The organism is Amycolatopsis sp. NPDC114503, from assembly GCF_055633655.1.
The window spans coordinates 241,332-296,965 of sequence record NZ_JBVKDT010000004.1; the positions used below are offsets into that span (position 1 = coordinate 241,332).

At 69.2% G+C, this 55,634-nt stretch carries 51 protein-coding genes and 1 pseudogene (1 of these 52 only partly in view); 23 read left to right on the forward strand and 29 right to left on the reverse strand.

What is annotated here, in order from left to right; all coding sequences use genetic code 11:
- Nucleotides 1-144 precede the first annotated feature (144 nt).
- Both ACZ7OI_RS18315 and ACZ7OI_RS18320 read right to left on the reverse strand, forming a co-directional pair.
- Complete coding sequence (locus tag ACZ7OI_RS18315) at nucleotides 145-1,350, reverse strand: acetyl-CoA C-acetyltransferase (protein WP_470265390.1); 1,206 nt, start codon at nucleotides 1,348-1,350, stop codon at nucleotides 145-147.
- A gap of 13 nt (nucleotides 1,351-1,363) precedes the next feature.
- Nucleotides 1,364-2,134 carry an SDR family oxidoreductase gene (locus ACZ7OI_RS18320; RefSeq protein WP_470265391.1) on the reverse strand — a complete coding sequence of 257 codons (771 nt, stop codon included), beginning with the start codon at nucleotides 2,132-2,134 and terminating at the stop codon, nucleotides 1,364-1,366.
- A 68-nt stretch (nucleotides 2,135-2,202) separates the two neighbouring features.
- On the opposite strand from ACZ7OI_RS18320, the gene ACZ7OI_RS18325 reads away from it, so the two are divergent.
- Nucleotides 2,203-3,027, forward strand: coding sequence for an SDR family NAD(P)-dependent oxidoreductase (locus tag ACZ7OI_RS18325; RefSeq protein WP_470265392.1), 825 nt, complete (start codon nucleotides 2,203-2,205; stop codon nucleotides 3,025-3,027).
- Nucleotides 3,028-3,052: 25 nt separating this feature from the next.
- On the opposite strand, the gene ACZ7OI_RS18330 is transcribed toward ACZ7OI_RS18325, so the two are convergent.
- Nucleotides 3,053-3,640, reverse strand: a complete 588-nt coding sequence (locus ACZ7OI_RS18330; RefSeq protein WP_470265393.1) for a TetR/AcrR family transcriptional regulator — start codon at nucleotides 3,638-3,640, stop codon at nucleotides 3,053-3,055.
- A 98-nt stretch (nucleotides 3,641-3,738) separates the two neighbouring features.
- Between ACZ7OI_RS18330 and ACZ7OI_RS18335 the strand changes: the two genes are divergently transcribed.
- Nucleotides 3,739-4,785, forward strand: a complete 1,047-nt coding sequence (locus ACZ7OI_RS18335) for an NAD(P)-dependent alcohol dehydrogenase (RefSeq protein ID WP_470265394.1) — start codon at nucleotides 3,739-3,741, stop codon at nucleotides 4,783-4,785.
- A gap of 21 nt (nucleotides 4,786-4,806) precedes the next feature.
- On the opposite strand, the gene ACZ7OI_RS18340 is transcribed toward ACZ7OI_RS18335, so the two are convergent.
- Nucleotides 4,807-6,039, reverse strand: coding sequence for an NADH:flavin oxidoreductase (locus ACZ7OI_RS18340; RefSeq protein ID WP_470265395.1), 1,233 nt, complete (start codon nucleotides 6,037-6,039; stop codon nucleotides 4,807-4,809).
- A 156-nt stretch (nucleotides 6,040-6,195) separates the two neighbouring features.
- Between ACZ7OI_RS18340 and ACZ7OI_RS18345 the strand changes: the two genes are divergently transcribed.
- The gene (locus tag ACZ7OI_RS18345; RefSeq protein WP_470265396.1) at nucleotides 6,196-6,471 is read left to right on the forward strand and encodes a hypothetical protein; all 276 of its coding nucleotides are present in this window, start codon (nucleotides 6,196-6,198) and stop codon (nucleotides 6,469-6,471) included.
- Here the strand turns inward: ACZ7OI_RS18345 and ACZ7OI_RS18350 are convergent.
- The 5 genes and pseudogenes from ACZ7OI_RS18350 to ACZ7OI_RS18370 all read right to left on the reverse strand — a co-directional run bounded on the left by ACZ7OI_RS18350 (nucleotide 6,465) and on the right by ACZ7OI_RS18370 (nucleotide 11,155).
- Nucleotides 6,465-7,858, reverse strand: a pseudogene (locus ACZ7OI_RS18350) (amidase). The gene ACZ7OI_RS18345 and the pseudogene ACZ7OI_RS18350 overlap by 7 nt on opposite strands.
- A gap of 21 nt (nucleotides 7,859-7,879) precedes the next feature.
- The gene (locus tag ACZ7OI_RS18355; protein ID WP_470265397.1) at nucleotides 7,880-8,641 is read right to left on the reverse strand and encodes an SDR family NAD(P)-dependent oxidoreductase; all 762 of its coding nucleotides are present in this window, start codon (nucleotides 8,639-8,641) and stop codon (nucleotides 7,880-7,882) included.
- Entirely contained in the window at nucleotides 8,638-9,282 is a 645-nt protein-coding gene (locus ACZ7OI_RS18360; protein WP_470265398.1) for a PaaI family thioesterase, read from the reverse strand. The genes ACZ7OI_RS18355 and ACZ7OI_RS18360 overlap by 4 nt, the downstream gene beginning before the upstream one ends.
- Nucleotides 9,282-10,055, reverse strand: a complete 774-nt coding sequence (locus ACZ7OI_RS18365; RefSeq protein ID WP_470265399.1) for an SDR family oxidoreductase — start codon at nucleotides 10,053-10,055, stop codon at nucleotides 9,282-9,284. Before ACZ7OI_RS18365 ends, ACZ7OI_RS18360 begins: the two co-directional genes overlap by 1 nt.
- A 488-nt stretch (nucleotides 10,056-10,543) precedes the next feature.
- On the reverse strand, nucleotides 10,544-11,155 hold the full coding sequence (locus ACZ7OI_RS18370; RefSeq protein WP_470265400.1) for a TetR/AcrR family transcriptional regulator: 612 nt from the start codon (nucleotides 11,153-11,155) through the stop codon (nucleotides 10,544-10,546).
- A gap of 142 nt (nucleotides 11,156-11,297) precedes the next feature.
- Here ACZ7OI_RS18370 and ACZ7OI_RS18375 point away from each other — a divergent pair, with 142 nt between their 5' ends.
- Nucleotides 11,298-12,791 (forward strand): FAD-binding protein, encoded by a 1,494-nt coding sequence (locus ACZ7OI_RS18375; RefSeq protein ID WP_470265401.1) that lies wholly within the window; start codon nucleotides 11,298-11,300, stop codon nucleotides 12,789-12,791.
- A gap of 94 nt (nucleotides 12,792-12,885) precedes the next feature.
- Nucleotides 12,886-13,557: a class I SAM-dependent DNA methyltransferase gene (locus tag ACZ7OI_RS18380; RefSeq protein ID WP_470265978.1), complete on the forward strand. Its 672-nt coding sequence runs from the start codon at nucleotides 12,886-12,888 to the stop codon at nucleotides 13,555-13,557.
- Between the two features lie 234 nt (nucleotides 13,558-13,791).
- On the opposite strand, the gene ACZ7OI_RS18385 is transcribed toward ACZ7OI_RS18380, so the two are convergent.
- From ACZ7OI_RS18385 to ACZ7OI_RS18405, 5 genes are all read right to left on the reverse strand, one after another.
- Entirely contained in the window at nucleotides 13,792-14,712 is a 921-nt protein-coding gene (locus ACZ7OI_RS18385) for a VOC family protein (protein ID WP_470265402.1), read from the reverse strand.
- Between the two features lie 28 nt (nucleotides 14,713-14,740).
- Nucleotides 14,741-15,925 (reverse strand): acyl-CoA dehydrogenase family protein, encoded by a 1,185-nt coding sequence (locus ACZ7OI_RS18390; protein WP_470265403.1) that lies wholly within the window; start codon nucleotides 15,923-15,925, stop codon nucleotides 14,741-14,743.
- Nucleotides 15,926-16,025: 100 nt separating this feature from the next.
- Nucleotides 16,026-17,648, reverse strand: a complete 1,623-nt coding sequence (gene casG, locus ACZ7OI_RS18395; protein ID WP_470265404.1) for a steroid-24-oyl-CoA synthetase — start codon at nucleotides 17,646-17,648, stop codon at nucleotides 16,026-16,028.
- Nucleotides 17,649-17,737: 89 nt separating this feature from the next.
- Nucleotides 17,738-18,223 carry a nuclear transport factor 2 family protein gene (locus ACZ7OI_RS18400; RefSeq protein ID WP_470265405.1) on the reverse strand — a complete coding sequence of 162 codons (486 nt, stop codon included), beginning with the start codon at nucleotides 18,221-18,223 and terminating at the stop codon, nucleotides 17,738-17,740.
- Nucleotide 18,224: 1 nt separating this feature from the next.
- A complete protein-coding gene (locus ACZ7OI_RS18405) occupies nucleotides 18,225-19,073 on the reverse strand; it encodes an LLM class F420-dependent oxidoreductase (protein WP_470265406.1) in 849 nt (282 codons plus the stop codon).
- 159 nt (nucleotides 19,074-19,232) lie between these two features.
- On the opposite strand from ACZ7OI_RS18405, the gene ACZ7OI_RS18410 reads away from it, so the two are divergent.
- The 3 genes from ACZ7OI_RS18410 to ACZ7OI_RS18420 all read left to right on the forward strand — a co-directional run bounded on the left by ACZ7OI_RS18410 (nucleotide 19,233) and on the right by ACZ7OI_RS18420 (nucleotide 22,350).
- Nucleotides 19,233-20,057, forward strand: coding sequence for an IclR family transcriptional regulator (locus ACZ7OI_RS18410; protein WP_470265407.1), 825 nt, complete (start codon nucleotides 19,233-19,235; stop codon nucleotides 20,055-20,057).
- A 105-nt stretch (nucleotides 20,058-20,162) separates the two neighbouring features.
- Nucleotides 20,163-21,311, forward strand: a complete 1,149-nt coding sequence (locus tag ACZ7OI_RS18415) for a Rieske 2Fe-2S domain-containing protein (protein WP_470265408.1) — start codon at nucleotides 20,163-20,165, stop codon at nucleotides 21,309-21,311.
- 247 nt (nucleotides 21,312-21,558) lie between these two features.
- A complete protein-coding gene (locus ACZ7OI_RS18420; protein WP_470265409.1) occupies nucleotides 21,559-22,350 on the forward strand; it encodes an SDR family NAD(P)-dependent oxidoreductase in 792 nt (263 codons plus the stop codon).
- Nucleotides 22,351-22,404: 54 nt separating this feature from the next.
- Here the strand turns inward: ACZ7OI_RS18420 and ACZ7OI_RS18425 are convergent, their stop codons facing one another.
- The 6 genes from ACZ7OI_RS18425 to ACZ7OI_RS18450 all read right to left on the reverse strand — a co-directional run bounded on the left by ACZ7OI_RS18425 (nucleotide 22,405) and on the right by ACZ7OI_RS18450 (nucleotide 29,178).
- Nucleotides 22,405-23,229 (reverse strand): alpha/beta fold hydrolase, encoded by an 825-nt coding sequence (locus ACZ7OI_RS18425; protein ID WP_470265410.1) that lies wholly within the window; start codon nucleotides 23,227-23,229, stop codon nucleotides 22,405-22,407.
- Between the two features lie 20 nt (nucleotides 23,230-23,249).
- Nucleotides 23,250-24,734, reverse strand: coding sequence for an MFS transporter (locus ACZ7OI_RS18430; protein WP_470265411.1), 1,485 nt, complete (start codon nucleotides 24,732-24,734; stop codon nucleotides 23,250-23,252).
- Nucleotides 24,735-24,870: 136 nt separating this feature from the next.
- Nucleotides 24,871-25,593: an SDR family NAD(P)-dependent oxidoreductase gene (locus ACZ7OI_RS18435; protein WP_470265412.1), complete on the reverse strand. Its 723-nt coding sequence runs from the start codon at nucleotides 25,591-25,593 to the stop codon at nucleotides 24,871-24,873.
- Between the two features lie 62 nt (nucleotides 25,594-25,655).
- The gene (locus tag ACZ7OI_RS18440) at nucleotides 25,656-26,660 is read right to left on the reverse strand and encodes a 2Fe-2S iron-sulfur cluster-binding protein (RefSeq protein ID WP_470265979.1); all 1,005 of its coding nucleotides are present in this window, start codon (nucleotides 26,658-26,660) and stop codon (nucleotides 25,656-25,658) included.
- Nucleotides 26,661-26,662: 2 nt separating this feature from the next.
- Entirely contained in the window at nucleotides 26,663-28,318 is a 1,656-nt protein-coding gene (locus tag ACZ7OI_RS18445) for an FAD-binding protein (RefSeq protein WP_470265413.1), read from the reverse strand.
- Nucleotides 28,318-29,178 carry an alpha/beta fold hydrolase gene (locus tag ACZ7OI_RS18450; RefSeq protein ID WP_470265414.1) on the reverse strand — a complete coding sequence of 287 codons (861 nt, stop codon included), beginning with the start codon at nucleotides 29,176-29,178 and terminating at the stop codon, nucleotides 28,318-28,320. Before ACZ7OI_RS18450 ends, ACZ7OI_RS18445 begins: the two co-directional genes overlap by 1 nt.
- A 130-nt stretch (nucleotides 29,179-29,308) precedes the next feature.
- Here ACZ7OI_RS18450 and ACZ7OI_RS18455 point away from each other — a divergent pair, with 130 nt between their 5' ends.
- Nucleotides 29,309-29,839: a flavin reductase family protein gene (locus tag ACZ7OI_RS18455; protein ID WP_470265415.1), complete on the forward strand. Its 531-nt coding sequence runs from the start codon at nucleotides 29,309-29,311 to the stop codon at nucleotides 29,837-29,839.
- Nucleotides 29,840-29,897: 58 nt separating this feature from the next.
- Here ACZ7OI_RS18455 and ACZ7OI_RS18460 read toward each other — a convergent pair whose 3' ends face one another.
- From ACZ7OI_RS18460 to ACZ7OI_RS18470, 3 genes are read right to left on the reverse strand one after another with little or no spacing between them, the layout of a single operon-like run.
- Nucleotides 29,898-31,382, reverse strand: a complete 1,485-nt coding sequence (locus tag ACZ7OI_RS18460) for an aldehyde dehydrogenase (protein WP_470265416.1) — start codon at nucleotides 31,380-31,382, stop codon at nucleotides 29,898-29,900.
- A gap of 24 nt (nucleotides 31,383-31,406) precedes the next feature.
- Complete coding sequence (locus ACZ7OI_RS18465; RefSeq protein ID WP_470265417.1) at nucleotides 31,407-32,711, reverse strand: MFS transporter; 1,305 nt, start codon at nucleotides 32,709-32,711, stop codon at nucleotides 31,407-31,409.
- Between the two features lie 11 nt (nucleotides 32,712-32,722).
- Nucleotides 32,723-34,108 (reverse strand): FAD-binding protein, encoded by a 1,386-nt coding sequence (locus tag ACZ7OI_RS18470; protein WP_470265418.1) that lies wholly within the window; start codon nucleotides 34,106-34,108, stop codon nucleotides 32,723-32,725.
- A 155-nt stretch (nucleotides 34,109-34,263) separates the two neighbouring features.
- Between ACZ7OI_RS18470 and ACZ7OI_RS18475 the strand changes: the two genes are divergently transcribed.
- The 5 genes from ACZ7OI_RS18475 to ACZ7OI_RS18495 are packed head-to-tail and all read left to right on the forward strand — an operon-like array spanning nucleotide 34,264 to nucleotide 39,925.
- Complete coding sequence (locus ACZ7OI_RS18475; RefSeq protein WP_470265419.1) at nucleotides 34,264-35,040, forward strand: IclR family transcriptional regulator; 777 nt, start codon at nucleotides 34,264-34,266, stop codon at nucleotides 35,038-35,040.
- Nucleotides 35,037-36,242, forward strand: coding sequence for a CaiB/BaiF CoA transferase family protein (locus ACZ7OI_RS18480; protein ID WP_470265420.1), 1,206 nt, complete (start codon nucleotides 35,037-35,039; stop codon nucleotides 36,240-36,242). Before ACZ7OI_RS18475 ends, ACZ7OI_RS18480 begins: the two co-directional genes overlap by 4 nt.
- Nucleotides 36,239-37,081, forward strand: a complete 843-nt coding sequence (locus tag ACZ7OI_RS18485; protein ID WP_470265421.1) for a citryl-CoA lyase — start codon at nucleotides 36,239-36,241, stop codon at nucleotides 37,079-37,081. The genes ACZ7OI_RS18480 and ACZ7OI_RS18485 overlap by 4 nt, the downstream gene beginning before the upstream one ends.
- Nucleotides 37,078-39,624, forward strand: coding sequence for an aconitate hydratase AcnA (acnA, locus tag ACZ7OI_RS18490; RefSeq protein ID WP_470265422.1), 2,547 nt, complete (start codon nucleotides 37,078-37,080; stop codon nucleotides 39,622-39,624). Before ACZ7OI_RS18485 ends, acnA begins: the two co-directional genes overlap by 4 nt.
- A 16-nt stretch (nucleotides 39,625-39,640) precedes the next feature.
- Nucleotides 39,641-39,925: a YciI family protein gene (locus tag ACZ7OI_RS18495; protein WP_470265423.1), complete on the forward strand. Its 285-nt coding sequence runs from the start codon at nucleotides 39,641-39,643 to the stop codon at nucleotides 39,923-39,925.
- Between the two features lie 85 nt (nucleotides 39,926-40,010).
- Here ACZ7OI_RS18495 and ACZ7OI_RS18500 read toward each other — a convergent pair whose 3' ends face one another.
- Nucleotides 40,011-40,685: a DUF3592 domain-containing protein gene (locus ACZ7OI_RS18500; protein WP_470265424.1), complete on the reverse strand. Its 675-nt coding sequence runs from the start codon at nucleotides 40,683-40,685 to the stop codon at nucleotides 40,011-40,013.
- Between the two features lie 468 nt (nucleotides 40,686-41,153).
- Nucleotides 41,154-42,059, reverse strand: coding sequence for a LysR family transcriptional regulator (locus ACZ7OI_RS18505; RefSeq protein WP_470265425.1), 906 nt, complete (start codon nucleotides 42,057-42,059; stop codon nucleotides 41,154-41,156).
- A gap of 463 nt (nucleotides 42,060-42,522) precedes the next feature.
- Between ACZ7OI_RS18505 and ACZ7OI_RS18510 the strand changes: the two genes are divergently transcribed.
- From ACZ7OI_RS18510 to ACZ7OI_RS18520, 3 genes are all read left to right on the forward strand, one after another.
- Nucleotides 42,523-42,921 carry a YegP family protein gene (locus ACZ7OI_RS18510; RefSeq protein ID WP_470265426.1) on the forward strand — a complete coding sequence of 133 codons (399 nt, stop codon included), beginning with the start codon at nucleotides 42,523-42,525 and terminating at the stop codon, nucleotides 42,919-42,921.
- Nucleotides 42,922-43,057: 136 nt separating this feature from the next.
- Complete coding sequence (locus ACZ7OI_RS18515; RefSeq protein WP_470265427.1) at nucleotides 43,058-44,137, forward strand: substrate-binding domain-containing protein; 1,080 nt, start codon at nucleotides 43,058-43,060, stop codon at nucleotides 44,135-44,137.
- A 94-nt stretch (nucleotides 44,138-44,231) separates the two neighbouring features.
- Nucleotides 44,232-45,308 carry a substrate-binding domain-containing protein gene (locus ACZ7OI_RS18520; protein WP_470265428.1) on the forward strand — a complete coding sequence of 359 codons (1,077 nt, stop codon included), beginning with the start codon at nucleotides 44,232-44,234 and terminating at the stop codon, nucleotides 45,306-45,308.
- 57 nt (nucleotides 45,309-45,365) lie between these two features.
- Here ACZ7OI_RS18520 and ACZ7OI_RS18525 read toward each other — a convergent pair whose 3' ends face one another.
- Both ACZ7OI_RS18525 and ACZ7OI_RS18530 read right to left on the reverse strand, forming a co-directional pair.
- Nucleotides 45,366-46,244, reverse strand: a complete 879-nt coding sequence (locus tag ACZ7OI_RS18525; RefSeq protein ID WP_470265429.1) for a sortase — start codon at nucleotides 46,242-46,244, stop codon at nucleotides 45,366-45,368.
- The gene (locus ACZ7OI_RS18530; protein WP_470265430.1) at nucleotides 46,241-48,505 is read right to left on the reverse strand and encodes a hypothetical protein; all 2,265 of its coding nucleotides are present in this window, start codon (nucleotides 48,503-48,505) and stop codon (nucleotides 46,241-46,243) included. The genes ACZ7OI_RS18525 and ACZ7OI_RS18530 overlap by 4 nt, the downstream gene beginning before the upstream one ends.
- A 134-nt stretch (nucleotides 48,506-48,639) precedes the next feature.
- Between ACZ7OI_RS18530 and pstC the strand changes: the two genes are divergently transcribed.
- From pstC to ACZ7OI_RS18550, 4 genes are read left to right on the forward strand one after another with little or no spacing between them, the layout of a single operon-like run.
- Nucleotides 48,640-49,620: a phosphate ABC transporter permease subunit PstC gene (gene pstC, locus ACZ7OI_RS18535; RefSeq protein ID WP_470265431.1), complete on the forward strand. Its 981-nt coding sequence runs from the start codon at nucleotides 48,640-48,642 to the stop codon at nucleotides 49,618-49,620.
- Nucleotides 49,617-50,738, forward strand: a complete 1,122-nt coding sequence (pstA, locus tag ACZ7OI_RS18540; protein WP_470265432.1) for a phosphate ABC transporter permease PstA — start codon at nucleotides 49,617-49,619, stop codon at nucleotides 50,736-50,738. The genes pstC and pstA overlap by 4 nt, the downstream gene beginning before the upstream one ends.
- Before the next feature lie 32 nt (nucleotides 50,739-50,770).
- Entirely contained in the window at nucleotides 50,771-51,562 is a 792-nt protein-coding gene (locus ACZ7OI_RS18545) for a phosphate ABC transporter ATP-binding protein (protein WP_370940722.1), read from the forward strand.
- A gap of 15 nt (nucleotides 51,563-51,577) precedes the next feature.
- A complete protein-coding gene (locus ACZ7OI_RS18550) occupies nucleotides 51,578-53,137 on the forward strand; it encodes a substrate-binding domain-containing protein (protein ID WP_470265433.1) in 1,560 nt (519 codons plus the stop codon).
- Between the two features lie 7 nt (nucleotides 53,138-53,144).
- On the opposite strand, the gene ACZ7OI_RS18555 is transcribed toward ACZ7OI_RS18550, so the two are convergent.
- The gene (locus ACZ7OI_RS18555) at nucleotides 53,145-53,909 is read right to left on the reverse strand and encodes a globin domain-containing protein (RefSeq protein ID WP_470265434.1); all 765 of its coding nucleotides are present in this window, start codon (nucleotides 53,907-53,909) and stop codon (nucleotides 53,145-53,147) included.
- Nucleotides 53,910-53,989: 80 nt separating this feature from the next.
- On the opposite strand from ACZ7OI_RS18555, the gene ACZ7OI_RS18560 reads away from it, so the two are divergent.
- Nucleotides 53,990-54,325, forward strand: coding sequence for a winged helix-turn-helix transcriptional regulator (locus ACZ7OI_RS18560; protein WP_470265435.1), 336 nt, complete (start codon nucleotides 53,990-53,992; stop codon nucleotides 54,323-54,325).
- Nucleotides 54,326-54,330: 5 nt separating this feature from the next.
- Here ACZ7OI_RS18560 and ACZ7OI_RS18565 read toward each other — a convergent pair whose 3' ends face one another.
- A complete protein-coding gene (locus tag ACZ7OI_RS18565) occupies nucleotides 54,331-54,693 on the reverse strand; it encodes a DUF488 domain-containing protein (RefSeq protein WP_470265436.1) in 363 nt (120 codons plus the stop codon).
- Between the two features lie 98 nt (nucleotides 54,694-54,791).
- Between ACZ7OI_RS18565 and ACZ7OI_RS18570 the strand changes: the two genes are divergently transcribed.
- Nucleotides 54,792-55,634: the 5' portion of a LysR family transcriptional regulator gene (locus ACZ7OI_RS18570; protein WP_470265437.1), read on the forward strand. 24 nt of this gene lie beyond the right edge of the window; 843 of the gene's 867 nt are visible here — the first part of the coding sequence; its start codon is at nucleotides 54,792-54,794; the stop codon falls past the right edge of the window.

Here is a 55,634-nt window from a genome sequence, read left to right on the forward strand (position 1 = left end):
CCAGCCCGGCCTCGGTCGCGGCCGCTTCACAGCCAGCCTCGCCCCCAGTCTCGGCCCATCAAAACCAATCCAGCCCCGAGCGCGGCCCCTTCACAACCAGCCCAGCCCCAGTCTCGGCCCCCTCCCGAACCATGCACCCGGCAGTCAGGCGAGCCGCTCCAGCACCATCGCCATGCCCTGGCCGCCCGCCGCGCACATCGTCTCCAGGCCGAAGGTCGCGTCCCTCTCCTGGAGGCCGTGCAGCAGCGTCGTCGCCATCCGCGCGCCGGTCGAACCGAACGGGTGGCCCAGCGCGATCGCCCCGCCGTGCACGTTGACGCGGTCGAGGTCCAGCCCCAGCTGATCGACGCACGGCAGCACCTGCGCGGCGAAAGCTTCGTTCATCTCGACCAGGCCGACGTCCTTAACGGACAATCCGGCCCGGCCCAACGCCTGCTGGCTCGCCTCGACCGGTCCGAGCCCCATGATCTCCGGGCTCAACGCGGACACTCCCGTCGCGACGATCCGCGCCAGCGGCTGGATGCCCAGCTCGCGCGCCCGGACGTCGCTCATCACCACGAGCGCGGCGGCACCGTCGTTCAGAGGACAGCAGTTGGCCGCGGTAACCGTCCCGTCTGGTCGGAACACCGGCTTGAGTTGAGATACCTTCTCCAGCGTCACGCCCGCCCGCGGACCGTCGTCTGTGGACACCACAGAGCCGTCCGGCAATGTCACCGGCGTGATGTCCTTCTGCCAGAACTCCCCCGCCGCCTCGGCGAGGTTCTGGCTGCGCACGGCGAACGCGTCCTGGTCCTTTCGCGACACTCCACAATGGTCAGCGACGTTCTCCGCAGTCTCACCCATCGCGATGTAGACGTCCGGCAGCGCACCGTCTTTCCGCGGGTCCGTCCACTGCAGACCGCCGCCCGCCCGCTTCTCGGTCACCGCCATCGCGTCGGCGTACAACGGGTTCTTCGTGTCCGGCATGCCGTCGGCTTTGCCTTGGGAGAAGCGCGAAACGCACTCGACCCCCGCTGACACGAACACGTCGCCCTCGCCCGCGCGGATTGCGTGCATCGCCATCCGCGTGGTCTGCAGCGAAGACGCGCAGTACCGGTGCACAGTCGTGCCGGGCACCGCGTCGAGGCCGAGCCGTAGCGCGACCATCCGGCCGAGGTTGTACGCCTGTTCCCCGGCCGGTTGCGCGCAGCCGAGCATCAGGTCGTCGATCCGGTCGACCTCCGGCACCGCGGCGAGCGCGGCTTCGACCATCTGCGCGGCAAGGTCGTCCGGCCTCAGGTCTTTGAGCGAGCCCTTGTACGCCCGCCCGATCGGCGAGCGGGCAGCGGAGACGATCACGGCTTCGGGCACGGCAAGGTCCTCCTCAGGCGTTCGGGGTGTGCTGGAGGAAGGCGGGCCATTCGCCGCCTCCGTCCACATTGAGCACCGCTCCGCTGACATGGCTCGCAAGCGGCGACGCGAGCAGCAAACAGGCTTGGCCGACCTCGGCCGGTGACGCGAACTGTCCACGCGGGATCGTCCGGGCGACTGCGTCGCGCTGCGCCGGATCGCCGTAGTGGTCCTCGGAACCCGGCGTCTCGACCAATCCGCAGCTGACCGCGTTGACGCGCACCTGCGGCGCCCACTCCACAGCCAAACTTGTCGTAAGACTTTCCAGCGCCGCCTTAGCCGCGCCGTAGATCGCGGTGCCCGGGCTGGGCCGCCGCGCCGAGATCGACGTGATGTTCACCGCTGAAGCCCCAGGCGTTTCGCGCAGAATCGGATGCGCCGCCTGGAGGACGTACGCCGCGGCCAGGAAGTTGAGCTCGTTGATCTTGCGGTGAAACCGTGGCGAGGCCTCGGCGAACTGCGCGAACGGCGCGCCGCCGGCGTTGTTGACGACGACGTCGAGCCGGCCGTGCCGCTCGCCGATCTCCTCCAGCCATTTCCGGACCTGCTCCGGCTCCCGCACGTCGACCTGCGTGAACCGCGGCTTGCGTCCGTCCGCCTCGCGCAGCTTCGCGGGTTCCGTGCGCCCGCAGATCTCGACCTCGGCCCCTGCTTCGAGGAACGTCGCCACGATGCCGTCGCCGACTCCGCGCGCTCCGCCGGTGACGAGGACGACGCGATCGGTCAGGTCGAAGCTGACAGGCATGCTGCTCCTTCTCGCCGGGAGCGCTCAGCTTACCAAACAAATGCTAGGTTGAGGACGAGGAGGTTTCCATGCCACAGGAAGCAATCCGGCGAGTCAGCATCGTCACCGGGGGCGCGCTGGGGATCGGCGGGGCGACCAGTCGCCGCCTCGCCGCACGCGGGGACGCGGTCGTGCTGAACGACATCGATCCCGCCGCGGCTGCTGCCGCTCGGGCCGCTATCGAGGAGGCTGGCGGTGTGTGCGAAACGGTCGTCGGCGATGTCGTCGCGGACGAGGTGGTCGAGGCGGTCACCGCTGCCGCGTTGCGCTTGGGCGATGGCCGGATCGACGTCCTGGTCAACAACGTCGGCGATTTCCGCCCCGCTTCCCGGGATTTCCTGCACAGCACGCCGGAACAGTGGGCGCGATTGCATGAACTGAACCTGCTGCACGTCTTCAAGCTGACCCATCGGGTGCTGCCGCATCTGATCTCGCAGGGCTCGGGCGTGATCGTGAACAACTCGACAGTGGAAGCCTTCCGCGGCATTCCCGGGCACGCGGTGTATTCCGCTTACAACGCAGGGGTTTCGGCGTTCACGAAGAGTCTCGCCGTCGAGGTGGGGCGGTATGGCATCCGGGTGAACGCGATCGCGCCGGATCTCGCGGACAGCCAGCAGACTCCGGCGGCGGCGATGCTGCGCGACAACGATCCGTCCAAGATCGAGACATGGGTGCCGCTGGGGCGATTCGGGCACGTGGACGAATACGCGAAGGTGATCGAATTCCTGACCACGGACGCCGCTTCTTACATCACCGGCCACACGATTCCGGTGGACGGCGGAACGCTCGCGGCTTCGGGGTGGTATTTGCGGAGCAACCGGAAGGGGTTCACGAACTTTCCGCGGGAGACATGAGGCGGGCGGGGCTCGTGCTCGCCGCTCATCCGGGTGCGATGACCCGCTCGACACTCTCGCGGAGCAAGGCCCGGCGCTGCTCGTGCAGTTCCGGAGATTCCTGGTCGCTGGCGGCGTAGACATTGCTGACCGGCGACCAAGCCATCGACATCGCGATGACCATGGCCATCAGGTCGAACGGATCTCCGGACCGGACGATGCCCGCGGCTTGCGCGTCGGCGATGGCGCGCAGTTTGGCGTCGTCGAGGCGGTTGCGGTCGTCGACGAGGTGCCCGGTCGGGCGTCGCTCCAGACGCTCCCAGGTGGCCAGCCGGATGAGGTCGGGGCGGCGGAGATACTCGTCGTAGAGGCGGACCGCCCAGCCGGCGAGGTCGGCGGCGTCGATCGGAACGACGGTCATGATCCGCTCCAGCGAGGCGGAGAAAATGGCGTCGAAAAGCCCCTCCTTGTTGCCGAAGTAGCCGTAGAGCTGCGCCTTGTTGGTGCGGGCGGCGGCCACGATGCGTTCGACTCGGGCGCCGGCGATCCCGTGCTCGGCGAACTCCTCGGTCGCCGCGTCCAGGATGCGCTGCCGGGTGGCGGCTCCGCGTGAGGTCAGGGGCTTGTCGGCCATACCGGGCACGATAACAACAGACCAGTCTGTTTGCTTCACCGGCGTACTCGCGCTACCGTCGAAACAGACAGAACAGTCTGTTTGTCGAAGGGACGAGCATGCGGAGCACTCTGGGCTGGCAAGCCGACCGCGCCGGGGCCGCGTTACGGCGGACCTCCCTGCAGCGTCGGGAACTGCGGGCCGACGACCTCGCCGTTCGCGTGGACTACTGCGGCGTCTGCCATACCGATCTCCACGCCGTCCGCACCCACGCCGGCGAAGCGCCTTTGGTGCCAGGCCACGAGTTCACCGGCGTGGTGACCGAGGTCGGGCACGCGGTCACCCGATTCGCCCTCGGCGACCAGGTCGCCGTCGGCAACATCGTCGATTCCTGCGGCGCGTGCGCGATGTGCGAGGCAGGACAGGAAAACTTCTGTCACGAATTCCCCACCCTGACCTACGCCGGCACCGACCGCCGTGACGGAACCACCACGCTGGGGGCCTTCTCCCGCGAGTACATCGTCCGCGACGAGTTCGCCTACCCGCTGCCCGCCGGACTCGACCCCGCGGCCGCCGCTCCCCTGCTGTGCGCGGGAATCACCGTCTGGGAACCGTTGCGAGCCCTCGGCGTCGGGCCTGGCACCCGAGTCGCCGTGGCCGGACTTGGCGGGCTCGGGCACCTCGCGGTCAAACTCGCCGTCGCGCTCGGGGCCGACACCACTGTCATCAGCCGTTCGGCCGACAAAGCCGACGACGCCCGACGACTGGGCGGCCACGACCTGATCGTCTCCGCGGACCAACGCCAGATGACCGCGGCCCGGGACCGGTTCGACGTCGTCATCGACACCATCGCCGTCCCACACGATGTCGCGCCCTACCTCAAGCTCGTCGCCCTCGACGGAACCCTGAGCCACGTCGGGCACCTCGGCACGGTCACCGTGCAGGCCATCGATCTATTGGTAGGAAGCAAGAAACTCAGCTCCGCGGGCAGCGGCGGGCGTCCCGCGACAGACGCCATGCTGGAATTCTGCGCCCAACACGACATCACCGCCGACATCGAACTCGTGCCGTCCGCGCGCGTCAACGAAGCCATCGACCGCTTGGAGCGCAACGACGTCCGCTATCGCTTCGTGCTGGACCTGTCCGATCTACCGCAGAACCACTGACGGCGCACCGACGTCGAACGGTCAGCCGACATAACCCGCGGGCTGGCCCCAATCCGCGCCCCGGGTCGTAGTCCGGTCCACCAGCACACACCGCGTCCCGGTGAAGTTGGTCGGCATGCATTTGTTGCAGTGAATGCACAACGACGGCGTCTCCGGCTCGGCGGCGATCCGGTTCACCAAATCCGGTTCGCGCAGCAAAGCCCGGCCCATCGCGACGTACTGGAATCCCTCCCGCATCGCCAAATCCATCGAGGCACGGTCGGTGATCCCGCCGAGCAGCACCATCGGCAGCTTCACCGCGGCTCGGATCTGCCGCGCGTCCTCGAGCAGAAACGCGTCCCGGTAAGGATATTCGCGAATGAAATGCTTCCCGACCGCCTGCACGCCCAACTTCAACGGCTGCGGCATCACGGCGGCGAACTCGCGGACCGGTGCGTCGCCCTTGAAGAGGTACATCGGGTTGAGCAGCGAGGAACCCGCGGTCATTTCGAGAGCGTCGCAGGTGCCGTCGGCTTCGAGCCATTGCGTCACCGGGATCGCCTCGTCGAGCCAAAAGCCGCCGGGCGCGCCGTCGTCCATGTTCATCTTAACGATCACCGCGATCCGGTCCCCGACGGCGTCGCGTACCGCGCGCATCGTGTCGCGCGCAAGCCTGGCTCGGTTTTCCAGCGAGCCACCGTATTCGTCGGTGCGATGGTTGAGTTTCGGGCTCAGGAAGGAGCTGATCAGATAGTTGTGTCCTAAGTGGACCTCGATCGCGTCGAACCCGCATTCGATGGCGCGCACGGCCGCGTCGGCGTGCGCACGTTTGACGCGTTCGATGCCGGCGTGGTCGATTTCCTGGGCGAAACTGAGCGTCGTCTTGTGGAAATACCGGCTCGGCGCGAGCGCGGGCAGCCCGTTGCCCTTCGGATTCGCGACCGGCCCGCCGTGCCCGATCTGAGCCGAAATCGCCGCTCCCTCGGCGTGCACCGCGTCGGTGAGCACGCGCAGTCCGGGCAGGGCTTCGTCGGCCCAGTAGATCTGATGCCGGTCGGTGCGGCCTTCCTTGGCGACCGCGCAATAGGCGACCGTCGTCATCCCGACGCCGCCCTTCGCGTAGCCGACGTGGAAATCGACCAAATCCCGCGTGACCCGGCCGTGGTGGCTGAGGCCCTCGTAGGTAGCCGCCTTGACGACGCGGTTGCGCAACTGCACCGGCCCGAGCCGGGCGGGGGCCAGCGGATCGGGCGGGGTGGGGGTCGTGGAAGTCACGTTGTCACGGTAGGAAACGGAGGGGCTGGCCCGCTCCGGCGATCTCGGTGACCGGGAGAGTGGCGAGGCGGCCCGGCTCCTGAGCGCGGTAACGCGGCGTCCGGGCCCGGCGACTCCTGTTCGTCTGTCCATGCTCAGCCGGAGGAGAAACCGCCGATGACCGATCTCAAGCCGCGTCCCCGCTATCACCCCGACGCATTCACCGGACCCGCCGCGGTCGCCGAGCGGCTCAAGGACGCGTCCGAGACGGACGGGCCGACGGACTACGCGAACAGGATCAACCTGGAGATCCTGGGCCAGCTCGCGGCGATCCGGCGGCACGCGCTGGTCATCGCCACCATCGTCGTGATGTGGGCGATCCTGACCTCGATCGGGATCATCGTGATCATGGCCGAGCTCCCCAGCACCGGATCATCCTTCTCCCGCTACTGAGACGCCCAGGGCACGGCTTCCTCCAACTGCGCCGCCAACGACAACAACAACCCCTCCTGCCCCAGATCCGCGGCGAACTGCACCCCCAGCGGCAGTCCGTCGTCGTCCCGGCCGAGAGGGAGCGAGATCGCGGGCATGCCGGTCACGTTGAACACGCTGGTCCACGACGAAAAAGCGGCTGCATGCTCGTAGATCGACGCGGGATCCGTTGTGTCCAGCAGGCCCAGCGGCGGAGCCGGGAGCGGCAGGGTCGGCGTGAGCAGCACGTCATAGGAGGTGAAGACCTGGCCGACCTCCCATCCGATCTCCTGCGCCCGGCGCAGCGCGCGGTGGAGCTGGTTAGCAGTCAGGCCGCGGTAGTGGTCGAGCAGCAGTTCGGTGAACGGTTCGACGTCGCCTGGCTGGAGGTCTCGGCCCAAAGCGGCCAGTTGGTCCTCGACGATCACCACCAGATCCGCGCCCATCAGCACCCCGCCGGTCGTGCGGACGTCCGGGAAATCGAACGGGGCCACGGTTTCCTCGACGCAATGGCCGAGTTCCTCGCACAGTTTCGCCGTCTGCTGCACCGCGGCCAGACAGGCGGGATGCGGGTCGACGCCGGTTCGGGCCTGGGTGGCCAGGCCGATGCGGAGACGGCCGGGCGCGCGGCGGGTCGCCTCGAGGAAGGTGCCGGTCGGGGTCGGGGCGGCGAAGGCTTCGCCCGGGAGCGGCCCGGCGATTGCGTCCAGCAGGACCGCGCTGTCCCGGACCGTCGTGGTGACCGCGTGTGCGACGGAGACCGGGGCGGCGAGCGTGCCGGCGTCGGGAGCGCCGGTGGTGCGGCCGCGGCTGGGTTTCAGGCCGACCAGACCGCACATGGCCGACGGGATCCGGATCGAGCCGCCGCCGTCGGTGGCGTGTGCGGCGGGGACCAAGCCTGCGGCGACGGCGGCCGCGGAACCGCCGCTGGAGCCGCCGGGCGAGCGTGACAGGTCGTGCGGGTTGCGGGTGGGGCCGTGCAATTGCGGCTCAGTGCTTGCGTTGAGACCGAATTCAGAGTGTTGGTGGTGCCGAGGATGACCAAACCGGCGCGTTTGTAGCGGCGGATCAGTTCGCTGTCCACAGTGGACACCGTCGAGGCGAACAACCGGCTTCCTTGGGTGGCGGGGAGTCCGGCGATTTCGGTGCCGAGATCCTTGACCAGGAAAGGGACTCCGGTGAGCGGCCCGTCCGGCAGACCGGCGTCGATCTCCGCGAGCGCAGCCTCGAAGCGACGGCTGACTACGGCGTTGAGCTGCGGATTCGCCTCCTCGATGCGGGCGATCGCCTGTTCGGCGGCCTCCCGGGCGGACAGGTCGCCGCAGCGGATGGCGGCGGCGGTGTCGAGGGCTGAAGGCAGGTTGGACACAGCGAGGTCTCCTCAGAAGGCTCAGCCGAAGAAGGCTTGACCGCCGTCGAGCGGCACGGTGGCTCCGGTCAGATAGCGCAGATCGGAGCCGACCAGCGCCACGACAGCGCGGCCGATGTCCTCCTCGCACTCCCCGATCCGGCCCATCGGAATGGTCGAGACGAATTCGGCAGCCTCTTCGGGATTGTGCTCGGTCCACCATTTCAAGCCAGGAGACAACGCGTGCGGCGCGATCGCGTTGACCCGGATTCCGTCCCGCGCCCACTCCACGGCGGCGGTGCGGGACAGCGAGCGCAAGGCTTGTTTCGCCGCGGCGTAAGCACCGTAGGTGGTGGGATCCCAGCGCACCATCGCTGAGGTGACCAGATTGACGATCGAACCGTCGCCGGTCGCCTTCAAATGCGGATGGGCGGCTTTCATGAACGAGAACGCGGCGAACGGACCGGTCTCGAAACCGCGCGTGAAATCCTGGTCGCTCATTTTCAGCAACGGCCCGAAAGCGCCGGAGTACGCATTGTTGACCAGAATGTCCAGCCGGCCGAATCGCGAGACGACCGCCTCGACGACCCCGGGAATCGACGCGGTCTCGGCGACATCGCACTCGAACGGTTCCGCGGCAGCACCCCTTTCCCGCAGGAGGCGGCAGGTCTCGTCCAGCTTGCCGCGCGTACGACCGAGTACCGCGACCGACGCCCCCTCCCCCGCTAGCGCCAACGCGATTCCTTGCCCGACGCCTTGTCCGGCGCCGGTCACCAGGGCCACCCGGCCCGCGAGCGTGTTCATCGGCCTCCTTCGTCCTGGGCAACTGGTCGCGCGACGTGTTTCGCCACGAAAATCCCGTCCGCGGAAACGCAGACCTGACCGTCGGCGAGAATTTCGCCGGTCGTGTGAATCCGGCGGCCCTCGCTGGATTGCTGCCGCGCGCGAATCGTCAGCTCCTCGAACAGCGGGGTCGTCCGGTGGTAGCGGACGCTGAGCGTGCCGGTCATCCCGTCCGGCCCCGGTCCCCAGCTGTTGGCGACGCCGAGTGCATGGTCCAGCAGCAGTGCGGAAATCCCGCCGTGCACGCAGCCGGGCGGACCCTGGTAAGGCAGGCCGAGCGTCACCGTTCCGGTTACCGAACCGTCCGGCAAGCCGTGCAGGCGCAACGGCGGCGCGAGCGCGTTTTCGGGGCCAGTGACGGGATCGTGCCGCGGTCGCCCGGCCCACATGCCGACGAATCGCTCCTGCCGGTCAGGCGCGTGCTCTTCGAGCTGAGCGGCGATCCGGTTGAGGTCCCGCGCGACGTCCGCCATCGGCGCGGCGCTGTCCGCGCCAGCGTGCAGAAGTGCGTTGACGACCCGGCGGGCCGCCGCGACGGCAGCGTCGATGCCGTCGTCGTTCGGGACGGGCGACAAGGGGACGCTTTCGGCGTAAGTCGTCATCAGTAGTGCGCCGCCGGGCGGAGGGTCGCCTCGGCGCCGCCGTCGACGTACACGACCTGGCCGGTGATGTGCGTGGTCGCGGCGTCGGCGAAGTACGCCAGGACTCGCGCGACGTCTTCCGCGGCCGCGTAACCGTGCAGCGGCATCGGGACTGCCTTGTCCATCACGGCTTTCATCTGCGGGTTGGCGAAAAGCTCGTCGGTCATCGGCGTCAGAACCACGCCGGGCGCGACCACGTTGACCGCGATTCCCGCGTCGGCCCAGCCTGCCGAGACGGACGTCCGGCGCGCCCATTGCGTGATCGCGGACTTCGAGGACGGGTACAGCTGAACCGCGCGGTTGTCCGCAATCGCCTCGCGAGCGGCGGTCAATGCGGCTTGCTCGTCGCCACGCAGGCAAGCGTCGACCACCGTGGGGTCGTTCGGCTGCGTACCGGAGATCGAGCCGACCAGAACGACGCGCGGCGCTTCGGATTTCGCGAGCAACGGCTGGAGGGCTTCGATGAAGCTGGTGCAGCCGAAGTAGTTCACCGTGACCATCGCTTCGCCGGGGTTCGACGTTCCGGCGCAGGTGATCACCGCGTCGACGTGCCCGGTGCGCTTGCCGACCTCCTCGGCCGCAGCGGTGCGGCCCTGCGGGGTCGAAAGGTCCGCGTCGATGTCGCTGCCCGCGAGGTCGACGCCGAGGACTTGATCGCCGCGCTCGGCGAGGAGGCTGCTGAGCGCCGCACCGATCCCCGAACTAGCTCCGGTGACGACGACGGTGCGCGGCATGACGGCCTCCTGAGGTGGGGTTCGGGGACGGCCGCGACGCTACGGGGACGCCGCCTCGCGCGGCGGGTTGATCCCGGTCAGCGGGAGAAACGGTGCGGGTTGGTCTTCGGAGGCCCGCACGGGTTGGATCGGCTCGGCTCGGTGGGATATCGCTGGGCGGTGCGGGGGCTGCGGTTGAGATATCAGTTTGCTTGGGGCCGCTATGCCACCGCAGGGACGTCACCCATTCCACCTGAGATATCAGCGCGCTGAGGCAGCCATGTCACCACAGCCGACTGGTCGCCGAGCGAGTGAAACAGCTTGGCTCAACGAGAGCACCTGACATGCCAGCACCGAGCCAGCCGCCTCCGCGCTATCGCTGTCCCGGCTGAGATATCACCACCCCGACCCAGCCACACCAACCGCCCGGTCTGCCGACACCAGCCGCCTCGGCACACCACCGCGCCTGAGATATCAACCCGCCGAACTGCCCCACCACAGCGGCTCACTCACCGACCAGGCCGCCCCAGCTCAGCCAGCAGCAGCCGACACGCCAGCACCGTGTCCGCTTCCGCTTCCTCCGCCGTGATGTGCCCGTTCAGCTGCGACGTCAGCACCCCGTACCACGTCTGCTCGATCAGCCGGACCAACCGGCGGTCGTGCTCGCTGGCCTCCGCCACCCCGGCGACGCGCAGGATCAGGTCGGCGAACTCGACCGTCGCGGCCATGTTCGGCGACTCCCCCGCGACGGTCGCGTTGTTCGACTGCAGCATCGCCTGGGCGAGCCTCGGGCGTTCCAGCAGGCGGCGGGCGGCGTCGACCAGCACTCGCGCGACGGCCTCCGCCGGTTCCTGGCCGGGTTCGACCGGGACGCTGTTGCGGTCCAATTGCTCGACCTGGCTGTGCAGCAACGCGGTGAACAGGATGGTCTTCGACGGGAAGTACCGGTAGAGCGTGGCGATGGCGACGCCGGCGTCGCGGGCGACGTCGAGCATTTGGATCCGGTCGAGGCCGTGCTCGGCGCCGTGGTCCGCGGCCGCTCGCAGGATTCGCCGGTAGCGCTCCTGCTGCGCGGGCGAACTCGGCGTGGCCGGCGCCCGGTTTTCGGCGACTCTCGGCACCGCGACTCCTCCGCTCGTGATCAGGCCATTCTCGCGCACGATCCTCCCACCGGGCGCCGCCGCTACCGGTGAGTGGGATGAGCGCGCCCCGGCGCGCCGCGGATGCGGTTGGCTCGCCGGGTCGCGACGACTTGGAGGACTCATGGCTTTCGACGACCAGTTCGACGTGGTGGTAGTCGGCTCCGGCGCGGGCGCGCTGACCGGCGCGTACCTCGCGGCGCGGGCGGGACTGCGCACCGCGGTGGTCGAGGGCGCCGGCCGGCTCGGCGGGACGTCGGCGTACTCCGGCGCGGCCTGCTGGCTGCCGGGCACGCAGGTCCAGGAGCGATTCGGTGTCGCGGATTCCACCGCCGCCGCGCGCGAGTACCTGCGCGCACTGCTCGGCGAGGACCGCACCGGGCGGCAGGAGGCGTTCCTGGCGAAGGCACCGGAACTGGTCGCTGCGCTGGAGGCGGACCCGGCGCTCGAGTTCGAATGGCGCGCGTTCCCGGACTACTTCGACCGTCCGGGCCGGGTCCCCGGCGGACGCTCGTTCGTGCCGGTCGACCTGCCGCTGTCCGAGCTGGGCGAACGCGCGGAGCTGGTGCGTCCGCCGGTGGACCGCGACCGCACCGGGCGCGGGCACCGGGACGCCCCGTTGGACGGCGGACGCGCGCTGATCGGACGACTGCTGATGGCCTTCGACGCGACCGGCAACGGCACCGTGTTCACCGGGACGCCGGTCGACGAGCTGGTGGTCGAGGACGGCCGGGTGGTCGGCGTCGGCCCGCGGCGGATCGGGGCGACTTACGGCGTGCTCATCGGCGCGGGCGGGTTCGAGCGGAACGCGGACCTGCGGGAACAGTCCGGGGTGCCGGGATCGGCGGCCTGGTCGATGGCACCTGAGGAAACGAACCGCGGCCAGGTTCTGGAGGCGGCGATCGCGCTGGGCGCGGCCGTCGACCTGATGGACGAGGGCTGGTGGTGCCCGGGAATCGCGATGCCCGACGGCGGCGCGTCGTTCACGCTCGGCTTCCGCGGCGGGATCGTCGTGGACCGCGACGGGCGGCGGTATGCGAACGAATCGCTGCCATACGACCAGATGGGCCGTGAGATGGCAGCGGACCCGGCACGGCGAGTCCCGTCGCACATCGTGTTCGACAGCCGCGAGGGCGATCGGTTGCCCGCTATCGCGTTGCCGGGCGGACGGCCTGACGATCATCTGGAAGCGGGCACGTGGGTGGAGGCGGAGACGCTCGCGGAGCTGGCGAAGCTGATCGACGCGCCGGAGCTGCCGGAGACCGTTGCCCGGTTCAACTCGTTCGCCGAAGCCGGGCATGACGCGGATTTCGGCCGCGGAGAAGACGAGTATGCGCGGCATTTCGCCAATCCGGTGCTGGTGCCGGTGGATCGGCCGCCGTTCCGCGCCGCGCGGTTGGTGCTGTCGGATCTGGGCACGAAGGGCGGGCTGGTGACCGATCCGGACGCGCGGGTGCTGCGCGAGGACGGTTCGACGGTGGAAGGTCTTTACGCAGTCGGCAATTCGGCGGCGTCCATGACCGGGAAGTATTACCCCGGACCGGGAATTCCGCTGGGCACGGCGATGGCTTTCGCCGCCCGGGCGGTCGACGATCTAGTGGCACGGGCCGGAAAATGACCTGCGCTCCGCACCAGTGCCGGTTACCGTCGCTGGAGTGGAGGATTACTTCGGGGAAAGTGTCGCTGCGCGGTACGACGAATCGTCAGCCGAAATGTTCGCGCCGGAAGCGGTGAATCCGGCGATCGACGTCCTGGCCGGGCTCGCCGGGGACGGTCGCGCGCTGGAGCTCGGCATCGGCACCGGCCGGATCGCGCTGCCGCTCGCCGCGCGGGGAGTGCCGGTCGCGGGGATTGACCTGTCGTCCGCGATGGCCGCGCGGTTGCGCGCGAAACCGGGCGGTGACGCGATCGAAGTGACGATCGGCGACTTCGCGACGACCCGGGTCGCGGGCACGTTCTCGGTGGCCTATCTGGTGTACAACACCATCAGCAACCTGACATCTCAGGACGCGCAGGTGGCCTGTTTCCGCAACGCCGCGGCGCATCTCGAGCCGGGCGGGTGCTTCGTGATCGAGGTCGGGGTGCCGGACCTGCGAAAGCTGCCGCCCGGGCAGACCGTCGTGCCGTTCGAGCTGAGCGCGACGCATTGGGGCTTCGATCTTTACGACGTCTCCACGCAGTCGATGAGTTCGTACCACGCGCGAGTGGCCGACGGTCGCGGCGAGTTCCGGGCGATTCCGTTCCGGTACGCGTGGCCCGCGGAGCTGGATCTGATGGCACGACTCGCCGGGTTGCGGCTGCGGTCGCGGTGGGAAAGCTGGACAGGTGAGCCGTTCGCGCACGAGAGCGAGCAGCACATCTCGATCTGGGAAAAGGCCTCGTGAGTGTTCGCCTCGGTCAGAACCCCGAGCGAGGGGCCTGAGACGCCGCTATGAGGTGCGTCGGCTCGGGCCGACCGGCTCGGCCTCCGTCGGGGACCGGGGGCTGCCGTCTGTGAGGGCATTTCGCGGCTTGGATCCCTGATATCGGCATCGGGACGGCTCAGCGGTGCCGCGGCCTGGGGTCGTGAGTGGCGATGCCGGTGAGAACCGGAATCGCCACTCACGAGACTCCGCCAGCTACTTCGGCGGAGTGAACGCGGCCAGCTGCTCCGAACCAGACCAGTCGTGCCCCCAATAACTGTCCCGCGTGATCTCCTCCGCCGTATAAAACCGCTCGTCCACCAGCATTCCCTCGGTCCCGTACTCCAGGTCCCAGCCGCCGGGCGCGCGGACGTAGAACGACACCATCTTGTCGTTGGTATGCCTCCCCAGCGTCGACGACACCGAGAACCCGCGCTTGCCGACCTCGTCCAGGGCGCGGCCGACGGCGTCGAGGGAGTCGACCTCGACCATCAGGTGCACCAGGCCCGGCGGTTCGCCGTGCGGGGCCGGGCAGATCGCCAGGCTGTGGTGGCGCTCGTTGACGCCCATGAACCGCACCCGGCGCGGTTTCTGGTCCGGGGCCGCGCCGCTCATCGAGACCGCGCCGCGCGGGAGGAAGCCCAGCACCTCGGTGTAGAACGTCTCGACCTCGGCGAAGTTCGTCGTCGGCAGCACCACGTGCCCCATGCCCTGCGAGCCGGTCACGAACTGCTGCGTCCACTTCGTCCGCACCGGGTCGTGGTCCAGGACCGGGCCGAAGAAGACCTCGACCGGGGTGCCGGACGGATCGTCGAAGGTGATCGCCGAATCGACGCGGCGTTCCCGGCATTGCTTCTCCGACAACACTTTCACCGCGGTTCCGGACGCTTCCACCGCCCGCCCGACCCCGGCCAGCGCGAACTGGTCTCGCACCTCCCAGCCGACCGCGAGCACCCGGTCGTCCTCGCCGGGCAGCACGATCAGCCGTGCCTCGCGTTCGTCCATCCGGAGGTACAGGCCGCCGGGAACCGGACCGGACGTTTCGGCGAAGCCGAGCGCCTCCACGGTCAGCTCCCGCCAGCGCGGCAGGTCCCGGCTCTGGACCCGGAGGTATCCGAGTCCTCGGATCTCGGTCATGGCGAAACTCCTTGCGGGATAAGAGAGTTCAGATCATCGAGAGCATCGGGCCGGGCGGCGGCTCGACGTCGAGGTCGGTCAGCGCGGATGCGTGGAACACCGAACCGGGCACGTGGATCGCGTGCGCCAGGCCCATGTGGCCGTCTCGCCAGAAGCGCTGGATCGGGTTGTCCATCCGCAGGCCGTTGCCACCGCTGCGGGCGACCACCTCGTCCATCGCGCGCACCGCCCGCCACGCCGCAGCTACCTGGGTGCGGCGCGACGCGGCACGGTCGGCGAGCGTCACCGGCGAACCGGCAGCCGCCTTGTCGTAGAACCGGGAAACGTTGTCCAGCATGGAAATTCGCGACGCTTTGATCTCCTCGGCGGCGGCGCTGATCGCGAACAGCACATACGGATCGTCCTTCACCCGCGTGCCGGTGATTTGCACGCGCGTGCGTTGATATGCCAGATGGGCGGCCAGCGCACCCTCGGCGATGCCGATCACCGCGGACGTGATGCCGAGCGGGAAAATCGTCGTGAACGGGACGCCGTACGTCGGGTTGGTGCGGCCGGATTCGCGCAACGCGCTGCCGTCGGTCATCCGGCTGAACGGGACCGCGCGGTATTCGGGGATGAATGCGTCCTTGACGACGATGTCCTTGCTGCCGGTGCCGCGCAGGCCGACGACATCCCAGGTGTCCTCGACGATCTCGTAGTCCGCGCGGGGTAGGACTACGTGGTAATTCCGGGGTGGCTGCACGACATTGCCGTCCGCGTCGCCGAGGAATCCGCCGAGGAAAATCCAGTCGCAGTGGTCGGTTCCGGACGAGAACTGCCACCGTCCACTGAAGACATACCCGCCGTCGACCGGTTTCAGCACGCCCATCGGCGCGTACGGCGACGCGATCCAGGTGTCGTTGTCTGCGCCCCAGATTTCTTCTTGCACCCGACGGTCGCAGAGCGCCATTTCCCACGGGTGCACGCCGACGATCCCGGCGACCCAGCCCGTCGACCCGTCGAGCGACGCCAGCCGCATCACCGTTTCCGCGAATTCGCGAGGATGGGCTTCCGCGCCGCCGTAATCGGTGGGCTGGAGCATTTTGATCGCGCCGGTTTCCCGGAGCGCTTTGGCCGCTTCGTCAGCGAGCCGGCCGAGCCGCTCGTTCTCCGGCCCGAGCGCGGCGATCTCGTCCGCGCGCTGGTCGATCGCGGCAAGAGCGGGATGGGTCATGGCGCTTCCCTTTCTCCGGTCCGATGGCGATGCGGCCCCGGCTGCCCCGAGCCTCCCAGCGGAGCACCAGAGCGCGCGGACGCGCTCCCGGTCAACGGGATCAGGGCCGCGGCACCCGGCTTCGCACCACCTTGCCGGTCACGTTGCGCGGCAACGGCTCCGTCCCGATCCGCCACCGCGACGGGACCTTGAAATACGCCAGCCGCTCCGCCGCGAACGCCCGCAGCTCCTCCTCGTCGACCGATGCCGACACAACCACCACCGCGGCTACTTCCTGGCCCAGGTCGGCGTGCGGCACCCCCAGCACAATGCATTCTTGCACCGCCGGATGTTCAGCCAGCACGTTCTCGACCTCGGCCGGATAAACGTTCTCCCCGCCGTGCAGGATCAAATCCGACCGGCGCGCGGTGAGCCGCAGTTGACCGCCGGAAAGAACACCGATATCCCCGGTGTGCAGCCATCGTTTTCCGTCAATAGCGGCCTCGGTCGCTTCGGGGTCCTCCCAATAGCCGAGCATCGTGAACGGGCTGCGCACGCAGATCTCCCCCACGCTGCCGTCGGGCATTACCTCGCCGAAAGCGTCCCGGATCTCCAGTTCCACCGTCGCGATCGGATGTCCGACAGTGCCCGGTGCAGCCGCGAGATCAGCCGCAGCGGCAACAGAAATCGCCGTGGACGATTCCGTCAGGCCGTAGCTGTCGACTAATCCCTGCTCAGCCACCGGAAGTTCCTCGCGCAGTCGTTGCTGGAAAGCGGGAGAAGAGGGCGCAGCGCCGAGAGTAAAAGCGGTTAGTGAGGAAAGGTCGTACCGATCGAGGTTTCCGTGCTCCAGCAGACGGTGCGCTATGGTCGGTACGACGCCCCAGTTCGTGACGCGCTCAGCCTCGACCAGTCGCAACACTCGCTCAGCGTCGAAACCGCCCTGGTGCACCACCACCGCGCTGCCGTCGGCCAGCCGCGGCACGACCAGGTTGTGCAGTCCGGCGATGTGGAACAACGGCACCCCGAGCAGATACCGTCGCGCGGACGGATCTATCGGATCGCCGAGCACTCGCGCGACTTCGCTGTTCAGGCGGTGGAATTCGATCACCGACGTCAGATTCCGGTGCGTGTGCACCGCGCCTTTCGGACGCCCGGTCGTGCCGCTGGTATAGAGAATGACCGCCGGATCGTCTTCGGCGACCGCGCAGGAAGGCAGCGGTGCATCCGGCCGAGAGCGGGCCAGCCGGGGCACATCTTCATCGACGGTCAGCACCGGCACACCGTCCAGCAGTGCGGCCCGCTTCGCGTCAGCGACCACCAGAGACGGTCGTGTGTGGCCGAGCGCGTACTCCAACTCCGGCCGCGACCACCACGCGTTGTAGCCGACCACGATCGCGCCCAGCGACACCGTCGCCCAGAACGCGACCACCCACTCCGGACTGTTCGCCGCCGCGATCGCGACCCGGTCACCCTTGCCGATCCCGTACTCCTCGCGGAGCGCGCAAGCCACCGACGCCACCTGCCGGGCATGGTCGGCAAAGGTGATCCGGCGGTCGGCCGTCACCAGATACTCGCGATCGCCGTGCCGCACTGAAGCGGACAGCACTTCCCCCAGCGACCGTGCGCGATGGGCGAACACCGTCATCGGCACGCCCAGCACCTCTTCGGTGCGCAGTTCGCACGACCCGCCGGGAGCGGTCAGCTCCGCCACCGCCTGCCGAGGATCGGTGGAGAGGCTCATCAAGGTCTCCCTCCTCGCGCACCGGTGCGGCGTGATTGTGCCTGCTCACCGCCGTAAGCGCCGGGCCGATTCCAGTGACCGGGACCGGCTCAGAGGAACGCCGGCTCGCCGTACGCGCCCTGCCGCAGCAGCCCGGGCGACTCGGCCCGTCCGTCGAGAACCCGGTTGGTGCGCCGGGTGACCTTCCAGCCTTCGTCGGTGCGGGCGAACGCCCAGTGGTTCGCCGTCGCGCGCCGGACAACAAAGCGGTCGTCCTGATATACCACCATCAGCGAGTGACATACCGCGATCGCCGTGTCGCCGTCGACGGTCACGTGCGGCGGGCCGACGAAATGCGCACAACCGCCGGAAATCCAGCCCTGATGGGCGCTCGACTGGACCATCCGGGCCAGTTGTTCGCGGCCTTCGAGGTAGAGCTCGTCGACGTCGTATACCCCGTCCTCGGTCCACAGCGCGGCGACGTCTTCGGCCGCGCCGGCGTCGACCAGCGGTCCGTGCGCGGCGATCAGCCTGCTGATCTCGCGTTCGTCCTCCAGTCGCGCGAGCCGGGCTTCCAACTGGGCGATCCGGTCCACCTCAGACCTCGCTTCCTAGCTCGGCGAGCGCTTCGAGCTGCTCGCAGTAGTGGTCGGCGGAGTTCGCGGCGATCCGCGCGCTGACCGTCGTCGCCCCGGCTTCGACGACCCGGGCCAGCCGATCCCGGCAGGAGGCCGTGCTCGGGTCCAGCGGGCGTCCAGGCGACAGCACGACCTCGAAACCTTCCGGCGGCTCAACGGTGTCGAGCATCCGGCGCAGTTCCTCCAGCGACAGCCCGAACGGCACCCAACCGTCGGCCAGTTCCACCGCCCGCCGGAGCGAGCGCTTGGTTCGGCCGCCGATCCACAGCGGGACTTTCGCCTGCACCGCATGCGGTTCGACGATCAGCCCGGCGAAGTCGTAGTGCGGCCCGTGATACTCCGGAAGCCGTTGCGACAACGCGGCCCGCAGCGCCCGCAGCGCGTCGTCGGCCCGCTCGCCGCGCTGTTCGAACGACGCGCCCAGCAGCTCGAACTCCTCCCGCAACGACCCGACACCCAGACCGAGCACGAGCCGCCCGCCGCTGACCGTGTCGAGCGTTCCGTAGCGCTTCGCGATCTCCAGCGGGTGGTGATATCCCAACACGAGCACCTGCGTGACCAACCGGATCCGGCTGGTACGAGCAGCCAGGAAGCCGAACGTCGCGAGCGGATCCCAGTACGTCGAGCCGCGCTGCTGAGCGACCGCGACCGGCACCGCGACGTGCTCGCTGCAGGTCAGGTGATGGAACCCGAGCCGGTCCGCGACCTCCGCGATCCGCGCCAGGTCTTCGATGCCGGCGGTGTCCTCCCAGGCGTTCGGGTCGCCCGGCAGCCGGGTCACCACGGGGCTCACGAGGCCGATGTCCATGCCGCCATGCCTACCGGCCGCCGGGCCGGCGCGAGCGGCTTCTCCCGCTGATCGGGAGCCGTGCCGCAGTCGTGACCCGCCGCGTGTTGACGCCCCGGGAGGCCGCCGTGTTACCTTCAAAACTAGAAATGATTTCAATTCGTCCGCGAGGAGCACAGCATGACGGTGGTCGCGATCGAAACGGACCCTCTCGGCTCGGATGTCTCGCAGCACCGCACTCTGCCGCCGTCGATGGTCGAGCGGATGACGCTGATCCTCGACGCCTTCGACGCGCCGAGCACCCGGCTCACCCTCGAGCAGGTCGCGCGCACGACCCATCTCCCCCGTTCGACCGCGCACCGCATCCTCGACCAGCTCGTGCGGTTGCAGTGGCTGTCGCATTCGTCGTTCGGGTACGCGCTCGGCGCCCGGGCGCTGAACCTCGGCGGCACCGGCGGCAACCACCTCGAACTGCGCGAGGCGACCGCGGCCGTCCTGCACGAACTGCAGTTGCGCACCGGGATGGTCGCGCACCTCGCGATCCTCGACGGCGCTGACGTCCGGTATCTCGACAAGGTCGGCGGCCGGTTCGCCGCGGTCGTCCCGTCGCGCGTCGGCGGCCGCGCGCCCGCGCAGTGCACCGCGCTCGGCAAGGCGATGCTCGCGTGGCTGCCCGCCGAACAGGTCGAGGACCGGATCATGCCGGCGCTCGGCCGCCAGACCAGCCGGACGATCTGCGACATGGTGACGCTGCACCGCGAACTCGGCCGGATCCGCGACCGCAACGGTCTCGCCTTCGAACGCGGCGAGTGTTTCTCCGACATCTCCTGTGTCGCCGCCGCCATCCGAGGACCGGAAGGGCCGGAAGCCGCGATCTCCCTGGTCGGCGACGCGCAGACCGCGCTGGAGCGCGTCGCGCCGCTGGTCGTGGTCGCCGCGCGGCAGGTCACTCAGGAGCTTTATCCGATGGTCCGGCCGCGCACCGCCGAACCCGCCTGGAACTGATCGTCCACAAAGGACTCTCGATCACTGGGATATCACCGGTGCCGGAACCGCCCGCCGTTCTACGTTCAGTCTCGCAGAAGCGAGGCACTGGAAGGAGATCCGACGATGACCACAGTGGAGCCGGCACCGGACGAGGTCCGCGTGATCGAGGCCGGCGCGGCACCCACGCGGTTCGCCCGCGGGTGGCACTGTCTCGGGCTGGCCGAGAGCTTCGCCGACGGCAAGCCGCATCCGATCACCGCGTTCGGGCAGAAGCTCGTGGTGTTCGCCGGCGAGGACGGCAAGCTCAACGTGCTCGACGCGTACTGCAGGCACATGGGCGGCGATCTGTCGCAGGGCACGGTCAAGGGCAACGAGGTCGCCTGCCCGTTCCACGACTGGCGCTGGGGCGGCGACGGCCGGTGCAAGCAGATTCCCTACAGCCGCCGGGTTCCGCTGCGGGCGCGCACCGCGGCGTGGACGACGCTGGTGCAGGACAAGATGTTGTTCGTCTGGAACGACCCGGAGGGCAATCCGCCGCCGCCCGAGGTCGTCATCCCGCGCATCGAGGGCGCCACGCGCGACGACTGGACCGACTGGACCTGGTACGAAACGCACGTCGACACGAACTGCCGCGAGGTCGTCGACAACGTCGTGGACATGGCGCACTTCTTCTACGTCCACTTCGCTTTCCCCACGTACTTCAAGAATATCTTCGAGGGACACGTCGCCACGCAGCTGCAGCGCGGGACGAGCCGGGAAGACGTCCGTCCGCCCGCGAAGGACGGCCAGCCGAAGTCGCTCGGCAACACCTCCGTCGCCGCCTACTACGGGCCGTCTTTCATGATCGACGAGCTGACATATCACTACGAGGGCATGGACATCGACGCCGTGCTCATCAACTGCCACTACCCGGTCAGCGCCACCTCTTTCAAGCTGCAGTACGGGATCATCGTCAAGCGCACGGACAAGCTCTCCGGGCCGGAGGCTGAAGCGACCGCGCGCAAGATGGGCGATTTCATCCGGATCGGCTTCGAACAGGATGTACAGATCTGGAAGAACAAGACCCGGATCGAGAACCCGCTGCTGTGCGAGGAAGACGGCCCGGTGTACCAGCTGCGGCGATGGTACGAACAGTTCTATGTGGACGTCGCGGACGTCACGCCGGAGATGACCGAGCGGTTCGAGTTCGAATTGGACACCGCGAAGCCGAACGCCGCGTGGCGCGAGGAGGTCGAGGAGAACCTCAGCCGCCGGACCAGCGAGCACGTCTGATGGCGGTCCGCGCCGACAACCGGCTGCTGGACGAGCCGATGCGGCCAGTCCAATGTGGAACGTGCGAGGCTTGGCTGAAGGTGCGCAAGAGCAGTTGGCATCAGACGAGCATCCAGTGGGATACCAGGGCTTCCGCGCAGTGTGTCGAACGATCGGCTTGTCCGGACGACTTGTTCCGCGGCTGTCATGCGCTGCGGGATTCGATTGACCGGGCTGTCGCGGACGGCGGAATTCCGGTGGCCGGAGAATGAGCATGGTCGATAAATACGGACCGTGGGCCGTGATCGCGGGTGGTTCCGAAGGCGTTGGCGCGTCCTTCGCGCATCAACTCGCCGACGCCGGGATCAACCTGGTGCTGATCGCGCGGAAACCTGGGCCGTTGGCGGAGACAGCGGCGGCGGTACAAGCTCGGGGCGTGGAAGTTCGTACTGTGCCAGTGGATCTGCTCGATCCGGAGGCACTGACGGCGATCCGGGAAGTGACTGACGGGCTTGAAGTCGGTTTGCTGATCTTCAACGCGGGCGCGAACAGCTACGGGCATGAGTTCGTGACCGGCGATCTGTCGCGGGTGCGCGGGGTGATTGACCTCAACATCACCGCGCAGCTCGCGTTGACATATCACTTCGGTGCGCTGATGGCTTCACGTGGGCGTGGTGGGATCTTGCTGGTGGGTTCACTGGCCGGGTGTCTCGGGCAGGCGGAGATCAGCGTGTACTCCGCGGCGAAGGCATTCAGCCGGGTGTTCGCCGAGGGGCTCTGGCTGGAGATGCGGGAGCGCGGCGTGGACGTGCTGGAGCTGGTTCTGGGCGTCACCCGGACGCCGGCGATGGAGCGGGCCGGGCTGGCGTTCGACCTGCCGGGACTGAACGTGGCCGAGCCGGACGACGTCGCGCGCGAAGGGCTGGCGCATCTCGCGGACGGCCCGGTGTGGGTAGCGGGCGGAAATCTCGCCGCGGCGGAGAAGCGAAGCGGGTTCCCGCGCGCGGAACTGGCGCTGGCCGCGCACGAGGCGACGCGAAACCTGCTCCCGCCGCGATAGCCAGCCGGTCCGTGAAGGGCTCCTTGAGCGAATCTGATTCCCTCAAGGAGCCCTTCACGGACCGGCCAGGAACTCGCTGACTGCGGCGTGGAAGCCGGTCGGGTCCTCGACCCACGGCAGGTGACCGGCGGGCAGCTGAACGCGCGAGACCACCGGCAACGCCCGCTCAAGCGAGTCCACGCTCCAGCGCGGCCGGATGTCCGAAGCCCCGTTCACGATCAACGTCGGCACCCTCAGCGTTTCGCACTGACCACGCAGATCTGGCGAACGCTCGCCGTTCAGGGCCGCATTGCACGCGAAATTCACGCCGAACCACGGGTCGGCCATGGCTTCGGCGTGCTGCAGCGCACGCTCCGGGTCAGCGAAGTCAGCGGACCACTGCAGCACGCAGTACTCCCGGTCCTCCTCCGCGCTCCGTTCCCGGTCCCTCAGCGACTCCCAGCGCGCCAAATGCCCGCCGAGCGCGTCGCGGAGGTTTCGCTGGTAGTCCGCGTGCCAGGTCGAGTCGTCGTCGATCCCGGTGCCGGAGACGTAAACCAGCTTCGTCAGGCGGTCCGGATGCGCCAGCGTGTAGCGCAACGCCAGCTGCGCGCCCCACGAATGCCCCAGCAGCGCGACGCGATCCCAGCCGAAATGGGCTCGGACCGCGTCGAGATCGGCCACTGTCCGGGAGACCGAGTACGGCCCCCGCCGCTGCGACCGGCCGCATCCTCGCTGATCCCAGCGACAGACCGTCGCGGCTCCCGAGAGGGAAGCCGCGACGTCCGCCATCATGTCCCACAACCCGGGGCCGCCGTGGCAGAAGACGACTGGTTCGCCGTCGCCCGTCCGCTCCGCCCAAAGCCGGGTACCGTCCTCAGCCCGCACCGCCTGCTCCACGCGACGCAGTATGGCTGTTGTCAGGCTTGCGAGACCGTCACTCGTGCGGTCGTGTCGTTCTCCTCGACCATCCCGCCCAGCGCGGGTTTGCGGCCGTGTTTCATCAGCAGGATGATCGCCACCCCGAAGACGCCGACGACGCCCGCCCACAGGTAGGACTGGGTGAACGCGGCGTCGCCGTAGATCACCGCGTGCGATCGGGGAAGCGTCATCCGGACGTGCTCGGCCATGATCGCGCCGGTCACCGTCACCGCGGCCGACGACGCCAGCATCGCGATCACGCCGGCGATGCAGTTGCCCGCGCCGCCGAGTCGCTCGGGCAGGGCGTCCTGCAGGAGGTTCGCGTTGGAGGAATGCAGGAACCCGACCGCGAACCCGGCGACGAAACTGGTGATCGCGACCTGCCACTGCACGGTGAACATCCGCGAGCCGAGGAACATCACCGCCAGGAAGCACAGGCTGGACGCCAGCAGCACCTGTCGCGCGCCGATCCGTTTCGACAAATAGCCGCCGAGCGGGCCGACGACCATGCCCACTACGCCGAGCGGGAACGTCCACAGTGCCAGCTGCAACGCGGAAAGCCCGACGCCGTAAGTGTTTCCGGGGAGGTGCGGGGTTTCGAACATGGTCGGGCTGAGGATGCCGTGTGCGTTCATCATGTACGACACCAGCCCGACGGCGACCACAGTCGGCAGGAATTTGCGGCCGACCAGCACTCGCAGGTCGATCAGCGGCTCCTTGGCCTTCAGTTCGCGCAGCACGAAAGCGGCCAGCAGCAGCACTCCGATGCCGAACGCGCCGACCGTGGTCGTCGAACCCCAGCCCCACGTACCGCCCTTGCCGACCGCGACGAGCAGAATGCCGAGGCTCGCCCCCAGCAGAATCGCACCGAGAATGTCGAACGACGATTTGACCCGCACCTTGCTTTCCGGCACCAGCCACGCGTGCAGCGGCAGCAGGACGCCGACATAGACCACCATGAACCAGAACACGCTGCGGAACCCGAAATTGTCGATCAGCCATCCGGCGAGAAACGGCCCGGCGACCGCGCCCATGCCGATTCCGGTGACCACCGAACCGAGCGCGACCGGAACGTAGGATCGCGGGATGACGTCGCGGACGAGAGCGTAGGAAATGTTCACGATGCCGACCAGGCTGCCCTGCAGCAGACGGCCGATCAGGAGCAGCGCGAACACGTCGGTCGTCGCGCACACGACGCTGCCGAGCAGGAAGACCGCGCCCATCACCAGGATGATCCGCTTCTTGCCGTAGCGGTCGGCGGCCTTGCCCGCGAGCGGGAGCACGACCGCGCCGGCGAGCGTCACCACCGAGGCCGCCTGCGCCACGTCGAGGGTCCGGAAATGCGCGGCCATCCCGGGCAGCGCCGGATACACCATGAGGATTTCGAACGTGGCTATTTCGGAGAGCAGAATGATCAGCGCGCAGACCGCGATGATCCGCCCGCGGGGAACAGGTCCGTTCGCCGGATTCAGGTCGAGTGCCATGCCGGTCCCTTTCCAGAAGTGATCAGGGGAATCCCCGCCGGAATACGAGGTCCCGCGCTGATGAGGCCGGAATCGACGTGAGCGTAATCACGGCCTCCCGGCGGTCCCGGCGCGATCCCGCTCACCGGGAATCCCCTCAGATGTGCGAACCGCCGTCCACTCGGATTTCCGCGCCGGTCAGGTATCCGGCGTCGGCAGACGCGGCGAAGGCGATCGTCCCGGCGATCTGGTCCGGTTCCGCCGGGCCCATCGGAGAGCGGATCCGGCGATAATAGGAGATGTCGAGACCGGCCAGGACTTCCTCGCCGACCAGCGGTGTAGCGACGGTGCCCGGCGACACGACGACCACCCGGACGCCGCGGTCGATCACCTCCGCCGCCAGGCTCAGCGAGAACCCGAGCACCGCGGCTTTGCTCGCCGAATAGGCTGTCATGTATGGGTTTCCGTGCGTAGCGGAACTGGAGGACACGTTCACGATCACCCCACGCCCGTCGGGCAGGTGCGGCAACGCTTCCCGGCAGCACAGCGCGGTGCCGATCAGGTTCACGTCGTAGAGCCGTCGGAGGTCCGCGACCGTCAGCTCCGCGATCGGAGTGGTGCGGTGGATTCCGGCGACGTTGACGACCACGTCGAGTCCGTCGAGTTCAGCCGCCGCGGCGCGGACTGCGGCGGAAATCGCGGTCTCGTCGGAAACATCGGCTTGATGCAGGAGGATCCGTTCGGTATCCGGCAGCCCGGAATGGTCGACGTCGACAGAGAAGACAGTCGCGCCCTCGGCCGCGAGACGGAGCGCGGTGGCTCGGCCGATCCCCGAACCACCACCGGTGAGCAGGACTTTCGCGTTCTCGAATCGGTGCACCCGTCGCACGCTGCCACTCGCGCTTCGCCCGGCGCGGCGGCGATCCCGCTCACCGGAATCGATCAAGCGTCGTAAGTAACCTTGACCTCGTCCGTCCGGGGCCGGGCCTGGCAAGCAAGAATCAATCCGTCCGCGAGATCCCGCGCGTCGAGGACTTCGTTGCGTGCCAGGTCCACTTCGCCACTCACCAGCACACACGCGCAGGCGCTGCACGCACCTTCCCGGCACGAGAACGGCGCGTCCAAACCTGCCGCCAGAAGGACGTCCAGTAACGCATTCTCTCGTGGCCAGCGCAAGGTCCGCGTCTCGCCGTCGAGTTCGACTTCCACCGTGCTCGCCGGGCCGGACTCATCCACTGCCACGAGCGCGAAAGGATCACCGGTGAGCGACGTGAACCTTTCCACGGTAACGCTTTCCACACTGAGTCCATTAAGGACCGACGAAGCCAGTTCCATGAACGGGCCAGGTCCGCAGAGGAACGCCGCTCGCTCCCGATACGGTGCCGTCAACGCCCGAAGCCCGGCCTCGGTCGGCAGCCCCTGCACCGATTCCAGCCAGTGCAGCACGGTCAGCCGCTCCGGATGTTCCTTCGTCAGCCGCAACAGCTCGTCGCGGAAGATCACCGTCTGTTCGTCCCGGTTCGCATAAACCAGCGTCACTCGCCCGGAGCCAGCCCGCAGACACGACTTCAGGATCGACATCACCGGCGTGATCCCGCTGCCCGCGGCGAGCAGCAGCACATCAGCGTCGAGCGACCGCGGCGTGAACGTGCCCGACGGCCGCAGCACCTCCAGCACGGTCCCCTCAACCGCGTTGTCCACCAACCAATTCGACCCGTACCCGCCCGCAGTGCGCTTGACCGTGATTCTCGGCGGCTCCTCGCAGTGCGGAGAACTGCAGAGCGAATAGCAGCGCGCGACACTGTCCTCAGTGGACGGAATCCGCACCGTGAGGAATTGCCCGGGCAGGTAGTCGAAACTGCCGTCGACCGGTTCCAGCACCAGCGAATGCGCGTCGGCAGTCTCGCGGATCACCTCGGTTACCCGCACGCGCAGCACAGCCATCACACTCACGCCGAGCGCGCGGCCGCGTGCTGCGCCGCGAGGTAGCCGAAGACGATCGACGGCCCGATCGTCGCGCCCGGACCAGCGTATTCGTTGCCCATCACCGCGGCGGTCGTGTTGCCGGTGGCGTACAGGCCGTCGATCGCCGAGCCGTCGTCGCGCAGGACGCGACTGTTCTCGTCGCACACCAGGCCGCCTTTGGTGCCGAGGTCCCCCACCTCGATCCGGAACGCGTAATACGGCCCCCGATCGATCACGTCGAGGCACGGATTCGGCAAGGTCGGGTCGCCGTAGTACCGGTCGTAGGCGGACTCGCCCCGCCCGAAATCGCCGTCCGCGCCGGCGCGGGCAAAACCGTTGAACCGCTTGACCGTTTCCGTCAACGCGTCCGCCGGAACACCGATCTTCTCGGCAAGGCCAGCCACCGTCTCGGAGCGGTGCGCGATTCCCGCCGCGTAGTACGGTTCCGGAATCGGCGCGCCCGGAAGGATTTGCGCGAACGGATACCGCGCGCGGGCCTTCGAGTCCATCACGAACCAAGCGGGCACGTGTCCGCCCTCGAGTTGCGCATGCACGAAGGTGACATACGGCGCGGACTCGTTGGTGAACCGCGTTCCCTCCGCCGACACGATGACCGAACGCGGGATCGACCGTTCGGACACCAGCGGCACGACAGCGCCGGACGGGTGCCGCACCGACGGCATCCACCACGCGTCGTCCATCAGGTCCGTGGCCGCGCCGACGCCCAGACCGGCCTCGATGCCGTCGCCGACGTTCTCCCGCGCGCCGCCGCTGCAATCGTCCCAGGCGGCTTCCGGAAGATAGCGTTTCCGCAGATCAGCGCTGTGTTCGAAGCCGCCGGTCGCCAGCAGCACGCCACGGCGGGCCCGGATCCGCTGCGGCGCACCGCCGTGTTCGGCGACGATCCCGGTCACCCGGCCGTCCTCGACCACCAGCTCGGTCATCGGCGACCGCAGCCACAGCGGGACCCCGGCGTCCTTCAACGCCATCCGCAACCGCGCGACCAGCGCACGCCCGCCGGTCGCCATGTGCCGGCGCCGCACCACATTGGACGACACCCGCCAGGCCGCGATCACCGACGCCCACCGGCCGCGCCAAGTGCGCTTGACCATCGCCAGGTCGTGGTAATCCTTCGCGGTGACCCACAGGCCGAGCGGGCCCTTCATGGTGTTCGGCCGCTGGTGCCGCTCGTCCTCGCCGAGATTCCGGGTGTCGAACGGCTTCGCCTCGACCGACCGGCCCAGCGGACGGCCGCCCTCCAGCTCCGGGTGGTAATCGGCGTAACCCTTCACCCAGAAGAACCGCAGCCATTTGCTGCGCTCCAGCAGTTCCATCGCCGCCGGGCCGTGGTCGACATACGCGTCAAGCCTCTTCGCGGGCACCCGTCCCTCGGTGAGCAGGTCGAGGTAGCGGCGGATCGACGCCCGGCTGTCGTCGTGCCCGGCCGCGCGCAGCGCCGGGTTGTTCGGGATCCAGATGCCGCCGCCGGAAATCCCGGTGGAGCCGCCGTACATCGCGCCCTTCTCGACGATCAGCACGTCCAGCCCGGCCGCCGCGGCGGCCAGTGCGGCGGTCATTCCGCCGCCGCCCGACCCCACGACGACGAAATCGTATTCCGAGTCCCAGGAGTCCCGGTCCATCACTCGCCGTCCTTCCGCAGCAGGAACGCGAGTACGGCGCTTTCCCAGGCGTCTTTCTGCTCGATCATCGTCCAATGGCCGCAATTCGGAAGAATGTGCAGTTCCGCATGGGGAATGGTGCGCATCGGGAGCAACGCCATGTCGAGCGGGCTGACCCGGTCGTCCCGGCCCCAGGTGATGAGGGTGCGGGCGCGGATCTTGCGCAAGGAAGCCCACAGCGGGGTGACGTCGAAGGCCGCTGCCGCCTGAGCCTGCAGCACGCCTTTGCCGTACATTTTCTTGGCGCTGGCCAAGGAATCCGCGGCAGTCGCGAGCCGCCACCGCTCCTCGATCAGCTCTTCGGTGATCAGGCCGCGATCGAAAACCATCGAGTTCAGCCACTGCACGAGCCGTTCGCGCGTCGGGTCCTCGACGAATTCGGTCAGCAGGTTGATCCCCTCGCCCGGAGCCGGGCTGAAGATGTTCGTGCCCATCCCGCCGACGGTCACCAGCCTGCGAACGCGATCCGGACGCTCGATCGCGGTGCGGGTGGCGACGAATCCGCCCATCGAGTTGCCGACGAGGTCGGCGGCGGCGATGCCGAGCCCGTCGAGCAGGTCGAGCACCGCGCGTTCGGCGGCGGGCATCGGCGGCGCGTCGACCGGGTCGCTCACGCCGAATCCGGGGAATTCCAGGATCAGGCACCGGAAATGCGCGGCGAACGACGGCAGATTCGCCCGGAAGTTCTGCCATCCGGTGACGCCGGGACCGGATCCGTGCAGCAGCACGACCGGCGGGCCGTCGCCTGCTTCGTGGTAGCGCAGCACGCCCCGGTCGGTGCGGAGTTCGCGCAGCGTCGCGTCGTGGCTCAGTTCCGGCATGGCTGACCTCTTGCTCGTGGGTGCGGGATGCCGCCGAAGCTAGCCAGTCGCCGCACGCGCGCGGGCCCGCAGTCCCGGTCACCGAGAGAGCCGGAAGCCATGGACGCTCGCGGCTTTTACCGTCGAAGCCATGCAAGCCACCGAAGCACCGACCCCGCTGGAGATGCGCCGCGCGCTGAGCCGGTTCGCCAGCGGCGTCACCGTGGTGACCGGCGGCGACGCCGGCGAGGCGGTGGGGTTCACCTGCCAATCCTTCACGTCAGTGTCGCTGGAACCGCCGCTGGTGCTGTTCTGCGCCGACCGCGACGGCCGGGCGTGGCCGCGCATCCGGGCCGCCGGGCGGTTCTGCGTGAACGTGCTGGCCGAACCGCAAGCCGACCTCTGCGGTCGCTTCGGATCCCGTCGCGGCCTTCGCTTCGAAGGGCTGAATTGGGAGCTTTCCCGGTGGGGCACCCCGGAATTACCCGATGTTCTGCTGCGCGTGCACGCCGAAATCGAGACTGTGCACCGCGCGGGCGACCACGACGTCGTCCTCGGCCGGGTGCTCGCGCTCGACCCGGGCGCCGACGAAAGGCCGATGATTTTCTATCGCGGCGATTTCGGCGTCGAAGGCAGTCCGGACGAGGTCCCGGGCTACCTTTGGGGCTGGAGCGACCGCTGAGCCGGGCCGTGCGGACGATCGAGTCTTGCGTCAGCGCGGCCCAGCTCCCGAACGCCGTTCAGGCGCGCGGGTTGAACGGATCGGCGATCCGGTTGCCGGTGTCGATCCAGGCGGTTTTGACCTCCGTGTACTCCTCGATCGCGCGGAATCCGTTCTCCCGCCCGATTCCGCTCTCCTTGAACCCGCCGAACGGCGCCACGTAATTCGTCTTGCGGTAATTGTTGACCCACACGGTGCCCGCGCGCAGGCGGCGGACCATCCGGTGCGCGCGGGCGACGTCGCGGGTCCAGACGCCTGCCGCCAACCCGAACGCGGTGTCGTTGGCGATGCGGACGGCGTCGTCCTCGTCGCGGAACTTGATGACGACGGCGACCGGCCCGAACACTTCCTCCCGCGCGATGCGCATGTCGTTGCCCACCCCGGTGAACACGGTCGGGCGGACGAACAATCCCTTGCTCAGCGCGGGATCCCCGGGACGTCCGCCGCCGGTCGCCAGGTGCGCGCCGTCGGCCTTGGCGACCTCGATGTAGTGCAGCACCTTGTCGTACTGGGCCTGGCAGGCCACCGTGCCCATTTCCGTCTCCGGGTCGAGCGGGTCGCCCAGCCGGATCCGTTCGGTGCGCTCGATCAGCGCCGCGGCGAACTCGTCGTGGACGTCCTCGTGGACCAGAACCCGGGAACCGGCCATGCACGTCTGCCCGGTGGCGGCGAAAATCCCCGCGACAACACCGTTGACGGCGTTGTCCAGATCGGCGTCCGGGAACACGATGTTCGGGGATTTTCCTCCCAGCTCCAGAGAAACGCGGGCGAGCCGTTCCGCCGCGGTGACCGCGATCTTCTTGCCCACCGCGGTGGATCCGGTGAAGGCGATCTTGTCGACGCCGCGGTGCCCGGCGAGCGCCGCGCCCGCCTCGCCCGCGCCGGTGACGACATTGACCACCCCGTCCGGGAAACCGGCCTCCTGGATCAGCCTGGCCAGCACCAGCGTCGACACCGGCGTGACCTCGGAAGGCTTGACCACCACCGTGTTCCCGGCGGCGAGGGCGGGACAGAGCTTCCACAGCAGCAGCGCCAGCGGGCTGTTCCACGGCGTGATGGCCGCAATCACGCCGATCGGCTCGCGCACCGTGAAGACCTGCATATTGGGCACGCTGCTGGCGAGGGTCTCCCCGACCGGTGCCTCGGCCACGCCCGCGAAAAAGTAGCAGTGGTTGGCCAGCGCGGCCGTCTGGCCGGCGACCTCGCGGATGAGCTTGCCGTTTTCGAGCACCTGGATGCGGGCGAGTTCGTCGGCGTTTTCCTTGATGAGGTCGCCGAACGCGCGCAACAGAGCGGCGCGCTGCAACGGGGTCGACTGCGACCACGGTCCCTCGTCGAACGCACGCCGGGCCGCCGTGACCGCGTCGTCGACGTCCTGCAGCGTGGCGGTGGGCACGTGTGCCCATTCCTCTCCGTCGAACGGGTTGACCGACGGGAAAGTGGCGCCGTCGGACGCGGAGCGCCATTTTCCGTCGATCAGCATCTGGTAGTTCTCGGTGGACATGAAGGTGGTTCTCCCAACAGGTGTTCAGGCGGAGACGGTGAGTTCGGCCGATGCGGCAGCGGCTCGCTTTCGGCGCGAAGTACCGGCGACAGCGACAAGCGAGATTCCAGCGGCGGCAACGGTCAGCAATGCGAGCGGCCACCACCGGGTGCCGTTGCCGACCACGGCTTCAGCGATGAACGGTGTGGGAGCACTGAAGATCAGCGCCCCCAGCGCGTTGCTCAGCGCGGTGCCGCTGTACCGGACGCGGGTGTCGAACTGGTCGGCGATCACGCTGGAGATCACGGAGTACACGGTGGCGTGCGCGCCCAGCATCATCACTGTGATCACGACGCCGGTGACCACCACGTGTTCGCCGTCCAGCAACCAGAAGAACGGGAACACAGCGACGGCGGTGAACGCGATTCCGGCTAGCAGCACCGGACGCGCGCCGATCCGATCGCTCACCGCGGCTGCCGCGGGCAGCGCGAACAGGTCGACGGCGGCCGCGATCATCACAATGAGCAGGGCGGTATCGCGGGGCATGCCCAGCGACGCCGTCGCGTAGGTCAGGAAGTACACCGAGATCAGGTAGAAGACGACGTTGACCGACGCCTGCACGCCAGTGCCGGCGGCGAGCCCGCGCAGCGCAGTGGTGAACACTTCCCGGATCGGCAACCGCGCCGTCCGCCCGGTCGATTTGAGCGCGCTGAACTGCTCCGGCTCGGCGACCCCGAGCCGGATCGCCAGCCCGACGCCGACGAGGACGAAACCGGCGAGGAACGGAATCCGCCAGCCCCAGGCGAGCAGCTGGTCGTCCGGCAGCGCCGAGACCCCGGACATCACGGCCGTGGCGAGCACCAGGCCGAGCGGGCTGCCCATCTGCGGAGCGGATCCGAACAGCCGCCGGCGGGACGCCGGGGCGTGCTCGACCGACATCAGCACCGCGCCGCCCCATTCGCCGCCGACCGCGAGGCCTTGCAGCAGCCGCAACGCGATGAGCAGGATCGGAGCCGCGATCCCGATCGAGCGGTAGGTCGGCAGCGCGCCGATCAGCCCGGTCGACGCGCCCATGATGCTCAAGGTCGCGATCAGGGTGGTCCGGCGGCCGAATCTGTCGCCGAGGTGGCCGAAGATCGCGGCCCCGATCGGCCGGGCGACGAACGCGACGCCGAGCGTGGCGAACGACGCCAGCCGTCCGCTGTGCGGGTCGGCCCCGGGGAAGAACAGGTCGCCGAAGACCAGTGCCGCGGCGAGCCCGTAGATGAAGAAGTCGAACCATTCGATGGTGGTGCCGACGAGACTGGCGACGGCGGCGCGCCGGGACATGCGGGCGGTGGACGGGTTCATGGCTGTCTCCCTCAAGCCGCGGTGCTCGGGGTGGTGGAACGGGAAGCCGCCGCTTCTCCCGCGACCCGGCCGAAGCAGAGGGCTCGCAGGACGGAAGTCGCGCCGGGGTATTTCCCGTGGTAGATCCCGGCTGTCTCGCCGACGGCGTACAAGCCCGGGATCGGGGTGCCGCGACGGTCGACGACGCGGGCGTGTTCGTCGGTTTTGAGGCCGCCGAAGGTGAAGGTGATCGCGCAGGTGACCGGCCACGCCACGTAGGGCAGCTCGTCGATCGGGCGGGCCCAGTTGGACTTCGGCGGTTCGAGACCGCTGGTCGCGATCCCGTCGAGCGCGGTGACGTCGAGCGGGCCCGGCGCGGCCGCGGCGTTGTAGGCCTCGACAGTCGCCACGAGCGCGGCCGCGTCGAGGTCGAGCCGTTGCGCCAGTGCTTCGAGGGTGTCCGCGGATTCGGGCTCGCGGTCGGTCAGCACGGCGCGGGCGATGTCCTGGCGCACCAGTTTCTGATCGGCGATGACGTAGGCGAACTGGTCGGCGTCGCGCCAGATCCGGTAAGCGACCGACTCGAAGGTGTTGTCCGGGGTATCGGATCCCTCGTCGAGGAACCGCTGCGCGCGGTGGTCGACCAGAATGCCGTACGGGTAGACCATGACCAGCGCTTCCGGCGAGCGGGTGCGCGGATCGACCGGCTCGCCGTGGAAGCGCTCGAACTGCCCGTCCGTCGCCGCGCCGGCCCGTACGCCCATCTCGATGCCCTCGCCCTGATTGGCGCGCCCGCCCGGGGCGATCGGCGAAAGCTCGTGCCCGCGGTCGCCGAGGTGCCGGTCGAGCAGCGCCGCGCTTCCTTCGAAACCGCCGCAGGCGAGCACCACCGTCGGCGCTTCCCAGCAGGTGCCGTCCGCTGAGACAACCCCGGTCACCGCGCCCGTCTCGTCCTGGACGAGGTCCTGGGCGGCGGTCTCGTAGCGGATCGTGCCGCCGAGGGTTTCCACCCGCGCGGCAAGGGTTTCGACGATCGCCGCGCCTCCGCCGACGGGCATCAGCCTCGGGCCCTTCGAGGTCAGGAAGTAGGTGAGGTCCGGCTTGGTGGCCACCCCGTTCTCGTTGAGCCATTCGATCGTGGGCCGCGCCAGCCCGGCCAGCCTGCCGATGATCGCCGGATCGGTGCGGCCGCCGCTCAGCTCGCGCATCCGCGCGGAGAAATCGGCCGCCGGGGCGCCGTCCGGTTCGAGCCGGAAGAACGCGCCGGTCCACGCGGTGTTGCCGCCGCGCTGGGCCTTCGACGTCCGTTCGAGCACGACGACCCGGCCCGCGGGGCGGCATTCGAGGAACCGCACGGCGGTGGCGAGCCCGCCCGCACCGCACCCCACCACGACCAGATCTGCCTGTTGTCGACTCACGAAACTCCCTTTCTCGTCCCCAGCGCGCCATTGAACGGTTCAAGAATTCCGCTGGCCAGTTCGAGCATCGCGAGAAGTAGGAGAACACGCGCTTGAGACCCAGTCAACCCACTTCGTGGTTTACGCGAACCATCAGACGGTCTACTGTGAGGGTCATGGCTGAGACTGGTACCGCTTCCACGCGGGTCGACGGCGGCGTGCGCAGCATCGCGCGAGCCGTCGAGGTGTTGGAACTCTTCGACGCGGCGCATCCGATCCGGCAGCTCCGTGAGCTGGTCGCCCTCACCGGCCTGCCGAAGACCACCGTCGTGCGGCTGCTCGCGACGCTGGAATCCCTCGGGCTGATCGTGGACCGCGGCGACTCCTCCTACGGCCCCGGCGCGGGTCTCCTGCGCTGGGTCAAGCTCGCGGAGTCGCTGTGGGAGGTGGGCCCGGAAGCCCGCCAGATCATGGCGCGGCTCGCCGAATCCTGCGGCGAGACCGTCAACGTCTACGTCCGCCGCGGCCTCGACCGGACCGCGATCGCCCAGGCCGAAGGCACCGCGACGGTCCGCAGTGTGGTCGCGGTGGGGGTGCCGTATCCGCTGGCGACCGGAGCCAGCGCCAAGATCCTGCTCGGCGGCGCGCCGGACGAGGTGCTGCACGAACTGGCCGGCCTGCGGTCCGGCCTCGAACTGGAGCCGCTGCGGCGGGAAGTGGCCAGCATCCGCGAGGCGGGCTACGCGGTGACGCACGGCGAACGCGAACTGGGGGCCTCGGCGGTCGCCGCGCCGATCTTCGCCAAGGACGGCCGGGTGATCGCGGCGCTGTCCGCGAGCGGGCCGACCTCGCGCTTCACCGCCGATCGCGTCGGCCGCTACGTCGACGCCGTGACCGCCGCCGCCCGCGAGATCAGCGAAGCCGGGCTCGGCCCGGTGGAGGTCTTCCTGTGACCGCCGACCTGCTCGAAGGCGTGCGCGTGCTCGACCTCACCAACGTGCTCGCCGGTCCGTTCGCCGGTTACCAGCTCGCCCTGATGGGCGCGGAGGTGATCAAGGTCGAACCGCCCGGCACCGGCGACCTCGCCCGTCAGCTCGGCGCCGATCCCGCGCTGTCCGGCGAAGGACTCGGCGTCTCGTTCCTCGCCCAGAATTCCGGGAAGCGGTCCGTCACGATCGATCTCAAGAGCACGGGCGGGAAGGACGTCTTCGCGAGGCTCGTGGCGCGCGCCGACGTGCTGCTGGAGAACTTCCGGCCCGGCGTGCTCGAACGTCTCGGGTTCGGCTGGGACCGGTTGCGGGAGATCAACCCGCGACTGGTCTACTGCGCCGTCTCCGGCTTCGGCGCGACCGGGCCGATGCGCCGCAGGCCTGCCTACGACCAGGTCGTCCAGGGGCTTTCCGGCATCATGAGCGTGACCGGAACGCCGGAGGTCTCGCCGCTGCGGGTGGGATTCCCGGTGTGCGACAGCTTCGGCGGGCTCGCCGCGGCGTTCGCGATCTCCTCGGCACTGCTTCGCCAGCGCCGCACCGGCCGGGGCGCTTTCCTCGACACCTCGATGCTGGACGCCGCGCTCACCGCCATGGGATGGGTCGTGTCGGACCACCTGATCGGCGGCCGCGAACCGGTGCCGATGGCCAACGAGAACATCACCTCCGCCCCCTCCGGCACGTTCGAGACCGGCGACGGCGCGCTCAACATCGCCGCGAACAAACAGGAGCAGTACGAAATCCTCTGCCGGGTGCTCGGCCGGGAGGAGCTGATCGGCGATCCGCGTTTCGCCGCCCGCGAGGATCGCAAGCGCAACCGGGAGGCCCTGCGAGCGGAGCTGGAGACCTCGCTCAAAGAGAAGAGCGCGGCGGAATGGGACGAAATCCTGCTGGAGAACGGGGTTCCGGCCGCGCCGGTGGTTTCCGTGCCCCAGGCACTGGCGTCGGATCAGATCGCGCACCGCGAACTCGTCACGACAGTCGAATCGCCCGCCGCGGCCGGCGGTGCGGTGCGAGTGCTCGGCGCGCCCACCCGCGTCGACGGCGCGCGCGTCGCCGCCGGGTCGCGTCCGCCGCGGCTGGGCGAACACACCGACGCGATCCTGCGGGAGCTGGGGTTCGCGGAGCCCGAGATCGCCCGGCTGAGGGAGGAGAAGGCGGTATGACCTCCGCTCGCGAAGAAGCGATCCGGGCGACGTCGGCCCGGGACGTGACCGAATGGTGGTCCACCGCGGTCTCCGACATCGAACCCGGGAGCATCCGGCTGCGCGGGTATCCCGTGCAGGACCTGATCTCCGGCGCGGGATTCGCGGAGACGGTCTGGTTGATGGTGCGCGGGGACCTGCCCGGCAAACCGCAGGCCGCGTTGCTGGAAAAGGCCCTCGTCGCCGCGGTGGACCACGGCCCGCAGGCCCCGTCGATCGCCGCGGCGCGGATGGCGGCCACGTGCGGCGTCGGCCTGCACGGCGCGATGTCCGCGGGCGTCGGACTGCTCGGCGACGTGCACGGCGGCGCGGGACAGCAGTGCATGGAGCTGCTCGGCCTGCTCCGCGCGGAGTCCGAAAAGGACGGTCTCGAGACCGCGGTCGCCAAGGCACTGGCGGACTTCCGGTCCCGGCGGCAGCACGTCCCCGGCTTCGGGCACCGGTTCCACCCGCGCGACCCGCGCCGCGATCCCCTGCTGGAGGCGGTCGCCGACCAAGCCGCGGCCGGAGTGGTCGAGGGCCGTTTCCTCGCCGTCGCCCGGGAACTCGAACGGCAGCTGTCTGCCGGGCGAACCACGCCGGTCCCGATGAACATCGACGGGGCGACCGCCGTCGTCTACGCGGAACTCGGTTTCCCGCCGGAGCTGGGCCGCGGACTGTTCATCCTGTCCCGCTCGGTCGGGATCTTGTCCCACGCGTGGGAGGAAAGCCAGTCCGGCCGCCGGATCAAGGGCCCCCTCCCGCCTCCGCTGCTGCCGGCTTACACCGGCGCCGCCGAACGTCCGGTGCCGCGCCCGTGACCCTCGACTCGTTCCGCGCGCTGCGGTCGCTGCCCGGCGGCGCGCGGTTCCTCAGCCTGCCCGCCGCCGAAGCGAACGGCGCGGGACCGCTCGGCCGCCTGCCCTACTCCGTCCGCGTCCTCGCGGAAAACCTGCTGCGGCACGAGAACGGCCGCACGGTGACGGCCGAGCACGTGCGCGCGCTCGCCCGCCGGGACACCGCCGCCGCGATCCCGTTCCATCCGGAACGGGTGCTCCTGCAGGACGCTTCCGGCATCCCCGTCCTCGCCGACCTGGTCACCCTCGCCGAGCGGGCCGCCGAACTCGGGCTCGACCCGGCGGCGGTCGCCCCGCGACGGAGGATGGACCTGGTCGTCGACCACGCGCTGGAACTCGACGCCGCGGGGTCGGCCCAGGCCGCCGAAACGAACCTCGACCGCGAGTACGAGCGCCACGCCGGCCGGTACCGGTTCCTGCGCTGGGCGCAGACCCGGTTCCCCGGCCTGCGGGTCGTCCCGCCCGGAATCGGGATCTGCCACCAGCTGAACCTCGAGGTGCTCGCCGAGGTCGTCACGACCGGCCCGCTCGCCGGGTTCGACTCGGTCGTCGGCACCGACAGCCACACCACGATGATCAACGGGCTGTCCGTGGCGGGCTGGGGAGTCGGCGGCATCGAGGCGACCGCCGCCGTTCTCGGCGAACCTCTTTTCCTGCGGGCGCCCGAGGTCGTCGGGATCCGGCTGACCGGAGCCGTCCGGCCGGGCGTGCTGGCGACCGACGTGGCGCTGACGCTCGCCGCCCTGCTGCGGGCGCACGGGGTCGTGCAGCGGATCGTGGAGTTCCACGGACCCGGCCTGGCCGGCTTGGCGGTGCCCGACCGCGCGACGATCGCGAACATGGCGCCCGAATACGGCGCGACCATGGCCTATTTCCCCGCCGACTCCCGCACGCTCGGCTACCTCTCCGCGACCGGCCGCCCGGCCGGACCGGTTCGCGATTACCTGGCCGCACAGGGAATGCTGTACGACGCCGAGCCGGACTACGACGACTTGATCGAGCTGGACCTCGCCGCGGTGGACCGGACGCTGGCCGGGCCGTCCCGCCCGCACCAGCGATTGCGGCCCTCCGAACTGCACGACCCGGCGGCCCGGCCCGGCCGCGCGTCCGGCCCGGACGACCTGCCCGCCGGAGCGGTCGTGATCGCGGCGATCACCAGCTGCACCACCACGTCCAACGCGAGGGCGATGGCGGCTGCCGGGCTGGTGGCCCGCAACGCCGTCGCGCGCGGCCTCGCCGTCGCACCGTGGACGAAGACCTCGCTGACCCCTGGTTCACGGGCCACCGCGGACCTGCTCGTCGCCAGCGGCCTGCAGTCCGCGCTGGACGAACTGGGGTTCCACGTCGCCGGATTCGGCTGCGGCACCTGCATGGGCAACTCCGGCCCGCTCCGTCCGGACGTCGCCCGGCAGATCGAGACCCGCGATCTCGCCGTTTCCGCGGTGCTGTCGGGAAACCGGAACTTCCCCGGCCGGATCCACCCTGCCGTGCGCGACGCCTACCTCGCCTCCCCTCCCCTGGTCGTCGCGTTCGCGCTCGCCGGGCGCACCGCGATCGACTTGGACCGCGAACCGCTCGGCACCGGCCACGACGGAAACCCCGTGCTGCTGGCGGACCTCTGGCCCGCCGAGACGGAGATCGACGCGGCCGCCGCGCTGGCGTCTCCCGGCGGGTCCGCGCCGATGACGACGGACCGCTGGCGGCGCCTGCCGCATCCAGACGAGGAAAGCTACGAATGGGAGGGCGAAACGGGCACGATCCGTCGCCCGCCGTTCGCTGACGCCGCCGGGCCGGTCCGGGAGGGGGACCTCCGCGGCGCCCGCCCGCTGCTGGTCCTCGGCGACGGCATCACGACCGACCACATCTCCCCGGTCTCGCGCATCCTGCCCGGTTCGGCGGCGGGCCAGTGGCTCGCCGAACGCGGGGTGGCCCGCGAGAACCTGGGCACCTACAGTTCCCGCCGGCTCAACCACGAGGTGATGCTGCGCGGCGGTTTCGCCAACCCCCGGCTGCGCAACGAACTCGCCGGAGAACGGCCCGGCGGCTGGACCCGGCTCCTGCCCGACGGCGACCTCATGCCGGTGCACGCCGCGGCCGCCGCCTACGCGGAGCGCGGCACGCCGGTGGTCGTCGTCGCCGGTCATTCCTACGGCGCCGGTTCGGCCCGCGACTGGGCCGCGAAGGTCACCCGGCTGCTCGGCGTGCAAGCAGTCCTCGCCCGGAGTTTCGAACGCATCCACCGCACCAACCTCGTCGCGCTGGGCGTGCTGCCCGTCGAATGCCCCGCGCTGAGCGGATTCGACGGGACCGAGGAGTTCGACGTCCTCGGCCTGGTACACGGGCCGCTCGTCAACGCCCCGCTCACCGTCGTCGCCCGGCGCGGCGGCCGGACCGTCTTCGAACAGCCCGCCGTCGCCCGCGTCGACACCGAAGCCGAGGACGAATGGATGCGGGCGGGCGGCCTGCTCGCCCGGCTGCTCAAGACCGCACCTCTCTCCCCCCGCTGAATCGAGAGGAACTGTCATGCAGTTCATGGTTCTCAGCCGCCGCCGCACGGAGCGGTTCCAGGAGGCCGACTTCGCCGCGGTTCTCCCGGCCGAGACGGACCGGGTGCGCCGCCTCTACCTCGACGGCGTCGTACGCCAGATCTGGCTTCGCGACGACCTCCCCGGAGCCTGCTTCGTCGTCGAAGCTCCGGACGAATCCACGGCGAAGTCCACAGTGGACGCGTTGCCGATGGCGAGCTCCGGGCTGTCGGAATTCACGGTGATCCCGCTGCGGCCGTACCGGGGATTCGGGCCGCAGTAGGACCGGTTCCGGCCGCGGAGCCGATTTCCTCACGACTCCCGGCGCTCCCGAGGATCGCACGAACACATTCGCGCGGGGACCGTCGTCACGTCCGCGAAGCCGCTGGCGGGGACGATTCGTCGTCGCGGCCGAGGCGGCGCCCGCGCTTGCCCGCCGTCGGTCGCGGCTCAGCCCGGGCCAAGTCATGCCACAGGATCAGCGTCTCACGTCCGCGACGGGGGCGCGGTGGCGAGCTCCGAACGGCAGGACGAACCCGGACCCGCCGCCGCTGCCGCTCGCCGAAGAAGTAGATCTCGACCCCGACGGCAAAGAAGCCACACGACAGCAGAAGGACGAACATTATCGCCAGATCGATCCCCCAGGGATTGTTGGCGAGGTCGCTGGTGCGCAGATCGTCGGGGTCGGCTCGGTCATAGAACACAGTGACCGTGTCCCCGAAGCGCGGCATGGGTTCGCTTCGCAACCGGCTGAGCACCCCCACCCGCTCGGCCCCGTCCACCAGGTAACTCACGTGGACGAAGCCTCTTCGCGAGGGGCGGTCGCCCTGCACCAGGACAACCGTGCCCTGCACCCGAACTCCGTGGGCAGCGAGGTCGTCGGCACGTTTGTGCTGCAGCATCACACCGAAGCCGCACACGATCAGCAGCGCGAAGCCGACGATAACCGTAAGCACGCCCGCCCACCGCCGGCGAACAGTCTCCGGCTCTTCCCGGCCAACGCTTTTCATGCCGACCCGCCCCCCATGATGCCGCCCCGCCACGCACCCTCCACGGCCCGCGCTGACGTCGCTTCGCACCTTCAGCCAAGCTTAGAACTACTCCGCGCTCTGGCGGAAGATCGCCGGTCGCGAGCCACCAGGCTGTCACGGGAACGGGCCGCCCCGCCGAATGCCTCAAACCGGGATCAATGGCATCCGGGCGGCCGCCGCGCCGGAACCAGTGCCGCGAAAGCAGCGAGGCCGTCCCGACCCACCTGGTCAAGATGGTCTCCCCGGCGAAAATTCATCCGCTGAACCCCTTGCCCGCCAAGCCGAGTGCCTGGGTCGCTGCCCGGAATGAAGACGACCGCTCGGGCCTTGCGTTACAACGCTTCGCCAGCTACCGCACGTGACAATCCGGCGCCCCTCGCCGCGCGAAGCCGAAAGTGCCCGCCCCACGACGAATCAGGCCGCTCACGAACGCGAAAGCCACCGAAACCGCAGCGCGGCCAGGGCGAACCCATCGCCGGACTAGCCTCGGCCCACCGACCCGGATTCCTCCTCCAGCGCGCGCACCATCGCGACCGCCGCCGGCCCCGGCTGCTCCCCCGTCACCGCCCACAGGCAGCGCCGCAGCCCGCCGCATTCGTCGCGCACCGGGATCCACCGGACGTCGGCGGGGAGCGAATCCGCCGCGAATCCGGGCACCAGCGAAATTCCCAGTCCCGCCGCGACCAGGCCCAGCCGCGTCGGCCACGCGCGCACCGAAAACGCGATCATCGGCCCGGCGATTCCCGGCCATGTCCCGAATTCCGGCGAACTCCCCGCCCCGACGATCCATTGCTGTTCGGCCAATTCGTCCGGTTCGACCCAGCTGCGCCCGGCGAACGGATGCGATTCCGCAACCGCCACCCCGTACCCGATTCCGCTGCGCAATTCGGTGCGGCGCAAGCTGTCGAAATCGTATTCCGGCACGCCGTCGCCGGTCACGACCACCGCGACCTCGAGCCGTCCGCGCCGCAGCGACTGCAGCTGCGCCGGGGTCGAGGACTCGGCGAGCTGCACCTCCACGCCCGGATGCGCGCGCGTCAGCCGGGACACCGCGCGCGGCAGCAAAACCGCCGACGCGGCGGGAAATCCGCCCACCGAGATCCGCCCGGCGAGCCGGTCGCGCAGCCCGGCCAGTTCTTTTCCGGCCGCGCTCACGCTGTCCAAAACCCGCCCGGCGTGCCGGATCAGCACTTCCCCTGCCGTCGTGGGACGGATTCCTCGGGCGTGCCGTTCGAACAATGCGGTTCCAGTGGCGCGCTCGCTCGCCGCGATCTGCCGTGACACCGCCGATTGCGTGTAGCCGAGCCGGTGCGCGGCAGCGCTGAAGGACCCGGTGCGGGCCACCTCCACCACAACCCGGAGGCCGGTGAGCGTCAGATCAGCCATTCCGCCAACCATATCCGAAAAGCGCCGCCCCGGACGTCCACAGTAGACGCCACCGCGGTTCCCTCCCCTTGACTACGGCGCACAATCCCGGCCCGATCCGGGCGGACCGGGATTTCCGCGCCCCGAAGGACACCGAGCGTGCCCCAATTACCTCGCCGCAGGTGCCGCCGAACGCCCGAATCGCGGTTGCGGCGAACAGTCGAACTCGCCGCGAACCGCTCCGGGCGCGAAACGCCGGCGCGGAAACGGGCGATGTCATCGCCAGGAGTGGCGAAAAGAATCTCGAGCGTGACCGTCGGCCGGCGGTCTACTGTGGAATGCCCGCACGCACTCGCTGTTCACCGGGTGGCCGTCGCCGCTTAACCGCCGACGGTAACTTTCCGGCCGCGCGCCCGCGATGTCCATTCTGACTGCGACGGCTTGTCACCGGACGGCCGTCCGAGCCGGACTGAGGTTGCGACACATGAAAAGCGCTCGAAGTCCACGGCGGACTCCCCGGTTCCAGCTGATCGGCGGCCCGGGAAATGCGACGAGGTGGCGGCTCCTCGGCACGAACAACGCGTCGCTGGGTCTGGGCACCGTCGACTACCGCAACGGGGAAGAATGCGTCGCGGCGATCCAATGGCTGTGCGCGAACATCCCGCGCACGCGCATGGAACTGACCCACGACCACGGAATCGACTGGCGGTGGATGCTGCGCGCGGGCAACGGCACGATCGCGTCGGCGAGCCACGCCTACGGCCGCCGGATCGAAGCACAGCACGGATACGAACGGTTTGTCGCCGCGATCGGGGAAGCGGCGGAATTCGCGGCGGAGGGCCGGATCACCGACTGGCGCACGAAGTACCGGCTGCCGGGCTGAACGCGTTCGTCGGGCATTAACGCCCGCGCCGTCGGGTGGGAACGCTACCAACCGGGCGCTGTTTGCCGGACCCCGCGAGGTTTGGTCCCGGCCACGGAATCCCGTGGTCGAGACCAGACAGAAAGAGTACAAACTGATGCGTGCTCGTACTGCCCGGTTCGTGGGCGTCTCCGCCGCGGTCGCCGCTGGAGCGGCCCTGATCTTCCCGGGTACCGCCAGCGCTGTTCCCGGTCCGAACCAGCTCCCCGAGGTCGTGGCGGCGGTGGGCTCCGACACGATCGCGGACGTCACCACCGCGGTCTTCGCCGCGGCCAACGGTTCGGCGGCGAACACCGACCCCGACAACTACGTGAACGTCCCGCCGGTTCTCTCGGGCAACCAGTCGTTCAGCGTGCCCGGCGACATTTACGACGGCGGCACCACCTATAACGCCGGCAACCCGCCGCCCAACGGCTCGACCGCGGGGAAGACCGCCCTGGCCAACGCCGCCTCGGCCGGCAGCGGCTCGGTGGACCTCGCCCGTTCCTCCTCCCCGCGTTCCGCCTCCGACCCGTCGTCCTTCCAGTACTACGCCTTCGCGAAGGACGGCGTTTCCTGGGCCGCGTCCTCGACCGGCGCCGGCGCGGGCGTCACCCTGACCCTGGACCAGCTGCGCGGCATCTACAGCGGCACCATCACCAACTGGAACCAGGTCGGCGGCACCAACTCCGCCATCGCCGTCTACCTGCCGCAGGCGGGTTCCGGCACGCTGTCGTTCTTCACCAACACGGTTCTCGGCTTCGACCCGACCACGAAGCCGGTCACCATCAAGCGGTTCCAGGAGAACGAAGCCAACACCATCCAGGCGGACGACCAGTCGTCGGCGATCGCGCCCTACTCCGTGGCCCAGTGGGTCGCGCAGGGCAACGGCGTCGTGAGCGACAAGCGCGCCGGCTTCTTCGAGGGCACCCTCACCGGTGCCGGTTCGGACGGTGCCCCGGTCACGGGCTCCGCGCCGAACTACGCCCCGGCCTTCGCTGACGATTTCCGCGGCGCCCGCTTCGTGTACTACGTGCTGGACACCCGCTCGCCGTCCTACGGCGCGGCGCTCAACGCGGTCGGCTTCGACTCGGCCGGCCCGAGCCCGCTCTGCAACGGCAGCCTCGCCGGCACGCTGACCCAGTACGGCTTCAAGCCGCTCGCCCCGGTCAACGGCGTCACCTGCACGCTTTCCTGACCCGCTGAACCACCGGACCGGCCAGGCCGGGGAACTTCCTCCCCGGCCTGGCCGGTTCCGTTTCCCGCAGAGCACGACCGCCGAAGGAGCGCACGTGAGACGACGCACTCGCACTGCCCCGATCTTCGCCACGGCCGCGGCCGCCATCCTTCTCTTCCCCGGTCTCGCCGACGCAGTGCCCGGCCCGGACGGCGTCCAGGAGGTCGTCACCGCCGTCGGAGCCAACACCACCTACGAGGTCACCGACGCGATCTTCGCCGCAGCCAACTCTTCCCCGGCGAACACCGATCCAGACACTCACGCCAACGTGCCGTCAATCCTGACGCCCGGTCAGGTCTTCTCCGTGCCCGGCGACGTCTACGATCCCGGCACCATCTATCGATCGGCCAACCCTCCGCCCAACGGCGCGATCGCGGGCGGCTACGCACTGGACAGCGCGGCCGCAGCCGGCAGCGGGTTGATCGACCTCGTCCGCTCCGACTCGCCGCGGTCTTCTTCGGACCCGCCGGCGTTCCAGTACTTCGGCTTCGCCAAGGACGCGGTCTCATGGGCTGCCTCGTCGACCGGCGCGGGCGCCGGCCTCGCCCTGACCCTGGGCCAGCTGCGCGACATCTACAGCGGCACCGTCACCAACTGGAACCAGGTCGGCGGCGCCAACGCCCCCATCACCGTCTACCTGCCCCAGGTAGGCTCCGGCACGCTGGCCTTCTTCACCGGCACGGTGCTCGGCTTCGATCCGACGACGAAACCCGTTGCGGTCAAGAGGTTCCAAGAAAACTACGCCACTACCGTTCCCGCAAGCGACCGGGCGACGGCGATCGTGCCCCACTCCGTGGCGCAGTGGGCCGCCCAAGGCAACGGCGTTGCCACCGACAAGCGCGCTGATTTCTTCGAAGGCACTCTCCTCGGCGGCGGTTCAGACGCTCCCCCGGTTTCGGGTGCCCCTCACACCTACGTGCCGACCTACGCCGACGGCTTCATCGGCGCGCACTCTGTCTCCTACGTGCTCGACACCCGCTCGCGGTCCTACGACGCCGCGCTCAACGCGGTCGGCTTCGACTTGACCGGCCCGAGCCCGCTCTGCAACGGCAGCCTCGCCGGCACGCTGACCCAGTACGGCTTCAAGCCGTTGCCGGCCGGCAACGACGGAGTCACTTGCACTCTCTCTTGACCGCATTGAGCCGGGGGCCTGGCAACAAGCTCCACGCCAGCCCCCGGTCTCACTCGCTCAAGCCCAGGCAGGAAGCAGCCGCCAGACCGCCGACGCCGCCAGCACCGCCAGAGCCAGCAACGCCGGTGTGGTCAACACGTATGTCGACACCGAACGCCATCGCCGGTACAGCACGGTCGCCCCCGCGGCCACCACCGCGAACCCGCCGAACGCGAGCACCAGCCGAGCCCAGCCGCCCGGGTCTCCGGTGCGACCGTCCTGGGAGTCCGCTCGGCCGTTCTGCGGCGTCGGACGGAACGGTTTGCCGTCGAGAACCGCCGTCACCACCGTCGCGCTCGACGCGGAGCCCGGCCACCACGAATCGGACGTGACGAGCGTCAGCCGGTCGTTCTCCGTACGGCCGTAGTCGCGGTCTTCGTCCAGGTCACGGGTCGCCGTGTCAGTCACGGTGTAGACCGATTTCCCCTGGGTGGTCGCGACCACCAGCTGGTCTCCCCGGGACAGCTCGTTGAGCCGAGCGAACGGAGCGCCGTATCCGGAATACCGGCCGGCCACCGCCGAGTTGCCCGGCTGCCCGGGCCCCGAAGTGCCTGGCACGTGCCCCGGGCCGGACATCGTCTCCCCCGGCTCCACGCCTTCGAGCACCACCTGTTGCACCTGCAGTTTCGGGATCTCCAGCACTGCCACCGGCGCGCCGAGCTCCGGCGGTTTCGTCACCGGCGCGGCGCCGAGCAATGTGCGGGCCGCACCCTGCGCCTGAGCCATCCGGTCCTGCAGCACCGACAGCGCCTCCCGCTGGTCGTTGTTCGCCAGCATCGGTCCGAGTGCGTAGGCGACGATGCCGAAGCACAACATCGTGGTGACCAGCCAGCCGACCACCGCGATAACCGTCCACTTAGGAGTCAAGTGCACCGGGGCACGGAGCGTCGCGGTCATGCCCGGCGTCGCAATGCGACGAGCCTGCCGGCGAGCCGCCTCACCCACTGCGGCAACGGCTTCCCCGCCGTCAGGTAACCAGTCGAGGACGGCAACAGGACCAGCGCGACCAAGGCGAACAACGGAATCAGCGCTCCCAGAACACCTGCTCCCGGAAACAGCGGGATCTTCACCGCCGCCGCCAGGCTGCGTGCCTCTTGGACGCTCGCTTGCGTCGGTGCCTTCATCGCCAGCGCGGCGGCTTCCGCCACACCGGAGCCATTCGAGCCGGAGCGGGGAAGCGGATCGCTGCCTCCGGCGCTCAAGGGTGTCCCGCCCGCGGCGGCACCAGGGCCGCCAGTCGCCGCCGAGCCGGGATTCTGCGCTTCCGTCCGCTCGTGGCAGGATGCCGCGGCGGTGCCGGTGCCGACCTTCGCCGCGGCGGCCTGCGCCGCGGAAAGCAGATCCGGCGTCAGCGGGACCAGGCCGGGGCCCAAGGTCCCCTGACCGCCGTTGACAGCGGCCTTCAGGAAGTTCGCGAGCTGGGCTTGCTTCGCGGCTTCCGGCGCGCACGATGCGTCCACCAGCGGATTCAGCGGCGCGGTAAGCGACTCGAGGTACGTGAGCGGATACGCTTCCGGGTCGTCGGCGCCGACGAGTTGCACCGAGCCGTCCTCGGCCTGCCGCGTGTGCGCCGCCGCGGCCTGCAGAGACTGCGGGGTCGGCGCGACGTAGCCGCCCTTGCCGTTGGGCAAGGCGACCGGGGTCCAGCCGTTCTCGGTCGCGGTGGCCAGGTCGGTGACGACCCAGTTGAGGCATCCCTTCAAGCACTCGTTGCCGGTTCCCAGCGTCACGTTGATGACCTGCTTGCGGACGTTGACCTGGCCGGTCTTCGCGTCGACGTTGTGCACGCCGCCGTCGCCGAGGTTGAGCGCGTTGAGATCAGTCACCACGCCGACCGGCCCGCCGCTTCCCTTCAACGGATTCTTCTTGAGGTCCACGAAGGTCGCGTACGTCCACGACGGCAGCCCTTTCAGCCGGTTGCTGAGGACCAGCGGCACGGTACTCGCGCCTGTTTCGCCGGTGACTCCGTAGAAATCGGTGTTGAACTGCCCGGCACGCGTGTTCGGCGCGAGGCCGGGGTTGGCCGGACCGCTGATCGCCGCCAGCGCCGGATTGCGCTTCACCAGGGCCGCATTGTCGACGAAGATACCGCCCCGGCCGGTCGAGTCGGGCGACAAGCCGCCTTTGCTCAGGAGGTTGGCGATATCGTCCCAGCCGAACTTCAGATTGTCGGCAAGCCGCGAGTTCAGCGCGCCGCCGTCGTCTCCGCGATCTGTCGGAGCCCACCCGATCGCGGCGAGCACCGTCGCGTTGAGCGCCGTCGGAACGTAGCTGCGAGCGCGGACCTGCTGCGCGGCCAGCGCTCCGCCAGAGCCGGTGACCTGCACGTCCGACTCGCCCTTGTCGAACGACGTCAGCCCGACGTCCTCGCTCTCGTTCACGATGTTGACCGGCTGCATCGCCTTCGTCGGCGCGCAGAGCATCTGATTCCAGCCGACCGCCGTGCGCCCGAACCGCTCGGGCATGCTGCCGGTCAGCGTGGTGGCTCCGACTCCGCCGCACCCTTTGATCTTGAGCCCGGGAGCGGTGGCTCGGAACGCGAGCGAGCTGTCGTACACCGTCTGCGCGGGGGCAGTCGCGGTCGCCGGGACGTTGATGCGCAAGGTGATGGTGCACGGATGATTCTCGTCGCAGGCGAACGAATACTTCTTGTTGTCCGGGTTGTTCGGCCACTTCAACTTTTCCGACCGCTTGAGAGCCGTGAAATCCGGGTCGAAAGGCACGATTCCGGGAGTACGCGCGCCCCGCGGCACGTACGTGTCGAACACGATGTTGTGCGTGGTCGCGCTCCGGCCGACGTTGGTGGGCGGCGGCTTGAACTCCGAGCCGGACAGCTCGTCGTTGAAGGCCAGGCAGTACGCGGTGACGCGGGCCGCGACGGACGGGTCGTGCGTCCAGGTCCCGGGCTTCACGAGCGAGTCCCGCAGTGGAGCCGGGCACACGGAGTAGTTCGCCGTAGCCCCCGCGGGCAGCCCGGAGATCGTGATGCGCAGCGCATCCCCGTCCTGCGCGTTCATCGGGTCGGCTCCGGTCACCTGCACCTGATAGTTCAACGGACTCGGCTGCGTCTGCGCGGACGCGGCGGGCACGACGGCGACGCCGAGCACCGCGAGCACCCCGGCGGCGAGCACGTGCGCCACGCGTCTGAAGCGGTTCATGGGTTCAACTTCTCCACCGTCGCGCGCGGCGTCAACAAACGGGATCCGAACGCGGGCACCGGTTCACGAACGCGCCGTCGGGCCTTCGCTGTCCAGCCAACTTTCCCCGCTTCCGGCTCGCAATACTCGCTGCCGTGACCGTCTCGTCCTCCGCGTCCGGCCCCGCGCCGCCGGATCGTCTCGTCCTCGCCGATCTGCCGTCCCGCGCCGACCGGCTCTTCCGCCGCGTCACGAGCGGGGCCGGACTTTCGGTGCTCGCGCTCTTGATCGTGATCGGGTTCTTCCTCGTCTACCGGTCCGCGCCCACGTTCGAGGCCAGCGGTTTCGGCTTCTTCACCACGATCCAGTTCGACCCGGCTTCCGGCCATTTCGGCGTTCTCGGCCTGCTGTACGGCACGGTGGTGGTCGCGCTGATCGCGGTCGCCGTCGCGGTGCCGTTTTCGGTGCTGGCCGCGCTGTTCATCAGCGATTACGCCAGTCCGCGGATGCGCGGGTTCCTCACCGGGCTGGTCGATCTCCTCGCCGCGATCCCCAGTTTGCTCTACGGTCTCTGGGGATTCAGCTTCCTGCGCCCGTACATCACTCCATTGTCGCAATGGATGACCGACAATCTCGGCTGGTTCCCGCTGTTCGAGACGAAACCGGGCGCGGTGCTGTTCAATTCGATGTTCGTCGCGGGGCTCGTGGTTTCGCTGATGGTCATCCCGATCACGACGTCGGTCATCCGCGAGGTTTTCACCCAGACTCCGCCCGGGGAGAAGGAAGCGGCGCTGGCTCTGGGCAGCACGCGCTGGGGCATGGTGCGCACCGTCGTGCTGCCGTTCGGCCGCGGCGGGATCGTTGGCGGCTCGATGCTCGGGCTCGGCCGTGCGCTCGGCGAGACGATCGCGGTTTCCCTTCTGCTGCCTCAGGTTCCGGAATTGACGACGCATATCCTGGAGTTCGGCGGTGCGACCATTTCCGGCTTCGTCGCCAACAACGCGGGACAATCCGGGCCCGCGCTGAGCGGGTTGATGGCGGCCGGGCTGGTGTTGTTCGCGTTCACGCTGGCGACGAACTTCACCGCGTCGGTGATCATTTCCCGAAGCCGTTCCGGAGCGGGGGTGGACGCGTGACCTCCACCGAAATCCGTGTCGCAGAAGAGGAAACCGCCGCGGTGGCACCGGTTCCGGTTCGCCGTCGCACGTCCGCGACCACGCCGCAGGACCGGCTCGTGGCGCTCGGCTGCGCTGCGTCCGCGACCTTGCTGACCTGGTTCGTGATGCACCAGCTGCTGGCGTCGCCGGGCTGGCTCGCCGACCTGGTCGTGGCCTATCTGCTGTACCTGGGAATGCTGTATCTCGTCACCCGCGACCGGCTCGGGCGGCTCGCCGCGGTCGACAAGCTGGTGTCCGCGGTCGTGGTGAGCGGTGCCGTCGGACTGCTGATCCCATTGCTGTTCCTGCTCGGCTACATAGTCGTCAAGGGCGTGCCGAGTCTGCGGCTGGCGTTCTTCGGGCACGACATGTCGGCTGTCGCACCGACCGATCCGGCGACGGCGACCGGCGGTCTGCACGCGATCGTCGGCACCCTCGAGCAAACGGCGCTCGCGCTCGTGTTCGTCGTTCCGCTCGGCGTGCTCACCGCGGTGTTCCTCAACGAGACCCGGTCCCGTTTCCGCCGTCCGGTGCGGATTTTCGTGGACGCCATGAGCGGTCTGCCGTCAGTGGTCGCCGGTCTTTTCGTTTACGCAGCGCTAATCCTGCCGCCGGCGCAGCTCGGCTTCTCCGGATTCATGGCGACGCTCGCGCTGACGATGATCATGTTGCCGACCGTCACCCGCACCGTCGACGTCGTGCTTCGGCTGGTGCCCGACGGCCTGCGCGAGGCGTCACTCGCCCTCGGTGCGAGCCGCGCGCGGACAGTCTGGTCGGTGGTGCTGCCGACCGCGCGCACAGGCGTGAGCACCGCGATCATTCTCGGCATCGCGCGCGTGGTCGGCGAGACCGCGCCATTGCTGTTCACGTCTTTCGGCACGCTTTCGATGAATTTCAATCCGTTCAGCGATCCGCAGGAAAGCTTGCCCCGCTTCGTTTACCGCTACATCAAAGAACCGCTCGCCTCGGCGCAGGAACGCGGGTACATCGGCGCCCTGGTGCTGATCCTGCTGATTTTCGCGTTGTTCGCCTTGACCCGGCTGATCGGCCGCAAACGCTGGTCGGCGCGCCGCACGAAACCCAGGAGTGCCCGGTGACCGAAACCCTCGAAGTCCGCGAACCCGTCCGGGTGCTGGGCGGGCCGCCGCCGGGCGCGGCGACGCTGGAGGCGCGCGGCGTGCACGCCTGGTTCGGCGACCGGCTCGTGCTGGAGGACGTCACTCTCGCGATGCCCGCCAACGAGGTGACCGCGCTGATCGGCCCGTCCGGCTGCGGGAAATCGACCTTCCTGCGCATTCTCAACCGAATGCACGAGCTCGTCGGCACCGCGAGCCTGGCCGGAGAAGTCCTGCTGGACGGCGACGACATCTACGCCGAGGGCACCCGCGCACAGCACGCCCGGCTCCGGATCGGGATGGTGTTCCAGAAGCCCAACCCGTTCCCGGCGATGTCCATCCGGGACAACGTGCTGGCCGGACTCAAGCTCGCCGGCGTCAAATGCGCGGACAAGGACGGACTGGTCGAGCAGAGCCTCGAGCGGGCCGGGCTGTGGCGCGAGGTCCGGGACCGGCTGAATTCCCCCGGCGGCGCGCTGTCGGGCGGGCAGCAGCAGCGGCTGTGCATCGCGCGTTCGCTCGCGGTGCAGCCGAATGTGCTGCTGATGGACGAGCCTTGCTCGGCGCTCGACCCGACGTCCACGCGGCGGATCGAGCAGACGATCGTGGAGATCTCCGACGAGGTCACCGTCGTGATCGTCACGCACAATATGCAGCAGGCGCAACGGGTTTCGCATCATTGCGCGTTCTTTCTCGCCGGGGAGAACGAGCCTGGGCGGGTGGTCGAGCATGGTTCGACCGAGCAGATCTTCGAGAGTCCGGAAGACAGCCGTACCCACGACTACGTCCATGGCCGTTTCGGCTGAACTGGGGAGTTTTCGATGCATCGCACGAGATGGGCCGGGCTTGGCTGCGCGGGGGCGTTGCTGGCCTGTCAGGTTTTGCTCGCTCCGGCCGCGGAGGCGTTCAGCCAGGTCAATGGGTCCGGGTCCACCTACGTCGGACTCGCGATGAGCGACTGGCAGAATGGCGCCAATTCGCGCGGTATTCCGGTCAATTACAGCGCGCTCGGTTCTCCGGCCGGGGTCAATCAGTATGGCGATCACACCGTTGACTTCGCCGGCACTGAAGCCGAAGTCAGTTCGCTGGAGGCAGCGGGCGGCGGCGGGGCCACGGCGAAGCAGCGCGGGTATCAGTACGTGCCGGACGTCGCCGGCGCGGTCGCGGTGATGTACAACGTCACCGATGCCGGTGGACGCCGGGTCGATACGCTGCATTTGACCCGGGATGTGGTCGCGCGGATTTTCGCGCGGCAGATCACTCGCTGGAGCGATCCGGCGATCAGTGCGACCAATGGCGGATTCGCCCTGCCGGACCAGCCGATCACATTGGTCGGCCGCAGTGGGCAGTCCGGCACGACGGCGCTGTTCTACGACTTCGTGGCGCACGTCGCGCCTGGGCCGTACGGGGATTTCGTCTCCCGCAATGTCGACAAGGGGATCGGGCCGCTGCCGTCCGGGGTGCGGCCGATCCAGCTGCCGACCCGGGGGCCGGACGCGGATTTCTACCGGCTGTTCGCCGACTCCGACCAGATCGCCCAGACGCTGGCCAACGGCAGCGTCCCGTTCTCCATCGGGTACGACGAATTCGGTTACGCGAAGAAGTACAACGCGCCGACCGCGTGGGTGGAGAATCAAGCCGGGAAGTACACCCTGCCGTATGCGGCCAATATCGCGGCGGCGTTGACGAAAGCCAACCTGCGACCGGACCTCAGCCAGGAGCTGTCCGGGGTCTACGCCAATCCGGATCCGTCCACGTATCCCGTTTCGGCGTATTCGTATTTGATGACGCCGTGCGGGTCAGGACGCGATACCTGCAAGGGCGGCTATCCGGACGGGGCCAAGGCGGACACGATGACCGCCTTTATCGAGCACGTCGCCTGCGATGGGCAGATCAACATGGCACGCATCGGGTATTCGCCGCTGCCGCCCAACCTTTCCCAGGAGATGATGAACGCGAACGCCCGGCTCACCGGACGTCCGCCCAAGCAGCTCAATGCCGGGAATTGTGCCAATCCGACGTTTCAAGGCGGTCTCGGAGCCGGGGCTACCGCGCCGCAAGACCCCTTCGCCGGGCTGGGCGGCGTGGATGCGTTGACGCACGGCGGAAACGGCGGCGGACCGAAGGCAGGGGCGAAGGAAGGACCGAAGTCGTCGGCCAGCGCCCAGGCCTCGGCCGGACCGGGAGCGTCCTCGGCTTCGGGGCCGGATGCCTCGGAGGCCAACGGCGGGTCGAAGGATTGGCGCAATGCCGAGCCTGCCGCTTATCAGAGCGGCGGGTTCGGCGGATTCGGAGCGTGGGCGGCGCTGGTGTTGTTCGCGGCGATCTGCGTGCCCTTGGTGGTGCGCGGGGTAATTCGGCGGTTGCGGCGTACGGGATAGCGCGGATTCAGTTTCCGGTCCACGGAGGAGCCGAGCCCCAGCCCCAGCGGGGCACCGGCTGGTCGCCCGCGGGCCCGGCGTCCGGCGCGGAGAACACCACCGCGAGCCTGCTCCCCCATTCCAGGTATCCCGCGAGCGCGGCGCGGAACTCCGGGTCGGCGGGCAACCCCGCCTCGTCGGCGGTGGCCAGCAGCAGCGAAACCCACCGGCGCCGCTGCGGCTCGGTGATCGCCCGGCCGGCGTGCCTGGCGATCATGTGTTCGTGCCCGCCGTGGCGGGCGGTGTACGCGGCAGGCCCGCCGAACACCTCGCCGAGCCAGACCGCCACGTGCGCGGGATGCTCCGGGCTCATCCCGGCGAATACCTCGGCGAGCAGGTCGTCCTCGGGCACCTTCGCGTAGAACGCCTCGGTCAGCCTGGCCAGCGCGGCTGCTCCGCCCGCCCATTCGTAGAGCGTCGGCACCGCGCCGCCCGGACCGGCCACCTCGGTGCGTTCGTAATGCCGCATCTCCTCGATGTTCTCGACATAGGGCCGGATCTCGGCGAAGAACGCGGCGAACTGGGGCCCGCCCCGGAAACCTTGGAGGTGGGCGTCGGCCGAAGTCCAGACAATGCGCAGGACATAGCTGCCCGGCTCGTCGACGGCGTGCGCGAGTTCGTAGTCGTGGCACTGTTCCGCGGCGGCGAGCGACTCGGCCGCCCGTCGGTAGGCGGCCTCGAAGTCCGCGTGCCTGCCGTCCGGAATGCGGTAGCGGAGGTACTCGATGATCACCGTGCCAGCCAAGCACTCGCCGGGCCGGTCGCCTAGTACGCACTTGCCGGTGCGTACCCGCGGCGGGTGATGATGGAGGGATGAAAGCGCGCTACTCCTGTGCGGTCGAACTGGCCGTCGACGTCATGGGCGGGAAGTGGAAGCCGGTGATCCTGGCGCGGCTCAAGGAAGGCCCGCACCGCTACGGCCAGCTGCGCCGGGCCATTCCGTCGATCACCGAGAAGGTGCTCACCGCACAGCTGCGGGAGCTGGCCGCGGCCGGGCTGGTGGACCGGACCGAGGTGGCCGGCCGGGTGCCGACGGTCGAGTACCGGCTGACCCCGGAAGGCGACGAACTGCGCCCGGCGCTGACCGCGTTGTACGAGTGGGGCAGCCAGTACGCCGAGCGCAACGGCATTCCGGTCGGCACCTCCTGAACCGGCTAGGAGGAGCTGAGCAGGTCGGCCAGCACTGCCGCTTCGCTGATGTCGCTGCGTTTTGTCGCGGTCAGCAAGGTGAGCGAGCCTTTTTCGGCCAGTGCGCGCAAGTGGTCCAACGCTTCCGCGCGCTCCGGTTCTTCCAATTCCGCGCGGTAGCGTTTCGCGAATTCGCCGTAGCGGTCCGGATCGTGCGCGTACCATTTGCGCAGTTCCGTCGACGGCGAGATCTGCTTCAACCAGTCGTCCAAGTGCGCGCGGTCCTTGCTCAGCCCACGCGGCCACAGCCGATCGACCAGGACCCGCGAGCCGTCGGCGGACTCTGGATCGTCGTAAACCCGGCGTACCCGGACTTGGCGTTCGCTCATCGGGGCAGCGGCTCCTTCCGGCTTCTGGGGCTCCCGTCGACACCCAGCGTCCGCCGGCGGGCGCGGCGGTGCAAACGAAGCGGGTATAACCCCAGGGTATGGAACTGCGTCAGCTGCGGTACTTCGTCGCCGTCTTCACCGAGGGGTCGATCAGCCGGGCGGCCGGGTCGCTGCTGATCTCGCAGCCCGCGCTGACCCGGCAGATCCGCGTCCTGGAACGCGAACTCGGTACGCCGTTGTTCGACCGCGTCCCGACGGGCGTTCAGGCGACGGTCGCCGGGCGCGCGTTGCACGAGCACGCCCGGCAGCTGCTGCGGCTCGCCGACGCGACGCGGGAGGTCACCCGGTCCGCGGCGCCGGTCAAGGAGCAGGTCGAGATCGCGTTGCCGCCGGGGATTCCGCAGGACTGGGTGCTCGTCGCGCTGGCGGAGATCCGCCGCCAGGTGCCGGACGCGGCGTTGTCGTTTTTGGACGCCAGCAGCACCGAGCAGCTCCGGATGCTCAGCGAGGGCAGGATCGACATCGGGCTGGTCCACCAGAACCCGCCGTCCACGCTGCACGGGCGGCTGTTGTTCGAGCATCCGTTCGGGGTCGCGATCCGGCCCGGTCACGCGCTTTTCGGCCGCGCGAAGTGCCGGTTGCGGGATCTCGACGACGTCCGGGTGCTCGCGCATTCGCGGGCGCAGGTCCCGGCCGGCCACGACCAGATGCTCGCGGCGGCGCACGGGCTCGGGGTGTCGCCGAACTGGCGGCTCGCGCGGTTCAACGAGAACGCGCTGGCCTGCGCGGAGGCCGTCGAGGCGGACGCGGTGCTGCTGAGCCGTCCCAGCGCGAACCGGATGCTGCCCGGCTGGGCCTGGAGCGAACTGGTCGAGCCGAGCGTCCCGCTGACGACATGGGCGGCGTGCCAGCCGCAGACGCGGCGAATCGTCGGCGCGGTC

What these genes read in the sequence shown, in the direction of transcription:
- casG (WP_470265404.1), bottom strand. Translation starts at nt 17,648, where the DNA reads ATGAGCCTCTCCACCGATCCTCGGCAGGCGGTGGCGGAGCTGACCGCT.
- ACZ7OI_RS18485 (WP_470265421.1), top strand. Translation starts at nt 36,239, where the DNA reads ATGACCTCCGCTCGCGAAGAAGCGATCCGGGCGACGTCGGCCCGGGAC.
- ACZ7OI_RS18355 (WP_470265397.1), bottom strand. Translation starts at nt 8,641, where the DNA reads ATGAACACGCTCGCGGGCCGGGTGGCCCTGGTGACCGGCGCCGGACAA.
- ACZ7OI_RS18405 (WP_470265406.1), bottom strand. Translation starts at nt 19,073, where the DNA reads ATGGACATCGGCCTCGTGAGCCCCGTGGTGACCCGGCTGCCGGGCGAC.
- ACZ7OI_RS18460 (WP_470265416.1), bottom strand. Translation starts at nt 31,382, where the DNA reads ATGTCCACCGAGAACTACCAGATGCTGATCGACGGAAAATGGCGCTCC.
- ACZ7OI_RS18390 (WP_470265403.1), bottom strand. Translation starts at nt 15,925, where the DNA reads ATGACCCATCCCGCTCTTGCCGCGATCGACCAGCGCGCGGACGAGATC.
- ACZ7OI_RS18335 (WP_470265394.1), top strand. Translation starts at nt 3,739, where the DNA reads ATGCGGAGCACTCTGGGCTGGCAAGCCGACCGCGCCGGGGCCGCGTTA.
- ACZ7OI_RS18330 (WP_470265393.1), bottom strand. Translation starts at nt 3,640, where the DNA reads ATGGCCGACAAGCCCCTGACCTCACGCGGAGCCGCCACCCGGCAGCGC.
- ACZ7OI_RS18430 (WP_470265411.1), bottom strand. Translation starts at nt 24,734, where the DNA reads ATGGCACTCGACCTGAATCCGGCGAACGGACCTGTTCCCCGCGGGCGG.
- ACZ7OI_RS18360 (WP_470265398.1), bottom strand. Translation starts at nt 9,282, where the DNA reads ATGACGACTTACGCCGAAAGCGTCCCCTTGTCGCCCGTCCCGAACGAC.
- ACZ7OI_RS18320 (WP_470265391.1), bottom strand. Translation starts at nt 2,134, where the DNA reads ATGCCTGTCAGCTTCGACCTGACCGATCGCGTCGTCCTCGTCACCGGC.
- ACZ7OI_RS18550 (WP_470265433.1), top strand. Translation starts at nt 51,578, where the DNA reads ATGCATCGCACGAGATGGGCCGGGCTTGGCTGCGCGGGGGCGTTGCTG.
- ACZ7OI_RS18475 (WP_470265419.1), top strand. Translation starts at nt 34,264, where the DNA reads ATGGCTGAGACTGGTACCGCTTCCACGCGGGTCGACGGCGGCGTGCGC.
- ACZ7OI_RS18420 (WP_470265409.1), top strand. Translation starts at nt 21,559, where the DNA reads ATGAGCATGGTCGATAAATACGGACCGTGGGCCGTGATCGCGGGTGGT.
- ACZ7OI_RS18380 (WP_470265978.1), top strand. Translation starts at nt 12,886, where the DNA reads ATGTTCGCGCCGGAAGCGGTGAATCCGGCGATCGACGTCCTGGCCGGG.
- ACZ7OI_RS18510 (WP_470265426.1), top strand. Translation starts at nt 42,523, where the DNA reads ATGAAAAGCGCTCGAAGTCCACGGCGGACTCCCCGGTTCCAGCTGATC.
- ACZ7OI_RS18565 (WP_470265436.1), bottom strand. Translation starts at nt 54,693, where the DNA reads ATGAGCGAACGCCAAGTCCGGGTACGCCGGGTTTACGACGATCCAGAG.
- ACZ7OI_RS18385 (WP_470265402.1), bottom strand. Translation starts at nt 14,712, where the DNA reads ATGACCGAGATCCGAGGACTCGGATACCTCCGGGTCCAGAGCCGGGAC.
- ACZ7OI_RS18465 (WP_470265417.1), bottom strand. Translation starts at nt 32,711, where the DNA reads ATGAACCCGTCCACCGCCCGCATGTCCCGGCGCGCCGCCGTCGCCAGT.
- ACZ7OI_RS18375 (WP_470265401.1), top strand. Translation starts at nt 11,298, where the DNA reads ATGGCTTTCGACGACCAGTTCGACGTGGTGGTAGTCGGCTCCGGCGCG.
- ACZ7OI_RS18325 (WP_470265392.1), top strand. Translation starts at nt 2,203, where the DNA reads ATGCCACAGGAAGCAATCCGGCGAGTCAGCATCGTCACCGGGGGCGCG.
- ACZ7OI_RS18410 (WP_470265407.1), top strand. Translation starts at nt 19,233, where the DNA reads ATGACGGTGGTCGCGATCGAAACGGACCCTCTCGGCTCGGATGTCTCG.
- ACZ7OI_RS18530 (WP_470265430.1), bottom strand. Translation starts at nt 48,505, where the DNA reads ATGAACCGCTTCAGACGCGTGGCGCACGTGCTCGCCGCCGGGGTGCTC.
- ACZ7OI_RS18455 (WP_470265415.1), top strand. Translation starts at nt 29,309, where the DNA reads ATGCAAGCCACCGAAGCACCGACCCCGCTGGAGATGCGCCGCGCGCTG.
- ACZ7OI_RS18345 (WP_470265396.1), top strand. Translation starts at nt 6,196, where the DNA reads ATGACCGATCTCAAGCCGCGTCCCCGCTATCACCCCGACGCATTCACC.
- ACZ7OI_RS18365 (WP_470265399.1), bottom strand. Translation starts at nt 10,055, where the DNA reads ATGCCGCGCACCGTCGTCGTCACCGGAGCTAGTTCGGGGATCGGTGCG.
- ACZ7OI_RS18450 (WP_470265414.1), bottom strand. Translation starts at nt 29,178, where the DNA reads ATGCCGGAACTGAGCCACGACGCGACGCTGCGCGAACTCCGCACCGAC.
- ACZ7OI_RS18415 (WP_470265408.1), top strand. Translation starts at nt 20,163, where the DNA reads ATGACCACAGTGGAGCCGGCACCGGACGAGGTCCGCGTGATCGAGGCC.
- ACZ7OI_RS18495 (WP_470265423.1), top strand. Translation starts at nt 39,641, where the DNA reads ATGCAGTTCATGGTTCTCAGCCGCCGCCGCACGGAGCGGTTCCAGGAG.
- ACZ7OI_RS18505 (WP_470265425.1), bottom strand. Translation starts at nt 42,059, where the DNA reads ATGGCTGATCTGACGCTCACCGGCCTCCGGGTTGTGGTGGAGGTGGCC.
- ACZ7OI_RS18445 (WP_470265413.1), bottom strand. Translation starts at nt 28,318, where the DNA reads ATGGACCGGGACTCCTGGGACTCGGAATACGATTTCGTCGTCGTGGGG.
- ACZ7OI_RS18515 (WP_470265427.1), top strand. Translation starts at nt 43,058, where the DNA reads ATGCGTGCTCGTACTGCCCGGTTCGTGGGCGTCTCCGCCGCGGTCGCC.
- ACZ7OI_RS18560 (WP_470265435.1), top strand. Translation starts at nt 53,990, where the DNA reads ATGAAAGCGCGCTACTCCTGTGCGGTCGAACTGGCCGTCGACGTCATG.
- ACZ7OI_RS18525 (WP_470265429.1), bottom strand. Translation starts at nt 46,244, where the DNA reads ATGACCGCGACGCTCCGTGCCCCGGTGCACTTGACTCCTAAGTGGACG.